This is a genomic window from Nitrospira sp. (genome assembly GCA_024998565.1).
GTDB lineage: Bacteria > Nitrospirota > Nitrospiria > Nitrospirales > Nitrospiraceae > Nitrospira_A.
In genome coordinates this window covers 111995-168233 of the sequence record JACOEM010000001.1, presented here as the reverse complement: position 1 = coordinate 168233, position 56239 = coordinate 111995, and the positions used below count along the sequence as shown (strand labels likewise).

The 56239-nt window shown below is 58.8% G+C and carries 56 protein-coding genes and 2 tRNA genes (1 of these 58 only partly in view); 37 read left to right on the top strand and 21 right to left on the bottom strand.

What is annotated here, in order from left to right:
- Positions 1–68 precede the first annotated feature (68 nt).
- The 3 genes from atpD to H8K11_00850 all read left to right on the top strand — a co-directional run bounded on the left by atpD (position 69) and on the right by H8K11_00850 (position 3012).
- Positions 69–1511 (top strand): F0F1 ATP synthase subunit beta, encoded by a 1443-nt coding sequence (gene atpD / locus H8K11_00860; protein MCS6262281.1) that lies wholly within the window; start codon positions 69–71, stop codon positions 1509–1511.
- A gap of 125 nt (positions 1512–1636) precedes the next feature.
- Entirely contained in the window at positions 1637–2059 is a 423-nt protein-coding gene (locus H8K11_00855; GenBank protein MCS6262280.1) for a F0F1 ATP synthase subunit epsilon, read from the top strand.
- A 347-nt stretch (positions 2060–2406) separates the two neighbouring features.
- Positions 2407–3012, top strand: a complete 606-nt coding sequence (locus tag H8K11_00850) for a hypothetical protein (GenBank protein MCS6262279.1) — start codon at positions 2407–2409, stop codon at positions 3010–3012.
- 133 nt (positions 3013–3145) lie between these two features.
- Here H8K11_00850 and H8K11_00845 read toward each other — a convergent pair whose 3' ends face one another.
- The 5 genes from H8K11_00845 to H8K11_00825 all read right to left on the bottom strand — a co-directional run bounded on the left by H8K11_00845 (position 3146) and on the right by H8K11_00825 (position 8232).
- Positions 3146–3742: a DUF3365 domain-containing protein gene (locus tag H8K11_00845; protein MCS6262278.1), complete on the bottom strand. Its 597-nt coding sequence runs from the start codon at positions 3740–3742 to the stop codon at positions 3146–3148.
- A gap of 578 nt (positions 3743–4320) precedes the next feature.
- Positions 4321–5091, bottom strand: a complete 771-nt coding sequence (locus H8K11_00840) for a peptidase (GenBank protein ID MCS6262277.1) — start codon at positions 5089–5091, stop codon at positions 4321–4323.
- A complete protein-coding gene (locus H8K11_00835; protein MCS6262276.1) occupies positions 5088–6068 on the bottom strand; it encodes an alpha-E domain-containing protein in 981 nt (326 codons plus the stop codon). Before H8K11_00835 ends, H8K11_00840 begins: the two co-directional genes overlap by 4 nt.
- Positions 6069–6141: 73 nt before the next feature.
- Complete coding sequence (locus H8K11_00830) at positions 6142–7566, bottom strand: circularly permuted type 2 ATP-grasp protein (GenBank protein MCS6262275.1); 1425 nt, start codon at positions 7564–7566, stop codon at positions 6142–6144.
- Between the two features lie 87 nt (positions 7567–7653).
- Positions 7654–8232, bottom strand: a complete 579-nt coding sequence (locus H8K11_00825) for a DUF3365 domain-containing protein (GenBank protein ID MCS6262274.1) — start codon at positions 8230–8232, stop codon at positions 7654–7656.
- Between the two features lie 130 nt (positions 8233–8362).
- Between H8K11_00825 and H8K11_00820 the strand changes: the two genes are divergently transcribed.
- Positions 8363–9325 carry an RluA family pseudouridine synthase gene (locus H8K11_00820; GenBank protein MCS6262273.1) on the top strand — a complete coding sequence of 321 codons (963 nt, stop codon included), beginning with the start codon at positions 8363–8365 and terminating at the stop codon, positions 9323–9325.
- Here the strand turns inward: H8K11_00820 and H8K11_00815 are convergent.
- Complete coding sequence (locus H8K11_00815; protein MCS6262272.1) at positions 9308–9793, bottom strand: hypothetical protein; 486 nt, start codon at positions 9791–9793, stop codon at positions 9308–9310. The genes H8K11_00820 and H8K11_00815 overlap by 18 nt on opposite strands.
- Positions 9794–10174: 381 nt before the next feature.
- Between H8K11_00815 and H8K11_00810 the strand changes: the two genes are divergently transcribed.
- On the top strand, positions 10175–11140 hold the full coding sequence (locus H8K11_00810) for an RluA family pseudouridine synthase (protein MCS6262271.1): 966 nt from the start codon (positions 10175–10177) through the stop codon (positions 11138–11140).
- A 79-nt stretch (positions 11141–11219) separates the two neighbouring features.
- Complete coding sequence (locus H8K11_00805) at positions 11220–11642, top strand: hypothetical protein (protein ID MCS6262270.1); 423 nt, start codon at positions 11220–11222, stop codon at positions 11640–11642.
- Positions 11643–11700: 58 nt separating this feature from the next.
- On the opposite strand, the gene H8K11_00800 is transcribed toward H8K11_00805, so the two are convergent.
- Positions 11701–11880, bottom strand: a complete 180-nt coding sequence (locus H8K11_00800; GenBank protein ID MCS6262269.1) for a hypothetical protein — start codon at positions 11878–11880, stop codon at positions 11701–11703.
- A 63-nt stretch (positions 11881–11943) separates the two neighbouring features.
- On the opposite strand from H8K11_00800, the gene H8K11_00795 reads away from it, so the two are divergent.
- Entirely contained in the window at positions 11944–12387 is a 444-nt protein-coding gene (locus tag H8K11_00795) for a GNAT family N-acetyltransferase (protein MCS6262268.1), read from the top strand.
- Positions 12388–12478: 91 nt separating this feature from the next.
- Here H8K11_00795 and H8K11_00790 read toward each other — a convergent pair whose 3' ends face one another.
- From H8K11_00790 to H8K11_00780, 3 genes are all read right to left on the bottom strand, one after another.
- The gene (locus H8K11_00790; protein MCS6262267.1) at positions 12479–13300 is read right to left on the bottom strand and encodes a metal ABC transporter permease; all 822 of its coding nucleotides are present in this window, start codon (positions 13298–13300) and stop codon (positions 12479–12481) included.
- 280 nt (positions 13301–13580) lie between these two features.
- Positions 13581–14360 carry a metal ABC transporter ATP-binding protein gene (locus tag H8K11_00785; protein MCS6262266.1) on the bottom strand — a complete coding sequence of 260 codons (780 nt, stop codon included), beginning with the start codon at positions 14358–14360 and terminating at the stop codon, positions 13581–13583.
- Positions 14361–14420: 60 nt separating this feature from the next.
- Positions 14421–15347 carry a zinc ABC transporter substrate-binding protein gene (locus H8K11_00780; GenBank protein ID MCS6262265.1) on the bottom strand — a complete coding sequence of 309 codons (927 nt, stop codon included), beginning with the start codon at positions 15345–15347 and terminating at the stop codon, positions 14421–14423.
- A 164-nt stretch (positions 15348–15511) separates the two neighbouring features.
- Here H8K11_00780 and H8K11_00775 point away from each other — a divergent pair, with 164 nt between their 5' ends.
- Both H8K11_00775 and H8K11_00770 read left to right on the top strand, forming a co-directional pair.
- Positions 15512–16696 (top strand): anhydro-N-acetylmuramic acid kinase, encoded by a 1185-nt coding sequence (locus H8K11_00775; GenBank protein ID MCS6262264.1) that lies wholly within the window; start codon positions 15512–15514, stop codon positions 16694–16696.
- A gap of 14 nt (positions 16697–16710) precedes the next feature.
- On the top strand, positions 16711–17229 hold the full coding sequence (locus tag H8K11_00770; protein ID MCS6262263.1) for a DUF2726 domain-containing protein: 519 nt from the start codon (positions 16711–16713) through the stop codon (positions 17227–17229).
- 50 nt (positions 17230–17279) lie between these two features.
- Here the strand turns inward: H8K11_00770 and ybgF are convergent, their stop codons facing one another.
- Positions 17280–17801, bottom strand: a complete 522-nt coding sequence (gene ybgF, locus H8K11_00765) for a tol-pal system protein YbgF (GenBank protein ID MCS6262262.1) — start codon at positions 17799–17801, stop codon at positions 17280–17282.
- Between the two features lie 327 nt (positions 17802–18128).
- On the opposite strand from ybgF, the gene H8K11_00760 reads away from it, so the two are divergent.
- Entirely contained in the window at positions 18129–18962 is an 834-nt protein-coding gene (locus H8K11_00760) for a right-handed parallel beta-helix repeat-containing protein (GenBank protein MCS6262261.1), read from the top strand.
- Between the two features lie 79 nt (positions 18963–19041).
- On the opposite strand, the gene H8K11_00755 is transcribed toward H8K11_00760, so the two are convergent.
- Complete coding sequence (locus H8K11_00755) at positions 19042–19974, bottom strand: GGDEF domain-containing response regulator (GenBank protein MCS6262260.1); 933 nt, start codon at positions 19972–19974, stop codon at positions 19042–19044.
- Between the two features lie 632 nt (positions 19975–20606).
- On the opposite strand from H8K11_00755, the gene H8K11_00750 reads away from it, so the two are divergent.
- Positions 20607–21380: a lytic transglycosylase domain-containing protein gene (locus tag H8K11_00750; protein ID MCS6262259.1), complete on the top strand. Its 774-nt coding sequence runs from the start codon at positions 20607–20609 to the stop codon at positions 21378–21380.
- Between the two features lie 119 nt (positions 21381–21499).
- Here H8K11_00750 and H8K11_00745 read toward each other — a convergent pair whose 3' ends face one another.
- Both H8K11_00745 and H8K11_00740 read right to left on the bottom strand, forming a co-directional pair.
- Positions 21500–22171, bottom strand: coding sequence for an MEDS domain-containing protein (locus H8K11_00745; GenBank protein MCS6262258.1), 672 nt, complete (start codon positions 22169–22171; stop codon positions 21500–21502).
- A 356-nt stretch (positions 22172–22527) separates the two neighbouring features.
- Positions 22528–22604 (bottom strand) — tRNA-Met (locus tag H8K11_00740).
- Positions 22605–22691: 87 nt separating this feature from the next.
- Between H8K11_00740 and H8K11_00735 the strand changes: the two genes are divergently transcribed.
- Genes H8K11_00735 through H8K11_00715 form a run of 5 tightly spaced genes read left to right on the top strand, consistent with a single transcriptional unit; the run spans position 22692 to position 29121 of the window.
- A complete protein-coding gene (locus tag H8K11_00735) occupies positions 22692–23642 on the top strand; it encodes a methionyl-tRNA formyltransferase (GenBank protein ID MCS6262257.1) in 951 nt (316 codons plus the stop codon).
- A gap of 59 nt (positions 23643–23701) precedes the next feature.
- Positions 23702–25114 carry a 16S rRNA (cytosine(967)-C(5))-methyltransferase RsmB gene (gene rsmB / locus H8K11_00730; protein MCS6262256.1) on the top strand — a complete coding sequence of 471 codons (1413 nt, stop codon included), beginning with the start codon at positions 23702–23704 and terminating at the stop codon, positions 25112–25114.
- Positions 25114–25818 carry a ribulose-phosphate 3-epimerase gene (locus tag H8K11_00725; GenBank protein MCS6262255.1) on the top strand — a complete coding sequence of 235 codons (705 nt, stop codon included), beginning with the start codon at positions 25114–25116 and terminating at the stop codon, positions 25816–25818. The genes rsmB and H8K11_00725 overlap by 1 nt, the downstream gene beginning before the upstream one ends.
- 27 nt (positions 25819–25845) lie before the next feature.
- A complete protein-coding gene (locus H8K11_00720; GenBank protein MCS6262254.1) occupies positions 25846–27390 on the top strand; it encodes a phenylalanine--tRNA ligase subunit alpha in 1545 nt (514 codons plus the stop codon).
- Between the two features lie 12 nt (positions 27391–27402).
- The gene (locus H8K11_00715) at positions 27403–29121 is read left to right on the top strand and encodes a phenylalanine--tRNA ligase subunit beta (protein ID MCS6262253.1); all 1719 of its coding nucleotides are present in this window, start codon (positions 27403–27405) and stop codon (positions 29119–29121) included.
- 59 nt (positions 29122–29180) lie between these two features.
- Here H8K11_00715 and rplT read toward each other — a convergent pair whose 3' ends face one another.
- The 7 genes from rplT to H8K11_00680 form a co-directional block, all read right to left on the bottom strand.
- Positions 29181–29549 (bottom strand): 50S ribosomal protein L20, encoded by a 369-nt coding sequence (rplT, locus tag H8K11_00710; GenBank protein MCS6262252.1) that lies wholly within the window; start codon positions 29547–29549, stop codon positions 29181–29183.
- A gap of 45 nt (positions 29550–29594) precedes the next feature.
- Positions 29595–29792, bottom strand: coding sequence for a 50S ribosomal protein L35 (gene rpmI, locus H8K11_00705; GenBank protein ID MCS6262251.1), 198 nt, complete (start codon positions 29790–29792; stop codon positions 29595–29597).
- A 33-nt stretch (positions 29793–29825) separates the two neighbouring features.
- Complete coding sequence (infC, locus tag H8K11_00700) at positions 29826–30332, bottom strand: translation initiation factor IF-3 (GenBank protein ID MCS6262250.1); 507 nt, start codon at positions 30330–30332, stop codon at positions 29826–29828.
- 3 nt (positions 30333–30335) lie between these two features.
- Entirely contained in the window at positions 30336–32291 is a 1956-nt protein-coding gene (thrS, locus tag H8K11_00695; protein ID MCS6262249.1) for a threonine--tRNA ligase, read from the bottom strand.
- Positions 32292–32377: 86 nt separating this feature from the next.
- Positions 32378–32452, bottom strand: a tRNA-Val gene (locus tag H8K11_00690).
- Between the two features lie 134 nt (positions 32453–32586).
- Positions 32587–32859, bottom strand: a complete 273-nt coding sequence (locus H8K11_00685) for an HU family DNA-binding protein (GenBank protein ID MCS6262248.1) — start codon at positions 32857–32859, stop codon at positions 32587–32589.
- A gap of 96 nt (positions 32860–32955) precedes the next feature.
- Entirely contained in the window at positions 32956–33546 is a 591-nt protein-coding gene (locus H8K11_00680; protein MCS6262247.1) for a hypothetical protein, read from the bottom strand.
- A gap of 340 nt (positions 33547–33886) precedes the next feature.
- Between H8K11_00680 and H8K11_00675 the strand changes: the two genes are divergently transcribed.
- The 21 genes from H8K11_00675 to sppA form a co-directional block, all read left to right on the top strand.
- A complete protein-coding gene (locus H8K11_00675) occupies positions 33887–34339 on the top strand; it encodes an Rrf2 family transcriptional regulator (GenBank protein ID MCS6262246.1) in 453 nt (150 codons plus the stop codon).
- 54 nt (positions 34340–34393) lie between these two features.
- On the top strand, positions 34394–36889 hold the full coding sequence (locus tag H8K11_00670) for a sulfurtransferase TusA family protein (GenBank protein ID MCS6262245.1): 2496 nt from the start codon (positions 34394–34396) through the stop codon (positions 36887–36889).
- A 5-nt stretch (positions 36890–36894) separates the two neighbouring features.
- The gene (locus H8K11_00665) at positions 36895–37617 is read left to right on the top strand and encodes a phosphoadenylyl-sulfate reductase (GenBank protein MCS6262244.1); all 723 of its coding nucleotides are present in this window, start codon (positions 36895–36897) and stop codon (positions 37615–37617) included.
- Positions 37618–37658: 41 nt separating this feature from the next.
- Positions 37659–38726: an anthranilate phosphoribosyltransferase gene (locus H8K11_00660; GenBank protein MCS6262243.1), complete on the top strand. Its 1068-nt coding sequence runs from the start codon at positions 37659–37661 to the stop codon at positions 38724–38726.
- A gap of 17 nt (positions 38727–38743) precedes the next feature.
- Complete coding sequence (locus H8K11_00655) at positions 38744–39541, top strand: sulfate adenylyltransferase subunit 2 (protein ID MCS6262242.1); 798 nt, start codon at positions 38744–38746, stop codon at positions 39539–39541.
- A 46-nt stretch (positions 39542–39587) separates the two neighbouring features.
- The gene (locus H8K11_00650) at positions 39588–41468 is read left to right on the top strand and encodes a GTP-binding protein (GenBank protein MCS6262241.1); all 1881 of its coding nucleotides are present in this window, start codon (positions 39588–39590) and stop codon (positions 41466–41468) included.
- Positions 41469–41545: 77 nt separating this feature from the next.
- A complete protein-coding gene (locus tag H8K11_00645) occupies positions 41546–42472 on the top strand; it encodes an Mrp/NBP35 family ATP-binding protein (protein MCS6262240.1) in 927 nt (308 codons plus the stop codon).
- Between the two features lie 26 nt (positions 42473–42498).
- Positions 42499–43254, top strand: coding sequence for a PCP reductase family protein (locus H8K11_00640; GenBank protein MCS6262239.1), 756 nt, complete (start codon positions 42499–42501; stop codon positions 43252–43254).
- 176 nt (positions 43255–43430) lie between these two features.
- Positions 43431–44108, top strand: coding sequence for a hypothetical protein (locus tag H8K11_00635; GenBank protein MCS6262238.1), 678 nt, complete (start codon positions 43431–43433; stop codon positions 44106–44108).
- Between the two features lie 143 nt (positions 44109–44251).
- Entirely contained in the window at positions 44252–45007 is a 756-nt protein-coding gene (locus H8K11_00630; GenBank protein MCS6262237.1) for a YebC/PmpR family DNA-binding transcriptional regulator, read from the top strand.
- 81 nt (positions 45008–45088) lie between these two features.
- Positions 45089–45697 carry a Holliday junction branch migration protein RuvA gene (ruvA, locus tag H8K11_00625; GenBank protein MCS6262236.1) on the top strand — a complete coding sequence of 203 codons (609 nt, stop codon included), beginning with the start codon at positions 45089–45091 and terminating at the stop codon, positions 45695–45697.
- A gap of 537 nt (positions 45698–46234) precedes the next feature.
- The gene (gene ruvB / locus H8K11_00620; GenBank protein ID MCS6262235.1) at positions 46235–47272 is read left to right on the top strand and encodes a Holliday junction branch migration DNA helicase RuvB; all 1038 of its coding nucleotides are present in this window, start codon (positions 46235–46237) and stop codon (positions 47270–47272) included.
- A gap of 139 nt (positions 47273–47411) precedes the next feature.
- On the top strand, positions 47412–48488 hold the full coding sequence (gene pheA, locus H8K11_00615) for a prephenate dehydratase (GenBank protein ID MCS6262234.1): 1077 nt from the start codon (positions 47412–47414) through the stop codon (positions 48486–48488).
- 16 nt (positions 48489–48504) lie between these two features.
- Positions 48505–49590, top strand: coding sequence for a histidinol-phosphate transaminase (locus tag H8K11_00610; protein MCS6262233.1), 1086 nt, complete (start codon positions 48505–48507; stop codon positions 49588–49590).
- Between the two features lie 18 nt (positions 49591–49608).
- Positions 49609–50622, top strand: a complete 1014-nt coding sequence (gene aroF / locus H8K11_00605) for a 3-deoxy-7-phosphoheptulonate synthase (protein MCS6262232.1) — start codon at positions 49609–49611, stop codon at positions 50620–50622.
- A gap of 62 nt (positions 50623–50684) precedes the next feature.
- A complete protein-coding gene (locus H8K11_00600; GenBank protein MCS6262231.1) occupies positions 50685–51578 on the top strand; it encodes a prephenate dehydrogenase/arogenate dehydrogenase family protein in 894 nt (297 codons plus the stop codon).
- A 6-nt stretch (positions 51579–51584) separates the two neighbouring features.
- A complete protein-coding gene (gene aroA / locus H8K11_00595; GenBank protein ID MCS6262230.1) occupies positions 51585–52913 on the top strand; it encodes a 3-phosphoshikimate 1-carboxyvinyltransferase in 1329 nt (442 codons plus the stop codon).
- A 51-nt stretch (positions 52914–52964) separates the two neighbouring features.
- A complete protein-coding gene (locus H8K11_00590) occupies positions 52965–53624 on the top strand; it encodes a (d)CMP kinase (protein MCS6262229.1) in 660 nt (219 codons plus the stop codon).
- On the top strand, positions 53621–54316 hold the full coding sequence (locus H8K11_00585) for a 1-acyl-sn-glycerol-3-phosphate acyltransferase (protein ID MCS6262228.1): 696 nt from the start codon (positions 53621–53623) through the stop codon (positions 54314–54316). The genes H8K11_00590 and H8K11_00585 overlap by 4 nt, the downstream gene beginning before the upstream one ends.
- A gap of 57 nt (positions 54317–54373) precedes the next feature.
- Complete coding sequence (locus tag H8K11_00580; protein ID MCS6262227.1) at positions 54374–56089, top strand: 30S ribosomal protein S1; 1716 nt, start codon at positions 54374–54376, stop codon at positions 56087–56089.
- A 15-nt stretch (positions 56090–56104) separates the two neighbouring features.
- A protein-coding gene (sppA, locus tag H8K11_00575) for a signal peptide peptidase SppA (protein ID MCS6262226.1) crosses the window boundary here: on the top strand, positions 56105–56239 show its 5' portion. It continues 765 nt past the right edge of the window; the window shows 135 of its 900 coding nt (coding positions 1–135); it begins with the start codon at positions 56105–56107; its stop codon lies beyond the right edge, outside the window.

Here is a 56239-nt window from a genome sequence, read left to right as displayed (position 1 = left end):
AATGTGGAATGAGGAATGCTGCATCACGGTAATCCGCCGGGTGCATCATTGACGACAAGAGGAGCCTTATGAGCACAGGAAAAGTCATTCAAGTCATCGGCCCCGTGGTCGACGTGGAATTTCCCCCCGGTCAATTGCCGAACATCTACAATGCGCTCAAGGTGACGCAGGAAGAGAATAAGGCTGCCGGCAAGCCTGCCGTGCGGATCACGCTCGAAGTCGCGTCGCACCTTGGTGAAAACCGCGTCCGCGGCATCGCGATGTCGACGACGGACGGTCTGACTCGCGGCATGGATGTGCAGGATACTGGGGCCCCGATTTCTGTTCCCGTCGGTCGTGAGACCCTGGGACGGCTGATCAACGTGTTGGGTGAGCCGGTCGATGAAAAGGGTCCGATCAAGGCGAAGAAAACGTACCCCATCCACCGGCCTGCGCCGCGTCTGGAAGATCAGGACACGAAGACCGAAGTGCTCGAGACCGGTATCAAGGTGGTCGACCTCCTGGAGCCGTACAGCAAGGGTGGGAAGGTCGGTCTCTTCGGCGGAGCCGGAGTCGGCAAGACCGTCATCATCATGGAGCTCATCAATAACATCGCGCTCCACCACGGTGGATTCTCGGTGTTCGCCGGCGTCGGTGAGCGTACCCGTGAAGGTAACGACCTTTGGCACGAAATGCAGGAGTCCAAAGTCATCGATCCCGACGACCATACGAAGTCTAAGGCGGCGCTGGTCTATGGTCAGATGAACGAGCCACCCGGAGCCCGTCTTCGGGTCGCGCTGACCGGTCTCGCCGTTGCCGAATTTTTTCGGGACGAAGAGAATCAGGACGTGTTGTTGTTCGTCGACAATATCTTCCGGTTCACGCAGGCGGGATCGGAAGTGTCCGCGTTGCTTGGCCGTATGCCATCAGCCGTCGGTTATCAACCGAACCTGTCCACCGAAATGGGTGCGCTGCAAGAGCGAATTACGTCTACCAAAAAGGGGTCCATCACCTCGGTGCAGGCGATTTACGTCCCGGCCGACGACTTGACCGACCCGGCTCCGGCGACGGCCTTCGCACACTTGGATGCGACGACCGTGTTGTCCCGGCAGCTGGCCGAGTTGGGTATTTACCCGGCGGTCGATCCGCTCGATTCCACGTCACGTATTCTCGATCCGCAAGTCATCGGAGAAGAGCATTACAAGGTGGCCCGCGGCGTTCAATCCGTGTTGCAGCGGTATAAAGATTTGCAGGACATTATTGCCATTCTCGGTATGGACGAATTGTCGGAAGACGACAAGATGGCCGTGGCTCGCGCGCGCAAGATTCAGCGCTTCCTTTCCCAGCCGTTCCATGTGGCCGAAGCGTTCACTGGTGCGCCGGGCAAGTACGTGAAGCTCAAGGATACCGTCCGGAGCTTCAAGGAAATCCTCGAAGGGAAATACGACCACCTGCCGGAGCAGGCCTTCTACATGGTGGGTCCGATCGAGGAAGCCGTCGCGAAGGCGGAAAAGATGGGAGTCAAGGTTTAGGAGCGCGGAAACCGCGCGTCCTTGCCGCTCGCCCAACGCGCAGTCTTGGAAGACCCTCGTTGGACGCGCACAGGAGAGGACGCATCGATTCCCGTTCACGCGGGACAAGGGAGTTGTAAGAGAAGATGGCCGGGAAGATCCTATTAGAAGTCGTGACGCCGGAGAAGTTGCTCCTGAGCCAGGAGGTCGATGAAGTCATCGCTCCGGGTAGTGAGGGAGAATTCGGTGTCCTGCCTGGACACTGCCATCTTCTTTCCAGCCTGCGCATCGGAGAGTTGCGGTACAAGACTCAGGAAGCGTGGCATTATATGTCGATCCTGTGGGGCTACGCTGAGGTCACGCCATCCAAGGTCACGGTGATGGCGGAGATCGCCGAGAAGGCCGAAGACATCGATGTCGGTCGTGCACAACAGGCCGTCGAAAAGGCCGAGCAACGCCTCCAGGCTGGCGGACTTCCTTCAGAAGTGAAAGAGGCTCAGATCAGTCTCGAAAAGGCCCGTCTCCGAAAAAAGATCGCGGACCGTGCCAAAAAATCCGGGCACGCCTAACCTCTCTTCCCGATACTTCACGTAGTCTGCCGATTGCACCTCCCTGATCCGTCGTCGGGGGCCCTCCGGTGTTACGAACCACGTCATTCTATTCTTGCTTCCTTGGCCTCACGATCCTCCTCTGTCTCGGCTGTACGGCGCCCACGCTAACGAGTCGTGTCATTGAACAGGACTCCTCCTGGTTTGTGCGGCTCGACTCCCATCTCGAAGCCGGCAGTGCATCCCCACGATACGATCATCCGATTGTTTGGAGGGATGAAGATCTCTCTGCCATCCTGAGTCGATTGATCCTTCAAGAACGAGTCGGCCTTATGGATAACGCGAGGCCTCCGCGTTCGGTGTTCTCGTTGGAAGAGATCAACCTCCTTATTCCCACTCTTCGCAAATCCTTTCAGGAAGCGACATCCCATGAATGGATCGTCTTTATGCTTGTTGGGCAACAAGGGACAGGTACTGAGACCACTTCCGGCGGTATGTTTGTCGAGGGTGGTAAGCTCCATCTGGTGATCGCCAATCACCGTCTCGCGCTCGCGGAGAATTCGGAAGAGCATACGCGTGTGCGGGCGAACCCTCTCCATTCCGTTCAAGGCAGCGGCGGTGCCTTGGCCTTTGACTCGCCTCGATTTGTGATCGGGACCAAAGCCAATTGGTCAGGTGGTCATCGAGCGTCCGCCAGCGAACTAATCCTCGATCATACTGCATTTCTTTCCTCTCTCCAGCGCACGGGGTCGGCGGCGGCTCCTGTTCCTGTCCGTGGATCGCATGCGTTCGCCACAGCACCTGAAGCTGATACATCTCGGCTGGGATCATCCAATTCCGTGCAGGTGGATTCAGAGCAGATCATTCTTCGACTTCGCGAAGAGATCGAAAGACTGAAGCAGCAACTGGCAGACCAGGCTTCTGAGGTTGATCGATTGAAGGGTCGTGAAATTCGCAGCACACCAACTCCGTGATTCGTACCCCTCCCTGAGAGCGACTCGAAACGATTCTCGGGGCAGGACCAGTTCTGTTCTCCCCGGCAGGACTCTGGTCCGTCCTGCCGGTAACCGATCCGACGCCCACGGCCTGCATACGCAACCGCTGTGTTTATGGCCCGACGGGGATCGTAATCACGATTGCACCCATCACATCATTCAGCTTGAAATCACGTTTGGGGCTGTCGGGATGCGCGTTGTGGCAACCGAGGCAGGCTTGGGTGGCTGCGAGATCGGCATACACCGCTTGAAAATAGCGCGTCTCCCCGATCTTCATAAAGCCGGTGTGGGGTCGATTCGGTTGCGTCAAGATGGTTCCGAGCCCGGCCTTCTCCAGCTCGTTTGCCGCCACATTGCGCTTGTTGATCGGCCACAGACTGATCAGTCGATATTGGATGCCCAGCCCCTTCTTGGCGATGTACCGTCCCGACTCCATCAGGAACTGAGCCGGTAGCGGCAAGGTATTCTTCTGCTCCCAGTTCTCCGATGCAACGACCACACCCTTGGTCTGCAAGCGCTCGACGACATGCCTGGTATACACATCCCGGTCTGCTTCAATCACGGCGTGGATGTAATTGGCCACCGTTTCAATCGGCAGGGTGACGGGAGCATTCTCAGGCAGTGCGCGACTCGGCCACAACACCGTCGCGCCGACGAATGCGAATCCCAGTACCGTCGCGACCCGCAGCAATTTGTGAGAGGATGTCATGACAACCTCCTTGTTGCGCACACGGGTGGTCCGGTCTGGCCGGCACACCACGTGGGCAGATGAATGGCACAGTAGGGTCTTGCCTATGAGTGCTTGCGGAAGTCGGGAAGACGAACGAGATCGATTGCCGGGCGGATGAGGAGAATGAGTTGGAGACTATCGACCCTGAGGATCGGGCCGAGCGATGAGCCGGGATGCCGACCCTAGCGATGGCCTCCTGAAAAAACGACCGGTCGTGGGAAGGTACCGAAGGCATCGCCCCAGCTCCTTGCCCGTACGAACCAACGTGCCCACCAGATCATACGGTCACTCATCATATTACGCTTCGATCTGTACGCTGTCTAATCATCTTATGAGAGGGCACGACACCACCGGTTGCCACTAGGGGAAATACGTCCATTTCTTTGCCCGTCATCCTGTCGCATATACCGCTATGGCTCGGGCCATGATGTGAAGCACGACCTTCGGTGCGCACGAGAGCAGGGCAACGTGGGCGAGCGGCGAGGTTGAGCGCGACGTGTCATCGGGACACAGGCTGTCGGTCGGTGGCCGGGCTAGCGGAGAATTGCGAGCTGGACTTACGATGCTGAATTGCCGTGGTCGTGAGGGGAAGAGCGAGTGCCTTTCGGCAGAGCCTCCAGCAAACGATCTACCCATGAGGCGGGAAGCTCTTCCACTGAATCGGCAATGCGCGATTGCCACCACGAAGAAATCTGAGCAAGGTCCTCTTTTTGAAAGCGGTGTTCGAGAATGTCGAACGTATCGTGCCGGTACAGCACGACATCGAGCGGATATTCGACGCTGGTGGAGCTCGTACGTGTAGCATCGAAGGCGAGGAAGCCGACCTTCAGCGCGAGGTCCATGCTGGAGTGATACCTCAGCACGCGATCGAGGAGCGGCTTTCCGTAGCCGGATTCGCCGATGATACAGTAGGGGGTGCCTTCACTGACTTCGACCCAATTGCCTTGAGGGTAGATCAGATAAAGTTTGTGGGTGAGGTCGTTTTCCAGTTGCCCGCCCACCAGGGCGTGGAGATTGAAGGTCAGTCCAGCATTATATAAGGCGCTTTTATCTTCTTCGGCCACACGGCGGATCTGTGCGGCAAACACGTTGACCGCTTTGAACAGTTTGTCGAACGTTTGGTCGCTCTCGCTGATGGCCTCATCGAAATAGGTCACAGCTTTGTCTCGGACCGATCGTAATCCTGATGTCATGAGAAACATCGAGTGGCGGCCATGTTGATGGATGGAGACCTTTCCAGCGGTGATGCATTCCGCCCCCGTCGTCACCCGCGTGTCGGCGATCCCGACCAACCCCTCCTCCACCTTCATTCCCAAGCAAAACGTCATTGCTCCTCCGTGACGGACTCTGTGTAGTGAACTCGGCGAGGCACGAAGAACGTTTCAGAAATAGCCTCGCCTACTTGGTTGAGTCGTGCTTGAAAGTGGTCCACAAATTCATGCAGACCCCTTGTGACGCAGTCTTCGATGTCGACAAAGTCTAGTTCGGCGCGCAGGCGTCCCAATCGTTTTTCGGCCAGGTTTTGATACGATCCCCGTTCGGATCCGCTAATCGCGTGCAGGGAGTCCTCCGCTTTAATGAGGCAATAGCGGATTGCCCGCGGGAAGGTGGGTTCAAGGATGAGAAAGGCGGCCACGTCATCCGGAGCGATGCGTCCATAGCGTTTGTAATACATCTCTAAGGCGCTCGCGGATTTCAATAAATCCGACCATTGGATGATGTCGAACGGCGTGCCGACTTCATCGGCGGTCGGCAAGAGGATGAAATATTTGACATCGAGAATGCGCGAGGTTTTGTCCGCTCGTTCGAGGAGGCGGCCGAGCCGTGCAAAGTGCCAACCCTCTCCATGGGACATGGTGGCATCGGTGATTCCCCACAGTAGATGGCTCGCGGCTTTGACGTCGGCCAAAAATGCGTGGAGGTCATGGTGCGACATCCCGCGAGTGACGGCGTCTCGGACCAACAGGTAAAAGCGGTTGACCTGTTCCCACATTTCACTGGAGATGATTTCCTTGACCGAGCGCGCGTTTTCCCGCGCGCCCAGGAGGCAGGACAGAATGGAATTCGGGTTCTCGGCATCCGCCACAAGGAAATGAAGCACGGTCTCCTTCGTCGCTTTTCCATAGCGCGCGACAAACATCTCATGATCGCCTGTCGTGGCGACCAGCGGCTCCCACTGCTCGACCGTGCCGCGAGGAAGGTCAAGAGAGAGATTCAAATTGACCTCGATGAACCGGGCATAGTTTTCCGCCCGTTCGATGTAGCGGTTCACCCAATAGATGGAACTGGCCACTCTGCTCAGCATCGCGGTCTCCGACCAAGGTGTTCGCAGAGCCGCCGGCCGACCGATCGGCAGGAGGCCTGTGCGCGCGCAAGACTCATGACAGCACCCACGTATCTTTGTTACCGCCACCTTGGGAGGAATTGACGACCAATGACCCTTTTCTCAAGGCCACGCGAGTCATGCCGCCCGGCAACACATAGAACCCTTTCCCCTGCAAGACGTACGGACGAAGATCGACATGTCGTCCCTCGATCTGGTCTTCCACCAGAGTCGGCGATCGGGAGAGCGCGAGTGTGGGCTGAGCGATGTAGTTGCGAGGGTCGGCCTGGATGCGACGGGCACAGTCTTCTCGTTCTTGCTGAGAGGCCTGAGGGCCGATCATCATGCCGTACCCACCGGCTTCGTTCGTCGCCTTGACTACCAACTGATCGAGATGTTCCAGCACGTAGTCTCGATCCCGGCGTTCCCAGCAGACGTAGGTGGGCACGTTGGGGAGTATCGGTTCCTCTGCCAAGTAGTAGTTGATGATCTTGGGGACGTAGGCATAGATCGCCTTATCATCGGCGACGCCGGTGCCGGGCGCATTCGCGATCGCCACGCGGCCGTTCTTATAGGCCTCCATGACACCGGGAACTCCCAGCAGAGAATCGGGACGGAACACCAACGGGTCCAAATATTCGTCATTGATCCGCCGATAGATGACGTCCACCCGATGGGAGCCCTTCGTGGTGCGCATGTGGACCGAGCCATCGATGACGACCAGGTCACTGGCTTCCACCAGTTCCACACCCATTTTTTGAGCCAGAAGAGAATGTTCGTAGTAGGCGGAATTGTAGCTGCCGGGCGTGAGAATCACGATCGTCGGATCGGGGAGGTCAGACAGGGACCGAAGGGTTTCCAGCAGGCGGCTTGGGTATTCATCGACCGGCCTGACGCGATAGGCCTCAAACAATTCTGGAAAAGTTCGTTTCATCACCTGTCTGGCTTCCAGCACATACGCCACCCCGGACGGGCAGCGCATATTATCCTCAAGGACATAATAGCGGCCGTCGCTGATGCGCACCAGGTCGATCCCGGCGATGTGACACCAGATTCCGCGAGGGGGATTGAGCCCCCAGCAGGCTTTCAGAAACCCTTTGCTGGAATAGATCAGTTCGCTTGGGATGACGTTATCTTTGAGGATCTTTTGCTCGTGATACACATCATCAATAAATAGGTTTAGTGCGCGCAGGCGTTGGCGAAGGCCGGTGTCGATGAGCGTCCAATCCGGTGCCTCCACAATCCGCGGTACGATGTCGAAGGGAAAGATCTGTTCGTGCCCCTCGTCGCTGCCGTACACGCCGAACGTCATGCCCATGTTCAGGATGACGCGTTCCGCTGCTTGCTGGCGCTTTCTAAGTTCTCCATCGGGGAGCGATGCAAACTTCCGCAGCAGTAACGCGCTTCCCCGCCGGGGCCGGCCGATTCCTTCAAACAATTCGTCGTAGAACTCGCCTGGGTCGTAGGTGGAAAACTTCATGTCAGGTGTCAGTGCCTTCCGTCGTTCTTCGGACGGCTCGGCAGGGAGCGCCGTTTCCCCGCGGGGTATCGACGCTGCCGTCCGAACCTACTCCTTGCTCAGGGGAATTTCTATCACCATCCCGCCCATGACGTCATCGATCTTGAAATCGTGTTTCGGGCTTTGCGGGTGCGCATTGTGGCAAGCGATGCAGGCCTGTGTTACGGCGCGGTCGGCGTAGACGGCTTGGAAATAAGACTGGCTGCCGATGGTGACGGTGCCGGAAACAGACCGTTCGGGATGGAGTCGCACGGCTTCCAGGCTGTTTCGTTCCGAGTTGTTCGCCGGTGCGTTCTGGGGGTTGATCGGCCACAAGCTCATGAGGCGGTAGCGCACTCTGGTTCCGGTCAAGGTTGCCAATTCACCGGCCTCCCGCAGAAATTGGGCCGGCAGCGGCAACGTGGTCTTGTCCCTCCGCCAGGTTTCCGATGCGGGTGTGCCGCCCTGTTTCTGCATTCGCTCGACAACATGGATGGTGTAAAACGTACGGTCCGCTTCAATCACTGCATGCAGGTAGTCAGCGACGACTTCGGGGGGGATTCCCGGCAGGTCTGCTGCTAGCCCTGTCTTCGCGAGTCCGCTCACCAGGATCAGGCACGTTGCGACGAACGCGAGCTTCCCTCCCATGGTCCACCCTCCTTCTCATAAGTCGAACCGGCCTCGCAACGCTCAGCATAGGCCGATTGTCGTCGAGAGGCAATCGGTCGGCCTTCTACGATTGCATTCGGTTGCCGCGCTGCCGTAGCGTAACAGCGTTATGCAAACGGAATTTGTCATCTCTGCCGGGGAGCAGCCCAAACGGTTGGACGTATTCCTCGTGCACCGCGAGCCGAAGCTCTCGCGCGCGGCCTTGCAGCGGATGATTACTGCGGGCTGGGTGCGGGTTAATAGTCTGATCGCCAAATCGAGTCAGCGAATCAAAGCGGGAGATGTCATCGTCTTTGATGCGCCTCAGGCTGCCCCGTTACGGATCGATGGCGAGACAAAACAGCTGGAGATTCTGTTTGAGGATCATGCGTGCCTAGTGCTGAATAAGCCCGCCGGGATCGTGGTCCACCCGTCACCGGGACATTGGTCCAACACGCTGCTGAATGCATTGCTGGACCATTGCGCCCGGGGGGGTGGGTCGGCGACGCCGGGCGTAGTGCATCGGTTGGATAAAGATACGTCCGGAGTCATGGTGGTGGCCAAGACAGAGGAGGCGCACCGAAAACTATCGATGCAGTTCGAACGTCATGCTATCACCCGTCACTATGAGGCGCTTGTCGTGGGCGTGCCGCCTGAATCGGAAGGCCGGATCGATGCGGCGCTGGGACCGGATCGGCGAAATCCCAAACGCAGTTCAGTCCAGACGCTTCATCCGAGGCCTGCAGTCACAGACTATCGAGTCGAAGAGATGTTCGGCAAGGCGGCGGCCCGCCTCGTGCTCAGTCCCCACACAGGCCGCACGCACCAGTTGCGGGCGCATCTTCACACCATCGGCCATGCCATTCTCGGTGACCGGGCCTACGGGGGGGAGCGAGTCGGTGCGATCGCGGGGTATGAGATTCCGCGGGTCATGCTGCATGCCCGTATGCTGGGGTTCACACATCCTGTTACCGGGATGTATGGCGAGTGGACGGCCGACGCGCCGTCTGATTTTCAGGCCGTACGACAGGGGCTCTATGCAGGGCGGCAATTCGAGCCAGCGGGCGACGAGCGGTTACAACGAGAGGCCTGAGATATCGCGGTCTAGGTGTTGGTGCTGGACGAGGAAGTAGGGGAATCGGCCGAATGCGAGGCGGCAACCGACCAGGTAGCGTGGGTGGGTGGTGCCCACCGGGAGGTGAGTGGACCAGCGCACCTCGAACAACGTCAGTGAGCGCTGTCGTTGCAGCGCCGGATTCTGAAGACTGAGTAATTGTCTGCTCTGAGGTTTCTGGTCAAGCAAGAGGAGAATGCCGTCCGAACTGACATTCAACGAATAGGCCTTCCCGAGTATTGTGGAGGCGTCGGAACCATGTCCCTCCACCAGCTCGTAGACGCAAGGAGTCCTGACCGCAAACCGAGTGTCGATGCGCCGGTCGCGCACGGGGGGCGAGATCGGTTGCTCGATCCGATTGTCCACAATGGGGGGCAACGATTCCGCTGTCGGAGCGAACGTGTCCTGCAGCGACCTGAGGATTCTGTGGATAAAATCAGCAGCCATTGGATTGTCACAATCTCCACATGTTGAAGCAGCAAACTCCTCTCTGTAAATAAGCAAGTCAGGTGCCTGTACCAAAAGGTAGAGGCATCATGCTAACAGCATGAATTTTTTCTGGAGTAGGAGTGTGCCATCATGCGACACCATGGGAATGCGCAGAAACATGGTGTCAAATCCAACGCACCACTGACAGAAATGAACGGTCAAACATACCTTCGTGCCGGCGTTGAAGGACGCTAGTAGGCAGCGCAGCATGTGGATGGATTGTGGACGACATGTGCGTGAAGTGTGTAGAGGATGGGGACGGAGCGGGCGGCTTGTGTTTGCCAGGCCTGTGTGGCAGCTTATGTCCTCGCATGTTCGATGACGTCAGGCAGTCACCACGTGAATAGGATCAGCACCACTCCGGTTGAAATTGTCGTGACCGGAGGAGAATCGTCCAAGCGGATCGATGTTTTCCTTGCCAACCGCGACCCGACTTTCTCTCGCTCGGCCTTGCAGCGCTTGATCGGGGAAGGGCGCATTCTCATCAATGGGCACACGATCCGGCCAAGCCAGAAGATCAAACCGGGTGACCGCATCCGGCTGGAGGTGCCGCGACCTGAACCGCTGGACCTCAAGCCCGAAGCCATCCCGTTTGATATTCTCCACGAAGATGCGGAGTTGCTCGTGCTCCATAAGCCGGCCGGCCTCGTGGTACATCCCGCGCCGGGGAATTGGTCCGGGACGTTGGTGAATGCGCTCCTGCATCACTTCGCAACCTCGGGCGTCACACCGTCACATATCGGAGGCAAGGAACGTCCGGGACTCGTTCACCGGCTGGACAAAGAAACCTCGGGCGTCATGGTGATTGCGAAGACGGACCAGGCGCATCGGGCGTTAGCCGCGCAGTTCAAGCTCCACACGATCACCAGGGTGTACGAAGCCTTGATTTGGGGCGTACCCAAGAAGGGCCATGGCCTGATTGAACTGGCGATCGGGCGCGATACCAAAGAGCGGAAAAAGTTTTCGGCGCGGACGACCAAACCGAAACCCTCTGCGACCGACTACCAGGTTGAGGAGCGGTACGGCAAGGTCGCGGCCCATGTGCGTCTCTTACCCAGAACCGGACGCACTCATCAGTTGCGAGTCCATCTGACGTCGATCGATCATCCCATCCTGGGGGATAAGACATACGGCGGAACCAAAGTGATGTCGGTGGCGGGGGTGCCGATTCCCCGTGTCATGCTCCACGCGCGTACGCTGGGATTTACGCATCCCAACGGCGGGGAGTATCATCAGTTCGATGTGCCCTGCCCGCCTGATATGGAGCAGGTGCAGGATCTCCTCCGGGCAGCCACGGTACACTAGAAGTCGCAGGCGATCAGCCTGAATCAGCAAGACGCCGCCACCGGATATGACGGTCGGCGAGAGTGAGGAGAGTCGAACGATGGAAACCAGTGCCGTGCTTGATCGGATCGGTGAGCTGATCGCGCAGCTCAAAGGGTACGCTTCCAAATTACCGCCGGTGGTACATCTCGCCTCGGTGCCGACCGGGGTCAAACCAAAGCCAGAGGCCGTGGAAGTGTTCGAGCAGGCCCTCCTGCGGTTTCGGGAGCAAAGCGGCCGCTCTCCGTTTAAAAGTCTGCAGGATTATCTGATCGAGTCGCTCGAAGCGTTCGAGGTCGGCAATGTGCTTGGGGTGGTTCAGCCGCTGCTGGCCGTCCTCGATCAGGTGGAGCGCATGTATCGGGATAAGGAGATCAAAGTCGGTCCGGCCGAAGAGAAGCGTATGGGGGAGTATCGTGCGGCGTTGGTCAAGATCCTGCCGGGGAGTCAGCCGGAATTGGAGGGGGCAGGGCGGGGCATGTGAAGTTCGGATCGGCCCTGTTCAATTGAGCCTGATCATCCGTTAAACAGGGCGGGAACGGTCAATGGCCCATCTTCGGGCCGGCAGCGTTGGCGCCGGCGGTCACCAGCTGGAAGCGGACGGTCGAGCCACAGTGCGGACATTTCGCGCGGACCGTTTCTTCGTCGAGGACGTCGTAATGGTTCTCCTTCAGCCACATCAATTGAAAACACTTCGGACAGCTTCGCACTTGCGTTCCCATGGTCTTCCCCTTACACTACGGTTAACTGACTGACGCCGTTCGGAGGGACTAATTTAGTACAAGATGCCTCCCGCTCTCAAGACCGATCAGCATCCCATCACCTTCTCCGACCGCAACGATTTCGACGCTGCACAACTGATTCATTTGTACCGGCAGGCTCCCTGGGCGAAGCATCGTGCGCTTGAGCAGGCGCAGGCGATGCTGGCCAAGACGGATGTGGTCATCTCGGCCTGGGATGGCCCTCGCCTGGTGGGCTTTGGCCGCGTGCTGACCGACTACGTGTTCCGAGCGTCGATCTGGGATGTGATCGTGGATCGCGACTATCAGGGACGAAAGATCGGCACCGAGATCGTGCGACGGATTCTCGACCATCCCACCCTTCGGCAGGTTGAACTATTCTGGCTTTGCACGCGCATGCCCGGGTTTTATGAACGGCTCGGGTTCAGCGCGAAAGAGCAGACCGGTATGGTCTGGTCTCGAAAGCAGCCGGATCCGCAACCGCAGTAATCCATCCGCATCCAACGGTTTTCTTCTCCGTACTCATCCAATCCCAGTCGCCGATTCTTGCCCGTGAGGCGTACGGGCCTGCCCGGTTGTGCTAGGTCGGCTGAATTCGATGCAACCGTTTGGGCGAACAACAGACCGCGAGAAAGAACAGGCTCGTGGCCAAGAGAACAATCGAGGGACCGGAGGGAAGATCGAAGGCATAGGACAGCAGTACGCCGCTTACGGCGCAGAAGATGCCGATGAGCATGGAGTAGAGCGTCATCTGAGTCAGGCTGTGCGTAAGCTGGTAGGCTGTAGATGCGGGGATCAGAATCATCGCAAACACGAGAATCGCTCCGACGGTTTTCAACGCAATCACCACGGTGAGCGCCACGAGTGTCAGCAGGAGGTAGAAGATTTGCCGCGCGGGGACGCCGGATGCTGCTGCCATCTCCTGGTCGAAGGCAATGAAGTACAGTTCCTTCGAGAGCAGAAGGATCGTTCCCAGCACCACCACGCTCAGCCCGCCGATGGTCATGAGTTCGTCCGTGGTCACGGAAAGCACGCTGCCGAACAGATACCCGTAGACCTCGGGGTTATACGTCTTCATGAGTCCGAGGAAAAGAATGGCCAGCGCCATGGTGGCGGTATAGAGGATGCCGATGGACACGTCCAGCTTCATGCGCCCCTTCTCCTCGACCCAACCCGTGATCCAAACCGTCGCCAGTCCGAACACAATGGCGAGACTGAGCGGAGGAAGGCCGAGGAGATAGGCGAGGGTGACACCGGCAAATGCGGCATGGGCGGTCCCGGCCCCTGCGAACGCGAGGCCCCGTAAGACGACGAACACGCCGATGACGGAGCAGACCGCGCCGACCAGTGCGGCGGCCAGAAGTGAGCGTTGCATGAAATCGTACGCGAGCAGTTCGAGCATCGTAGTATGTGGTGACCGAATAATCTTGTGAATGAATGAGTGCGATGACTGAGTCTAGCCCGGACTATTCATGAATACCTACTCCGGCGTCCGATCCTCTCGCCCGGCGAGGCTTTTCTCGTTCGGCCTCCTCGACGGACTGCCGGTACGCCTGCGTCGGCCTCACTTGCGAGAAGCCCCGGCGGGCTTCCGTCTCGAACGCCTCGCGACGGCATTCGTGAATAATCCGGGCTCGGCCCTTGAATCCGAACCGTCGCCGGTTCGATTCAACATATGTGCTTCAGTGGTGATGGTAATCCTCAACGAGAACAAAGTCCTTGTCCGTAATGACCAGTTCTTTCCCGTATACCTGACTCAGAATCTCCGGCTTCAGAACCTCTTGCGGCGGCCCTTCGGCAAAGAGCTTCGTCTTGAGCAGCACCAACCGGTCGACCCGCGACCGGATCATGTTGATGTCGTGAGTGATCATGAGAATGGTCAACTTCAGCTCTTGATGCAGCTGCTGGATCAACTCCACCACACTATGCTGCGCGGTGAGGTCCAATCCGGTCGTCGGCTCGTCCAACAAGAGAATTCGGGGCTGTTGCGCCAGCGCCCGCGCGATGAACACCCGTTGCTGCTGTCCGCCGGAAAGGGCGCCTAAGGCGGAGTCTCTGTGATGATCCATGCCGACCTGGGCCAGCGCCTGACGGGCGATGTCCCGATCCTTTTGTGACGGTCGCCGAAAGAGGCCGAGCGCGCCGTATCGTCCCATCATGGCCGCTTCCAGCACGGTCACGGGAAAGTTCCGGTCGATCATGCCTTTTTGCGGCAGATAACCGATGAGCGCACGATGGTGACAGCGGAGTTCTTCGCAGGCACAGTCGAGGACACGGAGGGTTCCGCTCAGCGGGGCCATCAGGCCCAGCACGGCACGACAGAGTGTCGTTTTCCCGGAGCCGTTGGGGCCGATCACCCCGACAAATTCCGATTCCGGAATGGTCAGGGAGATGTCCTCCAGGGCCACGATACCGGGAAAACCGAAGGTGGCATGGTCGAAACGGATAATGGGATGGGTCATGCGCGGCGGTGTACGTTGAAAATGCTGGTTTTTCGGTCGATGTCCGGGTGGCTGCGGCGGTCAGGTCTGTTCAAGCGCCTGGGCCAATTGGAGCACATTATAGCGGAGCATGTCGAGGTAGGTCTCGGTCCCCGGTAAGCCACCGGGCAAGGTCGTCAACACGGCGATATGGGCGCCGGTTTCCCGAGCCAACAATAGTGGGACCTTCTGATTCAGTTGTACCTCGGAGATAATCACGCGGACCCGGTCTCGCTTGATGGTTTCGATCAACGTATGCAGATGTCGCGCGGAAGGTTCTCCCCCCGGTTGTGTCTGGATCGTGCCGGCGATGTGCAGATCGTAGCGTCGGGCAAAGTAGGGCCAGGCCGGGTGGTGAACGATCACCGCGCGGTTCGGCAATGAGCGGAGCCGGGCCAGCGATTCGTCCTGCACGCGCGTGAGTGCCTGGAGGTACGTCGCGGTGTTGGTCCGATAGTCGGTGGCATGGGCCGGGTCTGCGGCGACCATGGCATCGGAAATGTGTCGGACCATGGTGGCTGCGGCCGCCGGATCCAGCCAGACATGCGGATTCCCCGCCGCGTGCTCGTGCGAATGGCTCGTCCCTGCCGGCTCGGGGTGATCCTGGATCAGCTCGATGTCTTTGGAGGTCGTCACGACCCGCAACGAGCCATTGCCGGCGTTCTTCACCAGTGAGGACACCCAGACTTCGAGTCCGGCCCCGACTTCGAACAAGAGCGCGGCTTTGCGAACCGCGACAAGATCGCTTGGTTTCGGCGAATAGGTATGCTCACTCTCATACCCGGTCATGAGCGAGTTCACATGCACATACGAACCGCCGATTTGTTGCACCCAGTCCTTCAAGACCGGGAGCGTCACAACAACACGAAGCGGTTCGGCAGCGGATGCAGCAGAAGCTATCGCGGAGGAGCCCCATTCACAGGGGATCGTAAATGCGAAAAGCATGGTCAGGACGATCAGGCGAAACATCCGGCGGACGGTAACACCCGATTTCTGCAAAGTCAACGCGAAGGCCGGTGGCGATTGTGCGCGGATGATACGCGCGATGCTTGACCCGTTGCCGGGGTTTCGATTAGCGTAGCGAACCGAATCAGAAATGGGTTTCTCCCTGTTGTGTGCTGCAGGAGGGCGCGATGAAAGTTGTCGGACTCATGTCCGGAACATCGGCGGACGGAGTAGACGCGGCGCTGGTGAGCATCGTCCGGCGCGGGGGGGCGCCGCGGATCACTCCCCTGGCCTTTGCCTCCCTGCCGTACCCGCGGTCGCTCCAGCAACGAATTGTTGAGCTCTCGCTCCATGGCCGCGTGGACGACATCTGCCACCTGAACACGTATCTCGGGGAACTATTCGCCAAAGCGGCTTTGCGGGTCATTCAGCAATCGAAATACCGCCTGGCCGATATTGATTTGATCGGATCACACGGCCAAACGATTCACCATTTGCCGAAGGGGCGACGTGAGCCTGGTGTCGGGTTGGTCCGGTCCACCCTGCAGATCGGTGAGCCGGCCGTCATCGCGGAACGCACAGGCATCACCACCGTGGCGAATTTCAGGCCGCGTGATATGGCGGCCGGCGGGGAGGGGGCGCCGCTGGTTCCCTACGCCCATGCGGTGGCATTTGGCCATGCGCGTCGAGGGCGTCTCGTGGTGAATATCGGCGGAATCAGCAATGTGACCTATCTGCCGCCGGGCGGTGGTGTCGCCGACCTCCGCGCGTTCGACACCGGCCCCGGGAACATGGTGCTGGACGCCATTGTGCACGAATCGTCGAAGGGGCAGAGTGCCTACGACGCCGGAGGCCGACGCGCCCGCAAGGGAACGATGAACCGGGCGCTGCTCACCAAGCTCATGGCCCATCCATTCCTCACGCGTCGTCCGCCCAAGTCGACCGGTCGGGAAGAGTTCGGTGCGCCGTTCGTTCGAAACCTGCTCGCGACACAACGTCAGGCGCGTCTGACAGTCGAGGATCTGCTGGCGACCTGTGCAGCGTGGACGGCGGAGGCGATCGGTTCGTCCCGACGGTGGGTCACCGGCGAGATCCATGATGTCATCGTCGGTGGTGGCGGTGTGTACAATCGCGCTATTATGGCCTCCCTCCGGCAGGTATTTGCGCCGACGCCTGTATTGACGTTCGAGGACTGTGGGTGGAGCAGTAAAGCCTTTGAAGCGACGGCGTTCGCGCTGCTGGCGTACGATACGTATCACGGACAGTGCACCAATGTGCCGCAGGTGACGGGGGCCTATCATCCCGTGCTCCTCGGCGCTGTGGTGCCGGGATCCCCTCACATGCTGAAACAGTGGGTGCGTTCCGCCCGCTGACTGATCGGACTGTCATGGAATTGCTGTACCCCATCCTTGGTATCGGCGCGCTGGTGTTTCTGGGAAGCCTGGCGTGGGAAAGTTTCGGGCGGCGGCGTTCACCCGGCGCGTTCACGGCTGAGGCTCCTGCCGGTATGAGTTTTAAGCCCAAGCCGTTGCTCACTGATCAGGAAGTGCAACTCTACAATCTGCTGCGCCTCGCCGTGGAAGACCGGTACCTGCTGTTTACGCAGATTCCTCTGTGGAGCCTGTTGGATTTGCGGCTTCCCTCCGGAACGCCGCCTGCGGGGACGCTGCGGGAACTTGCGCTGAAACGCGCCACCTTTGTGCTGGTGCACCCGGGCAGCCGACTGGTCGAGAAGGTGGTGCAAGTCGAGCGGCCGGTGCCGGATGATGCCCCGGACGGGTCGCACGATTCATTGTTTGAATCGGCGCTTCGTGCGGCAGGCGTGCAACTCGTGCGGCTGAGCCCGCTGCACGCCTATACGGTCCCGGGTCTCGTCACCGTGCTGGATCTTGCCGATCCAGAATAACGCCGGTTCGACTGCCAACGGGGCTGTGCCGAAAGGGCGCACAATCCGGATCAGCTTGGCTCGGCGGCAACCGGTTCATCCTTTGCGGCAGCGGCCTCCAAGGCCTTGCGAGCCACTTCGGCCTCTGCGCTATCGGGATACTGGTCCGTCACTCGCTCGAACATCATCTGCGCTTTGTCCCGGTCGCCTTGCTTCGTGTAGATCTGTCCGATCTTGAGCGTTGAGGCGGCGAGCTTCTGGCTCATCGGATAGTCGGAGATGAGGTTGTAGAACGAGTCCAGCGCGTCCTTGTATCGTCCCATGCGGTACTGGCATTCGCCTTTCCAATATTGAGCGTTGGCGGACAGCGAGGATTGCCCGTGGAGTTCGAGGAAGAAGCGAAACCCGGCGAGGGCCGCGGCATAGTCCTTGTGGCGGAACTCTTCCATCACGCGATCGTAGAGGCGGTGCGCATCATCAGGTGGTTGAGGTGACGCGGCGAACAGCGTTGGAACGGCCGTGAAGTTGCCGATCAACGCCAAGACGACACAGATGCTTCGCATCGAACCGAGCTTGGAATGAGTCCTAGTCATGAGTGCCCCTCTTTCTTCCCTGTTGGCAGAGCCTGGGTTCACGCGGTCGTTGTGTCTTTCGATATGAAAGAACCGCACCAGCGAGGGGCGACAAGGGAATCCATTGTGAAATTGTATGGTTTGCCTGGAATCGAGGGCGGAGTGGGCCAGATCTTCCGGAACAATAGAGGCGGAAAGCAGACAGCATTGTACGGAAAGCGCCAGCCATGAGGCGGTGTTCTGGCCGATTGACAGATCGCAAGTTTTCACTTGTTGTCGGTTAGCATGCAACCGGTCCTGGCGGCGGGTGTGATGATTCCGAGTCTGTAGAGGATCGAGACAGTCGGTATGGAAAGACCACAGGAGTCAGGCGCGGTCGGTGGCCGAAGGGAGCCGCTCAGCGAGCCACCTCCCAATCCGAAGGGGGGCCGGACGCTGATCGTCGACGCCCGCGATCCCCGTGCGTACATCAGGCCGAGCGCGGCCCTGAAAGACGCCGGTGAGACCGATCAGGTCTTCATTCGACCGGGAGTGTATGAAGACAAAGTCTTTGTCGCGGATCGTCCCGTGCTCCTCATCGGCGCCGGGCGTGATCACGTGCAGATTTACAGCCGGCGCGGGGGGCCGCTCTATCTTCAGCGGGTCCCCGCGGGCATGATCAGCGGGATCACCTTCCGGTATGTGGGCAGTGATCAACATTCCGCGATCAACGTCCTGGACTCAGTCTGCACGATTACGCAATGCCGGGCGACGGAAGGCGTGTTGTCCGGAGTGGTGATTTATGGTCCTGAGGCCCGTGCGACATTTGTCGAGAATGAGGTCTGTTACAACCGCGAGTCAGGCATTTTTGTCTTTGCGGGAGCACAACCGCGTGTGGCCCAAAACCAGTGTTATGGGAATCATCATTTTGGCTTGGCGGTGCGAGATCCCGGCAGCCATCCGGAATGTGTGCGCAACGTCTGCCACAGCAACATGCTCAGTGGGATCCTTCTGTTCCACCATGCAGAGGCGCTCCTGCTCGACAATACCTGTCGGGACAATCAGCACTGGGGGTTGGTCATGACCCCGGATACGCATCCGACACCCCCTCGCGAGGACCTGGTCACGTCCAATGTGTTGCTGCCGAATCCCCGAGGGTCGTTGGTCGTGACGGAACAGCCTCTCGCCGATATCGGTCGGTAAGCAGATGCGTGATGTGCCGGGTAGTTCTGTTGCGGTGGTCGATGGCAGAGGGAAGGACGGGCCCTGACGCGGCGTCTCGCTACCGTACCGGGGCGGCGGTACCGGAGGGAGGCTGTCCGGTGGTGGAGTGAAAGTGGAATCGGTTCCCACCTTGTTGCTTGGCGGTATACATGGCCTTATCGGCATGTCTGAGCAATTCGTCGATATCCTCATCATCTAGGGGGTAGAGCGTGATGCCGATGCTCACGCCGATCGAGATCCGGTGCGCTCCGATCTCAAACGGAGTGCTGATCGATTCCACGATTCTTTTGGCCACCACGAGGACATCGGCCACGCCGGAAATACCTTCCAGGATGGCGGTGAACTCATCGCCGCCCATGCGCGCGACGGTATCCACTTCACGAACGCACTCCAGCAAACGGGTCGCCACGACTTTCAGCAACTGGTCGCCCACATCGTGCCCCAGCGTGTCATTGACGGCTTTGAATCGATCCAGGTCGAGCAGCATGATCGCCAGGGGGTGATCTTTCCGTTTGCTGCGCGCCATGGCATGGATTAAGCGGTCGCGGAAGAGGGCGCGGTTGATCAGGCCGGTCAGCTGATCGTGCTGAGCGAGATAGGTCAGACGTTCCTGTGTTCGCTTGCGTTCAATGGCATAGAGAATCGAGCGCGCGAGAAAATCGGTCCCGCCCTGGCCCTTCACCAGATAATCCTGGGCCCCGTGCTGCAGCGCTTTCAGGGCCAGGGGGTGATCGTCGTGTCCGCTCAGCACTACCACCGGCACGCCTGGACTGGTCGCTAAGACCTGGGTCACGGTACTCAAGCCATGGGTGTCGGGAAGGGAGAGATCGAGGAGTACCACATCAAACCGGTCCCGGCTCAATCTGGTCAAGCCTTCCGCAAGAATGGGGGCATGCGTGATCTCGAACTGGTCGAGCGGCCATTCGGCCAGGAGGTCTCGGGTGAGCTGGGCATCCACGGGATTGTCTTCGACCAACAGCAGTTTGATCATCGGTGCGTGCTCGCGCCTGTAAGACAATCTGGCGAGGCGATGTATTGCGCACAAGCGGAAGGCTGACATCTCATCGTAATGCTGCGTGCCGGAATTGTCGGGGGTGGAACTCTCATCTTCAATGGTGGTGACTGCCGAGAGACGTATTCTGCGCGGGAATTTTCCTATGGCTGCAGGCGATTGTTGCTTGAGGGGCTACTCCGAAATCGATTCTAGCACGTCACTCCGAAGCTTCAAACAAGAGCGCACTTCTTCACGATGATCGTGCGAGATCTGCCGGCATACTCCGCGTCCTGGTGTTGACCGACACTGCCTCACGTGAAGAACCCCCCCCCTCAGTTCTGGCTACAGGTGCGTGTCCTGCCCGCACACCCGCGATGGCTTGTCACGTTAGGAACGGATCACAACGAAACCGAGAACAAAATCCGGCCAAATGGTGACACAAAACGGTTCGATGCCTCCCCCCTCTCAGCAGTGGGGCGACTTCTTGTGAACACCCTAACCGTAGGAAGTTATTGGAGCTGCACGCTTTTGTACGCGTGGGGACGATGGCATGAAAGCTGCGCTTCAGCCTGGGGGCGCGACGCTGTGGATTCCCCGGCTATGGGTTGCTGCGGGAAGAGGAGGAAGAGATGGATCCCGAAAAACCTGTCCGACAGGAGTTGCGAGTAGTGAGCCATAACCTTGGCGGCCAGAATGACGATGGCGGGCGTGTGACTGCCACGTGGGCGCTTCCTCTGGTGCTGGCGGGGGTGCTGGTGGTCGGGGAGTCCGCTTCTGCGGACAGCGAAATTTATGGCTACGTCGGGCCGAACGGGGTGTTTGAAATGACCAATGTCCCGACCGACCAACGGTTTCGTTCGGCGGAATCGCAGGTGCGTCGCCTGTCGCACCGGGCCTCGGCGGAGGAAGTGGAGGAGGCGGTCAAGCGCTACGCCTTCCAGTTCCAACTTCATCCGGCGCTGCTGCTGGCGGTGATCAAGGCGGAGTCGGACTTTAATCCCACCGTCATTTCACGATCCGGGGCGGTTGGACTGATGCAGCTGATCCCCGAAACCGCCATTCGGCACGGAGTTCTCAATCTCTATGACACCGGCGACAACATTCGAGGCGGCGCAAGGCACTTGCGATATTTGCTGGATCGATTTAACGGGAACGTACGCTTGGCGGTCGCTGCGTATAATGCGGGGGAGCGGCGCGTGGAGCGGTATCGTGCCATTCCACCCTATCCTGAAACGCGTGACTATGTCAGGAAAGTGATGATCTACTACAAGAGCTTCCGTGGCGATTACCAGGCGAGTCCAGGAAAGGCCGTGTTGTTGGCCATGCACCACAAGCCGTTGCAATTGGAGCCACTGCCTGTCTCTACGGATCTGCGAAACTCACGACCCGGGGCCGGGAAGTAGCGATATCCCACCTGGCAGTCTGTTCTCTGTATTGATGACAAGAGCGACGCAAGCAGGGGAGCCGCAAATAGATGCGTTGTGGAAGGACCCGTTGATAGGGATGCGTTGTCTTGAAGACGCTACTGCAGATAACCGGGAGGTAAGGAGTTGAGAATTAACGCATCCGGCATTGTGCACAGATCTCTGATCGCCGTGTCTAGAGCGGTCGTATTGTACGATTGCACAGTGAATGCTTCCTGCTCCACATAATACGGATGGATCCGGGAAAGTGTCTCATTGATGTAGAGTGACCGATGGGTCAATAGACCATGCCGTAAGGCGTCACTGGGCAAGGTATCCGCATGATATTGGCAGATACCGCAAAGCGCGGGATGCGCCTGAAGAAATTCTTCCAACCGCCATTCATAATCCAGAAGTGTTGAAAAATCTTTCTCAGGGCCGAACTCCACGCTCATATCACCCGTAGTCCACAGACCTTGATAGCCGTCGCTCAAGGCCTGCTTCAAGGCCTGTTCAAGCATTCCTAACATTCGATCAACATTGAAACGCCCCTTCATGAGGTGGGTGTTGTCAGAGGACAACACGAGACTGCCTTTCGCGACCTCTTGCACTACATCGATTCCTGCGGCGAGCAGATAGGGGTGCGTGCCGGCTACTCTGGACGGACCATCAAGATACAAACAGCGATAATTCTCGGTCAGCTTTTGTCGTATGATTGCCGAAATCCCCGGCAGATACGGCGTGAGAGGGCCTTTATAAATCAGGCACCGGTGACGAGGGAGTGGTGACATACAATCCAGGGGAACGCCGGGCTGCCGCAATTCATTCGATGCAAAGCGAGCCCTGTATTTATTGAACTCAATTCAGCCCACGATCGGAGTCTTACTCATCACCTACATAGTACCTCTTACTGCGACATTTGATTTCGCAAAATCGAATAAATCGTCTGCTTTGGGTCAACTTCCGGGCACTCCCAACCATGAGGCTCAATCCCCGAGGACCTGATTGCATGAATGCTGCCGATGCGTGGAGATCTTGGATCGAGTTCCGGCAGGAGGTCGCACAAATTTAACGTAATCGGCTTCTCGCACGAGTGCCGATGTCGGAGATGAAACCGCTGTATATGGTTGAAAGAGAAGAGCAAGGTTGGTTGCGGGGGCCGGATTTGAACCGACGACCTTTGGGTTATGAGCCCAACGAGCTACCAGGCTGCTCCACCCCGCGACCGGATACTAGCAGGCGTGTGAAACGAGAGTCAAGGAACGTCCGGAGAGAATTGCATTCGCGAGGGCAGAATGATAAAGCGTGAGCATGCGTATCGTATTTATGGGAACACCCGACTTTGCCGTGCCTTCTCTAGAGGCCTTGCTCAAGTCGGAACATCAGGTGGTCGGTGTGGTCACTCAGCCTGATCGGCCGAAGGGGCGGGGGCAGGAAGTGGTCTTCTCGCCCGTGAAGGTTGTCTGCCAGCGGGAGGGAATTCCTGTTCTGCAGCCTCTCAAGATGAAAGACCCTGTCTTTCTCGACGAGTTGCGTCAGTGGAGGCCGGATGTCATTGCCGTCACGGCCTATGGCCGCATCCTTCCTCCAGCCATTCTGACGCTGCCGCCTCGTGGCTGCATCAACGTGCATGGGTCGCTCCTCCCGAAGTACCGTGGGGCAGGTCCGATTCAATGGGCCATTATCAGGGGAGAGCAGGTGACCGGCATCACGACCATGTTTATGGCTGAAGGGATGGATACCGGCGACATGTTGTTGCAGGAAACGGTGGAGATCCGTCCTGACGATACGGCGGGCACGCTGGCCCCTCGACTGGCCGAGGTCGGCGGGCGACTGTTGGTTGAAACCCTGCGCCGCCTTGAAGCCGGCACGCTGATGCCGCAACCGCAGGATGACGCGCAGGCGACCATGGCGCCATTGCTCAAGAAGGAAGACGGTGTGGTCGATTGGACTTTGTCGGCTATGGAGATTGCGAATCGTGTGCGCGGCCTGTCTCCATGGCCCGGCGCGTATACCCATGTGAACGGGGAACGGTGGGTGCTCTGGCGCGTGGCGGTGGGGCTGGAGACCTCCGGCGCGGTTCCCGGAACCGTGACGAAGGTGAGCAAGGATCGGGTTGAGGTGGCGACCGGCGACGGGACGATCCAGCTCATCGAGATTCAACCCTCCAATAGCAGGCGGATGACGATGGCGCAATATCTGGCCGGCCATCGACTGGCCGAGGGCCTTACGCTTCAAGCTGACGCTCCATCGCAGGGCTAATCGCACACCTGTCTTCGGATTTTATCGACTATCTTCTGCCATGATCACCCTCTCCGAACATGGCATCTGATCCGCCTCAGTCACAATCAAGCGGGGGAGTATCCGCCGGGCGCCGCGCCGCCATGAAGGCGTTGCTGGCGATCGACAAGGCAGGCATGTTGGGGGACGACTTGTTCGATCAGGTCTCCTCACGTGAGTCGCTCGATCTGCGCGATCGGGCCTTCATGGTCGAACTCGTGCGCGGTGTGCTGCGGTATCGGGCCACGCTCGACTGGCGCTTGGGTCTGTTGTCGGATCGGCGTATTACGAAACTCCCCACCCTGGTTCAGACTATTCTGCGTCTCGGCGCCTATCAGCTCCTGTATTTGGACCGGGTTCCGGATTCCGCTGCTGTGAACGAGTCTGTGCAGATGACGAAGCAGCAGAGCCGTCGTCTGGGTCGGGATTGGAGCGGCTTCGTGAATGCGGTGCTGAGGGCTCTGCTTCGATCACCCGAACCGGTCTGGCCCGATGCAGGCAGCCATCCCGTTGAGGCCTTGGCCGTGCGATATTCCTGTCCGGCCTGGCTCGTGGAACGTTGGTGTCATCGCTTGGGCGTCGAACGCGCTGAGGCCTTGTGCGGTGCGTCGGTGGAGGTGCCTCCGCTGACGCTACGTGTGAATACGCTTCGAACCTCCCGCGCGGCATTGCTGGGCGACTTGGCTGCTGCGCAGGTAGAGGCAGGCCCGACGTCGATCAGCGAAGTCGGCATTCAACTGGCGCGCTCCTGTTCCGTTATCGATCTGCCGGGATACGCGGAGGGACGGTTCTATGTGGAGGATGAAGCCGGGCAGCTGATTCCGTTGTTGCTGGATGTGCAGCCGGGGCAACGGGTGCTGGACGCCTGCTCAGCGCCGGGTGGAAAGTCCACACACCTGGCGGCGCTCATGGAGAATCGGGGAGAGATTGTGGCGGTGGATCGGGCCTCGGCGCGACTCGATCTTGTGATGGCCAATTGCCGCCGTCTCGGAGTGAAGATCCTGACGCCCCTGGCCGGCGACTTGCGCGCGCTGGTCTGTGCAGGGATTGTGTCCCATCCGATGTTGTCCCGACCGTTCGACCGCATTCTGCTGGATGCTCCGTGCAGTGGCCTCGGTGTGTTGCGGCGTCATCCGGAAGGGAAGTGGTATAAGAGGCCGGAGTCCATCGCGCAGCATCGGCAGATGCAGGTGGAATTGCTTGCGGTGACGAGCCGTCTCTTGCGGCCCGGCGGGGTGTTGGTCTATAGTACCTGCTCGATCGAACCGGAAGAAACCGAGTCGATCATCGACGAGTTTTGTCAGGCGCATCATCAATTTCAGCGTGAGTCGATCGCGCCCTGGTTGCCCCCGGCCGGACTGCCGTTCGTGACCCCTCGAGGGGATCTGTCTACGATGGCTAATAGTAACAGGATGGATCTGTTTTTCGCCGCCCGTGTGCGGAGGAGCGAGTAGTGGCTGGTCGGACGGTACGTATTGCCCCCTCCATTTTGTCGGCGGACTTCGCGCGCCTGGCCGAAGAAGTGGCGCGGGTGGAGGACGCCGGAGCCGACTGGTTGCACATCGATGTCATGGACGGGCATTTCGTGCCGAATCTAACGGTCGGGCCGCCGATCGTCGAAGCCTTGAGAAAAGTCACCACCCTGCCGTTGGATGTGCATCTGATGATGACGAATCCGGATGCGTTCATCGGGGAGTTTGCCGAAGCGGGTGCCGACTATCTGACCGTACATGTGGAAACCTGCCCGCACCTGCATCGGACGGTGCAATCGATCAAAGAGCGGGGCGTGAAGGCGGGTGTGACGTTGAATCCTGCCACGCCGGCCGGTACCCTTTCGGAAATCGTCCGTGATGCCGATCTCATCCTCATCATGTCTGTAAATCCAGGATTCGGCGGGCAGAAGTTTATTGCCTCGTCGTTACACAAGATCGCCGAGGTCAGGGCCTTGATCGACCGCACCGGGAGCCGGGCGCTTCTGGAAGTAGACGGGGGCGTGAAGCCGGACAACGTGAACGAGATTCTCGCCGCCGGTGCCGAGGTACTGGTTGCGGGGTCGGCCGTATTTTCCACTGATGATTATGCCGCTGCAATTACGGCACTCAGAGCGGGACATGAGCCTGCCGCCCGCACCGCGAGGGTTGCAACCGCTCACCGATAGAAGAGGCCTCAGACCACACCCTTGTTCATGGATAATCTTCATCCCCTTGAAAGCAAAGTCCTGCTGGCGTTGACCCGGCAGCCGGACGCGCCTCCTACGCTCGACCAACTTGCGGAATCCACCGGCCTGGAGCCGTCGCAGTTGAGCATGGCTGTCGAATGGTTACTGGCCAAGTCGCTGATCGCCGTGCAGGCTGAAACCGTCGCGCATATCGCGTCTCTCACTCCGATCGGCGAATTGTTTTTTGAGAAATATGCCCCGATTGAGCGAGTGCTCTCTGCGGCGCGGGAAGCCGGCCAGACAGGGAGACGTCTCACGATTCAGGACATTCAGGGCAAGGAAGCACTTGAGCCGTCCGATGTGAGCAAGGCGGTCGGCACCCTCAAGAAAGAGGGGGCGATCCTGATCGTCCAAGGAGGCTGTATTGAAAGCACCGGTCGCAATAGTGCAACGGCCGAGGCCATGCGCTCGTTGTTGCAGGAATTGCGGAGCGGCCAGCGGGAGTTGCAGTCTTTTTCCGAGCCGCTTCGGAGCGTGCTCCAACAACATGCGGTGAAGCGTGGGAACGCGCGTGAGCCGTTCCGGATCGATGAGCGGGTCACCCGGTCATTTGTGCTGACCCCTGCCGGGAAGGATGTGGCGGACCAGTTGTCGCGCGATGGCGTGGCGGAGGAAGTCTCGCAGCTGACGCCGGAGTTGTTGAAGGAAGGTGCCTGGCGTACGAAACGGTTTCGGAAGTATACGATCAGTTTGCGGGCCCCGAGAATTGCGGCGGGCAAACGGCATCCCTATCGCGAGTTTCTGGATCTCGTCAAACTCAAGCTGGTCAGTATGGGGTTCCAGGAAATGCGCGGAACGCTTGTTGAGACCGAGTTCTGGAATATGGACGCGCTGTTCATGCCGCAGTTTCATCCGGCCCGTGACATTCATGATGTCTATTTTGTGAAGAATCCGACCCATGCCCGCACAATCGCCGAGCCGTACCTGACGCAGGTGACACAGGTACATGAAAAAGGGACGGGGGCCGGATCGACCGGTTGGGGCTATACCTTCGATGCCGAGCGGGCGAAACGGCTGGTGTTGCGGAGTCAAGGCACCGCGGTGTCGGCGAGGACATTGGCGGCCGGCGCGGCCGTGCCGGGGAAATATTTTTCGATTGCCCGGTGCTTTCGTTACGACCAGGTGGACGCGACCCATGCCACCGACTTCTTTCAGGTGGAAGGCATCGTGTTAGGTGCGGATATTAACTTCCGGACTCTACTCGGATTGCTGAATCTGTTCGCCCGGGAAGTGGCGCAAGCCAAGGAAGTCAAATTTCTACCGGCCTATTTTCCGTTCACCGAGCCGTCGGTCGAAATGCACGTGCGCCATCCGAAGCTGGGGTGGATGGAGTTGGGCGGCGCAGGATTATTCCGGCCTGAAGTCACGACCCCCCTTGGTGTCTCCGTGCCGGTCATTGCCTGGGGCCTTGGCCTCGATCGTATGGCGATGGTGGCGCTGGGGATTCACGACATTCGCGATCTGTTTTCGGCCGACCTCGAATTCATTCGCACCATGCGGGGAAGTTTTTAGGACGACGACACGATGCCCACTATTTCCCTTCAACGAGACGATCTCGAAGCCTTGATCGCCGGATCGGACGAGAAGCCGGCGCGGATTCCGCTTGATCAGCTTGAGCAATGGCTGATGTTGGTGAAGGGGGAGCTGAAGGGGCACAATGTAGAAACCGGCGAACTGCGGATCGAGCTGCAAGACAGCAACCGTCCCGATTTGTGGTGCTGCGAAGGCATTGCCAGACAGATCCGGATCAAGCAGCGTGGCTCGGCGATTTCCTATCCCTTCTTCAAGAAGCCGAAGGGAGTCGCGGGGAAGCTGGTTGTGGCGCAGGGAATGGACCAGGTTCGTCCGTACGTGGCCGCTTGCACGGCGGTCGGGTATCGCGTGACGGCGTCCGGCTTGACGCAGCTTATTCAGACGCAGGAAAAGTTAGCCGATATTTTTGGGCGCAAGCGGCGGTCGGTCTCGATCGGCTTATACCGTTTGGCTCCCATCGTGTTTCCCGTCTCCTATGATCTGGTCAAGCCGGACGACGTACGATTTACGCCGCTCGGCATGGAAACCATGATGACGCTCCGGGAGATCCTCATGGTTCATCCCAAAGGCGTGGAGTACGGTGGTATCGTGGGTGGCCACGACCGGCTCCCCGTGCTGCGAGATGCCGAAGGGCAGGTCCTGTCGTTCCCCCCGATCATCAACAGCCGGGAAATCGGCGAGGTGCAGGTCGGCGATCATGCACTGTTCGTCGAAGTGACCGGGACCGATCTTTCGATGGTTGCGCTGACTCTCAATATTTTTGCCGCCAATCTCGCGGATCGCGGCGCGGTGATCACGCCGGTCGACATTCACTCGCCGGTGAAAACCAACTTCGGGCGGCGGTGGAGTACGCCGATCGATTTCGGGGCACCCCGGACCATTCCTCTCAAGGCCATCGAGTCGGCGTTGGGGGAGGCCCTGGGTGGCAAGGAAGTCACTTCCGCGCTCAAGTCCTATGGGTATACCGTAAAGTCGGCCGGGCAAAAGGTGTCTGTGCAACTACCGCCGTACCGCAACGACCTGCTGCATACGGTCGATGTGGTGGAAGATGTGGCCATCAGTCAGGGATACGCCAGGTTTGCCCCCGTCATGCCCTCGCAGTTTACGGTGGGTGGGCTGTCGCGTTTGGAGCAGATGGCCGACCGGGTTCGGCATCTCATGGTGGGTTTGGAATTCCAAGAAATCATTTCCAACATCATGGGCTCTCATCAGGACTTTTGCACACGCATGCGTCTGGACGGCACCGAGTGGGCGAAGGTGGTGGAAGTGGATAACGTGATGTCTCTCAGCTACTCTTGTCTGCGCCAGTGGATTACGCCATCGTTGTTGCAGGTGGAAACCAATTCAAGCCGGGCCTTCTATCCCCACCGCATGTTTGAGGTCGGGGAAGTGGCGATTCCTGATGCGAGTGCCGATGTCGGATCCCGGACCGTGACGATGTTGGGTGCCGTGATTGCCCATGCCGGCGCGCACTTCTCAGAAATTCATTCCTGCCTGGATCTCTTGCTGTATTATCTGGACCGTCCCTTCACCTTGGAGCCGGTGGATCATCCCTCCTTCCTCGATGGTCGAGCCGGAAAGATTGTCTCAAACGGGCGGGTGATCGGATTGTTGGGCGAATTGCATCCCGAAGTGCTGGAGCATTGGCAAATCGGGGTTCCGGCGGTGGCGCTGGAGTTGGAGATCGATCGACTACTGGAAGAGGTGTGACGGGAAAATCCGTTCGATCAGGATTCTCCCGTCACAGAGCGTTCGTGCGAACCTAACCGTTAGCTCGCGGCAGTCGCGAGTTGCTGCTTGGCCACCCCGACGAGTTTTTCAAATCCCGCCATATCCCGGATCGCCATATCGGACAACACCTTCCGATCCAGCAGGATATTCGCCTTCTTCAGGGCGTTCATGAAGCGGCTATACGCGATGCCGTGCAGGCGGGTCGCAGCGCTGATGCGTGCGATCCAGAGCTGGCGGAAATCGCGCTTGCGATTCTTTCGTCCGACGTAGGCATAGGCCTGCCCCTTGTCGACCGATTCGGTTGCTGTTCGGAACAGCCGGCTCTTGGCGCCATACTGGCCTTTTGCCAGTTTCAGGCGCTTCTTTCGCCGCTGTCGTGTTTTCGGACCACCTTTTGTACGAGGCATCGGGAGCTACTCCTTTTTCAGATCCTGTTCACGGCCCATTCGTCGTTACTGCGGAAGGATGCGGTTCAGTGCTGGGGTCGAGGCGGAGGACACCTCAACGGCGCCCTTCAGGTTCCGCTTACGGTCGCGCGGTTTGCCGGTGAGCAAATGCCGACCGCCGGCCTTCCGACGAACCAGCTTCCCCGTTCCTGTGCGTCGAAACCGCTTCTTCGCGCCACTGTGGGTTTTCATTTTTATTTTCATGCGTTCATTCCTTCCTTGTGTGCACTCGGCACACTATTTGGGAGCCAAAATCATGATCAGGCTCCGCCCTTCCATTCGTGGCGCAAACTCCACGGTCCCTGCTTCCGTACATTCCTTAATGACGCTGGCCATCATTGTTCGGCCCATTTCCTGATTGGCCATTTCGCGTCCTCGATAGGTCAAGGTCACCTTGGTCTTGTTGCCGTCTGCCAGGAATTCCTTGATCTGACGGATTTTGATCTCCAGATCGTGCTTGTCGGTGCGGGGACGCAACTTGATCTCTTTGACCTGGGTCGACTTCTGGTGACGCCGGCTCTGGTGATCCTTCTTGCTGAGCTCGAATTTATACTTCCCATAGTCCATGATGCGGCAAACCGGCGGCTGCGAGGTCGGAGCCACCTCAACAAGGTCGTAGCCCCCCTCCTGGGCCTTGTTAAAGGCCTCTACGGTCGGCAGAATTCCCAGTTGCTCGCCTTCAGGACCGATGACTCGAACTTCCCGAATCCTGATTTCCCGGTTTACACGTAATTTAGGGACGATAGGTCACCTCGTTTGTGAATGGGTTGCCGTTTGACGCAATGTTTGATTCGCATCTGTGCGAAGGAGTTCGAGGAACGCTTCAATCGGCATACTCCCGTGATTCGCGCCGCTTCGGCCGCGAACCGACACCATGCCGCTCTGCACTTCCTTATCTCCCACGACCAGCATATAAGGAATCTTGTTCTTTTCCGCTTCGCGGATCTTAAAGCCGATCTTCTCGTTGCGGATGTCTGCTTCAACTCGAAATCCGTGGCTCTTGAGCGTGGAGACGATCTTTGCCGCAAATTCCTGCTGGTTGTCCGTGATCGTGAGCACCACTGCCTGTACCGGGGCCAGCCAGGTCGGAAAGGCGCCGGCATAGTGCTCAATCAGAATGCCGAAGAAGCGTTCGATGGAGCCCATGAGCGCCCGATGAATCATGATCGGCTGATGCGCCTTGCCGTCTTCGCCGGTATAGGCCAACTTGAACCGCTCAGGATTGTTGAAGTCGACCTGGACCGTCGAGCATTGCCAGGATCGACCGAGGACGTCTTTAATCTTGATGTCGATCTTCGGGCCGTAGAAGACCCCTTCGCCGGGATCCACTTCGTAGGCCACGCCGCGGCTCTTGAGCGCCGCTTCGAGCGCATTGGTGGCGATGGTCCAGTTCTCTTCAGAGCCGACGGACTTCTCCGGACGGGTCGAAAGATACACTTCAAACTCGCTAAAACCGAAGGTGCCGAGGACGAAAAACGTGAAGTCCAGTACGCGGCTGACTTCGGCTTCGATCTGATCGGGACGGCAAAACAGATGCGCGTCGTCCTGGGTAAACCCGCGGACGCGCAGCAGGCCGTGCAGCACACCCGTGCGTTCATAGCGGTAGACGGTCCCTAGCTCGCCATAACGGATCGGCAAATCCCGATAACTTCGCATATGGGATTTGTAGATCATGATGTGGAAGGGGCAGTTCATCGGTTTGAGCTGATACTCGCTGCCTTCCAGCTTCATCGACGCGAACATGTTTTCGCGGTAGTAATCGACGTGGCCGCTGGTCTTCCACAGGTCCAGCCGGGCGACATGGGGCGAATACACCAGATCGTAGCCGTCCTTGATATGTTGCTCCCGCCAGAAATTTTCGATCAGCAGCCGGATCAGCGAGCCCTTGGGGTGCCACAGAACCAAGCCGGGACCGATCTCATCCTGAATCGTAATCAGATCCAGTTCCTTGCCGAGTTTCCGATGGTCACGGCGCTTGATCTCTTCTAACTTCGCGAGATGGGCATCGAGTTCTTTTTTTGTCGGGAAGGACGTGCCGTAGACCCGCTGCAACATCGGGTTGCGCTCATCGCCACGCCAGTACGCGCCGCCGGTGGACAGGAGCTTGAACGCCCCGACGTATCCGGTGGTGGGGAGGTGCGGCCCGCGACAGAGATCGACAAACTCTCCTTGGCGGTACAGCGAAATGGGAGACGCATCGTCGAAGCTGTTGATTAGCTCGACTTTGTAGCCTTCCCCCCGTTCCTGGAAAAACTTGATGGCGTCCTGCTTGGATAGTTCGCTCCGGGTGACCGTCAGGCCACGCTTCATAATCTCAATGGCGCGCGCCTCGATCTTTTCCAGATCTTCTGGCGTGAACGGGCGGTCGAACGCGAAATCGTAATAGAACCCATCATCCAATGCCGGGCCGATCGTGAGCTGGGCGGTCGGGAATACTTCCTTGACGGCCTGCGCCATGATGTGGGTGCTGCTGTGGCGATAGACCTCGCGCCCTTCGGCAGACTCGAACGTCAAGGGCTCGATGGTGGCGTCCTGCTCCAATGGACGCGACAGGTCCATTGGCTCGCCATTGATCTTCGCGGCCAAGACCTTGGGATCGAGGCGTCCACCTTCCGGAGTGAGAGCCTCTCGGACGGTGCATCCTGCTGGTACTTGTTTTCGAGTTCCGTCAGGAAGGGTAATGTGAATGAGCTGTGAGGCCACTCCGGTCAATCCTACAAAAAATACAACGCCGTGCCGACCACCATGCTGCCGGTAGTCGGATCACGAACGGTGCGCAAGAGCAAAAATGGTAGGCGCGGACGGTCTTGAACCGTCGACCTCTACCGTGTCAAGGTAGCGCTCTCCCCCTGAGCTACGCGCCTATCGCCCGGCGATGCTAATACAGCCTCACCAAGAGTGTCAAGGAAACCCGGCGGCAAGACAGGCTTTTCTCTTTCCCATCCAGAAGGCGAAGCCGGCTTGCCGGTCAGGTATCATCGGGTGTATCAGCAAAGGTCTACTTGACCGCTGCTTTCAGTTCTTTGCCGGCCGAAAACTTGGGAATGCGGGCGGCAGGAATCTTCAAGGCTTCCCCGGTTCGTGGATTGCGTCCCATCCTGGCCTTGCGTTTTGAAATCGTAAACGTCCCGAAGTTCACCAGAGTCACGCGTTTCCCCTTCTTGAGCGACGTGGTGACGGCTCCGGTGAAGGCCTCGAGCGCTACTGTTGCGGCGACCTTGGTGATGCCGGCGCTGTTCGCCATTTTCGCGATCAATTCTTCCTTGGTCATTGCTTCCCTCCGTTGGTGGTTGGCGACCGGTGGATATATGGGCGTACAGATTCTACGCCTCTGGTGAGGTGCTGATGAGTTGAGGTGCGCGCGAATCTAGCTCGCCCTGGCGCGTTTGACCGGAATATCCAGATCGAGGATCTTTTTTCTCAACGTGTTTCGATTCAGTCCGAGCAGCTCTGCGGCTTGAATCTGGTTTCCCTTGGTCTCCCGCAGGGTCAGCAGGATCAACGGGCGTTCGACGGCGGCGATCAGCATCGGGTGGAGGTTTCTTCCCGAGCCGTTGCGCATCCCTTTGACGAAATCGCCGACTTTATGTTCCAGAAAAGATTCCAGACAGACCGATTGCCCCGGTGCATTTCCATTGGATAGCGACAGGTCTGCCTTGGGGGCTTTGGCCGCGTGGAGCGACGTGGCCGTCCGTTTCAGCACGGTTCGAGAGCCTACGACCAGGAGCGTGCGCGCAGGATCGATCCCCCCAAACAGTTTCCCAAGGTCTGCAGCAGACTGTGCTTTCGATTCTACGATGACGGCATCGTACGCACGCTTTGCCGGTTCCTTCGGAAGCGACAATCCGTCACGGCCGATGGTGACCGCTTGCTCGCCGAACAGGTCCTTGTAGTGAGCCTGAATCTCGCTGTCTGTGCTGAGCAAGAGAATATTAAATGTTGATGAACGCAGCGTCATGAAGGTACCGAGGAAGAAGAGGGCGGGATTATTGCTCAGCCCCTAGATGATGTCAATGACGAAAAATGCATTGTAATGACGCGCAGACGACAGGGGTGAACTCATGGTGCGCGGGCGCGGTCATGACTGGCTTCTACCACCAGTTCATCGCGGCTGAAGGCACTGCACTGGCGAGCCACGGTTCTTCAATATGAATCGCTCGCACGGGTGGCTGTCTCGGGCAAGTCATGAGCGCTTGGTTCCCAACGGCATGCTGGTTTGATGTGCATCTACCCTTGCTTGACAGGAAAGTTGCGCGCAAGGTATAGAGATCCATGAATCCCCATCGGAATACTCGCAAATGAAGGTGAGCCTTCGAGCGACCTACGGAATTATTGCCGCCGTGGATCTTGCGCTCCATCATGCGGAGCAGCCTGTCTGCGCCAAGTCGATTGCCAAGCGACAGGCGATTCCGGCCCGGTTCCTCGAGCAGGTGCTCCACGCGATGAAGAAAGCCGGGGTGGTGGCAAGTCAGCGCGGGGCCCAAGGGGGGTACGTGTTGAGCCGTAAGCCCTCGGAGCTCTCCGTGGCAGACATTCTCGATGCACTGGAGGGCCCGCTTCTCACGACAAATGGAGAGGGTGGTCCGAAACATTCGTCCTCGCGTGGGGCCAAGCAGGAGGCGCTGCTCGCTCACATTTGGGATCGCGTGAAACGGGCGGAACTGAGTGTTCTTTCGGAAGTCACGGTCGAGGAGTTGGCCAAGCGCCAGCGGGCCCTCGACGCGCAGCACACGTTGATGTACCACATCTGAAGCGGCCTGAATCATGCGCACGCACATTACTTCCTAACCGACGAGGTCGTTATTATGACTCCTAATACAGTGGCTCTCCGCCCAGCGATCAAAACGGAGCCCATTCCGGCCCATATAGTCGAAGAAATCGAAACGTTTGAGGCGGAAGCCCAACGTGTCCTGGGCGGAGACCTCTCCACCGACATCTTCAAGCCCTTCCGGCTGCAATATGGCATTTACGGCCAGCGGCAACCTGGTGTCCAGATGGTGCGGATTAAGATCCCGTTTGGAGGGCTGACAGGGAATCAATTGCGGCAAGTGGCCGATCTCGCCGACCAGTATGCCACGGGCGTGGGTCATGTCACCACACGGCAGGACATTCAGCTGCACTTTGTGGAGCTCAAACACGTCCCCGAGATGATGCGTCTGATGGCCTCCGTGGGGTTGACCACGCGCGAGGCCTGCGCGAATACGGTACGGAACGTCACGGCCTGTCATCTGGCGGGTGTGTGCCAAGGCGAAGTGTTCGATGTCACGCCATACGCGAAGACGGTGGCCTATCATCTGCTGCGCAATCCGCTGAATCAGAGTCTCCCGCGGAAGTTCAAGATTGCCCTGTCCGGATGCCGACAGGACTGCGCGCTGACGCCCATTCACGACATCGGGTTGCTGGCGGCGAAGCGGGCCGACGGAACTATCGGGTTCCGGATGGTGGCGGGCGGTGGATTGGGCTCGACGCCGCGCATGGCCCAGGTGCTGCGCGAATTTACGCCCATGGACGAACTGCTCCCGACTATCGAGGCGGTCATTAAGGTGTTCGATACGCTGGGGAACCGTAAGAATCGCAACAAGGCCCGCATGAAGTTCGTCATCGAGAAGCTCGGGTTCGACGAATTCAAGCGCCGCTGGGAGGCGGCCTACGCGGCCATGGGGTATGCCGTGCCGACGCACGAGCCGATCAAGCTGCTGGACTATGCCGATGCGCCGCCGCTCATTATGCCGACCAAGGCCGGTGTCCTGTCCAACGGTCACGGCAACGGCAGCGGGAACGGCGCCGTGTCACTCAATGGCCAGGTCTCCGCGTTTCAGGCCTGGAAGCGCACCAATGTCGTGCCGCAGCGACAGGATGGTTTTGTGACGGCGGCGATCAAGTTGCCGATGGGCGATCTGACGGGCGAGCAAATGTGGGTCGTCGCTGACTTGGCCGAACGGTATTCGAACGGGAACATCCGCACGACCATCAATCAGAACATGGTCATCCGGTGGATTCCCGAGGGGCGGTTGGAGGAGTTCTATCAGGAACTGGTGCAGCACAGCTTAGGCGATCCCGGCGCAGAGCTCGTCGAAGACATCATCGCCTGCCCGGGCACTGACACCTGCGGATTGGGAATTACCTCATCTAAGGGGATGGCCAGGGCGCTGGCGGAAGTGTTTCCCGCCGGTCAGGTTCCGGAAGATCTTCGGGATGTGAGCGTCAAGATCAGTGGGTGCCATAATTCCTGCGCCCAGCACCATATCGCCACCATCGGGTTGCACGGAGTCGGCAAACGTCTCGGAGAACATACGGCGCCGCATTATGAACTGCATCTCGGCGGACATGTGGATGGCACGCCGAAGATCGGACAGTTGGTGGTCAAGTTGCCGGCGAAGAACGTTCCAGCCGCGGTGCGCCATTTGGTGGACGTCTATCGTCGGGATCGGAAGGCGGGTGAGAGCCTCCAGTCGTTCATTGCGCGTGTCGGGAAACATGTTCTGAAAGACGAACTCATCCCTTACACGATCGTTCCGCCGTACGAGCAGGATTCGACCTATTACTACGACTGGGAAGGTGAGGCGGAATTCGTGCTGGAGGATCTGGGCCCTGGCGAGTGCGCGGGTGGCGCTTTGGAGATGATCGACGACCGTATGTTAGAGGCCGACCAGGAGCTCTACCAGGCGAAATTGCTGGTCGAGAAACATCAGTATGCCCTGTCGGTGAATAAATCGTATCGGGCGGTACTGGCGGCGGCGAAAGGTCTTTTAGTGACCGAAGGTCTCGATCCGGCCACCGATGCCGAAACCTTCCAGGAGTTCGATCAGCGACTGGCCAGCAAAGGGATCGTTCCGGCGACCTATAAGAATCTTGGGGCGCAAGTCGGCGACCTTGGATCTAAGGACGCGACTGCCGAGGCCGCGACGGAGAAAATGGCCTTCGCCAAGCGGTTTCTCGCGGTCTGTCGTGCAGCCACCGAACAAATGGGCAAAGATCTGAAGCTGGCCCAGGTGAAGGAAGATGTCGTGCCGACTCCGGCTAGTGCCCCGGCGACAGCCGCACCCGCACCTGTTGCCGCGGCTCAGGCGCCTGTATACGATCTGCGCGGCGTGGCCTGCCCGATGAACTATGTGAAGACGAAATTGAAATTGGAAATGATGGACAGCGGCGAGCAACTGGAAGTCTGGCTCGATGCGGGAGAGCCCATACGGAATGTGCCGATGAGCTTGCGCAATGACGGGCACAAGATTCTGGCAGAGGGACCGTTGGAGCCTGATGCCACGCATTTCAAAATTCTCGTGGAAAAGGTCGAGGGGTAAGAAGGGTGAACGATACACAGAATCCGGCTGCACGACCCTCCGACGCAGAGCTGAAGGCACTGAGTGATTCGTTTGAATCTCAGCAGCCGTGGGACCTGCTGGAGTACGCGTTGAAGACCTACCGGCCGCACATTGTGCTGGCCTGCAGTTTCGGGGCGGAGGATGTCGCCCTGGTGGACATGGTGCATCGCATCGATCCGGACGCACCGCTGTTTTATCTGGATACCGATTTTCTGTTTCCTGAAACCTTCGACGTGCGTGATCGCATTATCGCGCGGTACGGGTTGAAGCCGGCGCAGGTCATTCACATGAAATCTCTGTTGACGCCGGAACAGCAGGCTGCCCAACATGGCGCCATGCTGTGGGCCAGCAAGCCGGACCAGTGCTGTGAGCTCCGGAAAATCGAACCGCTCACTCGTATTCTCGGCGAGTACTCGGCTTGGATCACCGGGATCCGGCGAGACCAGGCTCCCACAAGGGCGAACGCCGGGCTGATCGAGTGGGACAAAAAATTCAATCTCGTCAAAGTGAATCCCCTGGCCCGATGGAGCAGTGACAACGTCTGGACGTATCTGCAGCTCCATGAGGTGCCCTATAACACGTTACATGACCGCAATTACCCCAGCATCGGCTGTACCCATTGTACGGCGCCTGTCCTTCCGGGAGACGATCCGCGTTCCGGTCGGTGGAAGAATTTCGGCAAGACCGAGTGCGGGCTGCACAAGTAACATCATCGTCACCCTGAAATCAGACAAGGTCATTACCATCCATGCAACATCTGCTCGCCAAAGTCGCTAAAGGTCAAAAAACATCCAAGGATCTCACGTGGGAAGAAGCCAAGCAGGCCATGCGCCTCATGATCGAGGGAACCGCCACGCCGGCGCAGATCGGGGCGTTTCTCACGGCCATGCGTTTCAAGTCGGAATCGGTCACGGAATTAGCGGCCTTTACCGCGACCGCGCGCCAATATGTGTCGCCGGTGCCGGTCCGTTCGGGGCTCGGAGTCGTCGATGTGCCCGTCTATGCGGGAAAGCGGGAAACCTTTCACGCCATCCTTCCCGCCGCCATTGTCGCGGCCGCCGCCGGAGCCGTCTTGCTGTTGCATGGAGTGGATGGGCCTCCGGACCGGCTCGGGATCTCGTCAGTGCTGAAGCTCTTAGGCATTCCTGTCGATCTGACTGCTAAGTCGGTCGGAGCCGAATTGGAAAAGAAGGGATTTGCCTATCTGGACCTGGCGCTGTATCACCCCCCAGTGAGCCGGTTTCTGGAAATGAGACAGGAGTTGGGGGTACGCAACTTCTTCCATCCCGTCGCGCGAATGCTCAACCCCGCTCGCGCGACCTCGCAGGTGATCGGCCTGTCGCATCCGCCTTACTTCGAGAAGACGATCGAGGCGTTGCGTATGTTGAGTTGCCCGCGCGCGCTCGTTATCCGCGGCGTCGAAGGGGATCCGGAACTCTCGATCGGCAATTCCACGCGCCTCTTGGAACTCAAGGATGAGCGCATCACTCCATTTACCTTCCAGCCGAAGGATGCAGGCTTGTCGATGGCGACCTTCCGCGAAATGGCCGGGTTCCCGGTCGAGCAGCGGGAGCGTGAGGCCGATCTGATCAGGCGGCTCCTCGCCAACGAAATTCAGGGCGGACAACGGGACTGGGTCCTCCTCAACGCGGCCATGCTGCTCTATGCCGCCGGAAAGGGGACGTCGATTACTGGAAATCTCGGGGCTGCCAGAAGCGCATTAGAGTCCGGTCAGGCCAAGGCCAAACTGGCTGAGTTGGTGACGGTCGCCGGATCAAGCGCGGGAAACGCGCCGAAGGTCGGCATTTCAGCGTAAACGGAAGAGTGTGAACCATGAAACATTTGCGTCAACTCGAAGATCAAAGCGTCTATATCCTTCGGGAAGCCTACAAGCATTTCAATCACCTCGCCATGCTCTGGTCGATGGGGAAGGATTCGACCGTGCTCCTGTGGCTGGCCCGCAAGGCCTTTTTCGGGCATGTGCCGTTTCCCCTGCTTCATGTGGATACGAGTTACAAGATTCCGGCGATGATCGAATATCGCGACCGGATTGCCCGTGAGTGGCGACTCAATCTGGTAGTGGGCCAGAACAAAGAGGCCCTGGCCGCCGGGATGAACCATACGCTGGGGCGTGATGTCTGTTGTACCGCCTTAAAAACGACGGCCATGAAGAATCTGGTCGAAGAAAAGGGGTATACCGGCATCATTCTGGGTGTTCGGGCAGATGAGGACAGCACTAGGGCGAAGGAGCGATATTTTTCCCCGCGAGACAAACACGGGGATTGGGATTTTCGCGACCAGCCGCCGGAACTGTGGGATCAGTTCAAGACCACCTTTCCGCCTGGCACGCATATCCGGATTCATCCGCTCCTCGATTGGACCGAGATCAACATCTGGGAATACATCAAGCACGAGAACATCCCCTTCATGGATCTCTACCTGGACAGGGGGGATGGCACACGGTATCGAAGTTTGGGCTGCGCGCCCTGCACCATGCCGATCAAATCCACGGCAAAGACGGTGGATGAGATCATCGCGGAACTGCGCGGGACCAATGTGGCGGAGCGGGCCGGACGTGCGCAGGACGCGGGGCGAGGCATGGAGATGCTCCGGAAGAAGGGGTACATGTGAGTCGGCCTATGCCGGATAGCAGGCGAGCCTTCGAGCGATCACGATCATGAACCAGGGTTCCATTGAACGAGTGAATCATATGACACAGCACGACCAGAGCAAGCCGCAAGAGAGTCTTAACATCGTCATCGTGGGCCATGTGGATCACGGGAAATCTACGCTGGTGGGGCGACTCTATGCCGATACGGGCTCGTTGCCTGAAGGCAAAGTGGAAAAGGTGCAGGCGATCTGCCGCCAGCAGGGCAAGGAATTTGAGTATGCGTTCCTGTTCGACGCGTTTCTTGAAGAGCAGGAGCAAGGCATCACGATCGATACGGCACGCACCTTCTTTATCTGGAACGGGCGGCAATACATCATTATCGACGCGCCGGGACATAAAGAGTTTTTGAAGAACATGATCTCGGGCGCGGCCCGGGCGGAAGCCGCGCTGTTGCTCATCGATGCGTTGGAAGGCGTGCGTGAACAATCCAAGAAGCATGGCTACCTCCTGTCGCTGTTGGGCGTGACGCAGTTTGCGGTGGTGGTCAATAAAATGGACCTGGTCGGGTATCGTCAGGATGTGTTCGACGGGATCGAAAAGGAATATCGGGAATTTCTGGGTCAGTTCCGGGCGGTTCCTCAACAGATGATTCCGGTCAGCGCGAAGATGGGTGACAACATCGCGACGCGCAGCAGCCACATGCACTGGTATCAGGGGCCTACGGTGCTGGAGACGCTGGCTCTCTTCAAGAAGGAGCAGGTTCGCTCGGAGCAGCCGCTCCGATTCCCACTGCAGGACGTCTATAAGTTCGATGCGCGGCGGATTCTGGCCGGCCGCATTACGGCAGGACGCTTGAAAGTCGGTGACCAACTGGTGTTTTCGCCGTCCAACAAGACCGCGGTCGTTCAATCGATCGAAGGGTTTAACGTCGATCCGCCGCGGAGCGAGGCACAGGCCGGTCAATCGGTCGGCATCACGCTCGATGAACAGATTTTCGTGGAGCGTGGTGAAATCGCATCGCACCGGGACTCCATTCCGCTCGTTTCGACGGCGATTCGCGTGAATCTGTTTTGGATGGGCAGGAGGCCGCTGGAGAAGGGGCGGAAGTATGTCTTGCGGCTCGCCACGCGTGAAGTCGCCTGCGAAGTCGCCGCCATTCATCGGATTATCGACACCGCCGATCTCGCGCAGCTGCAGGAAAGTCAGGCGGTGGCGAAGAATCAGGTCGCCGAATTGACTCTGCGGGTGAAATCGCCGCTCGCGTTTGATCTCTCGTCCTCATTCGAAGCCACAGGCCGGTTCGTGCTGGTCGATGAGTACGACATTGCCGGGGGCGGGATCATTACCGAGTTGGTGCATGACGAGCAGGAAGGGCTGCGCGAGGAGGCGAGACAGCGGGAATATGCGTGGCTTACGGGCGATGTCCGGGCCGAGGATCGGGCCAGACAATACGGCCATCGGGCCGCCATTGTGTTGTTCACCGGCTCAGCCCAGACGGGCAAGACGTTTCTTGCGCGAAGGGTGGAAGCTTTGCTGGTTGCCGATAGCCGCCACGCGTACCTGCTGGAAGGCGAGAATCTGCTGCAGGGATTGGACGCGGATCTGTCTGCGGCCGATCCGTCCTTCGCCGCCGAGCGTGTGCGTCGGTACGGGGAGGTCGCCAGGCTGCTGATTGATACGGGGCTCATCGTCGTCTCCACGAGCAAAACCTTTGGTATTAACTATCAGCGGATGGCGGAGATGATACGGACGTTGGTTCAGCCGGCCCCGGTTCTTGCGGTACACATGAGCCGGGCGGGGGAAGAGCCGCCTCCGAATACGGACTTGCACTTTGCCGGCCCGCAGGACTTCGACGCAGCGGCACGTCAGATCCTTGAGGAATTGAAGCAGCGGGGCGTCCTCATTGAGCCCCCCGGGACCAGATCGACGATCCAGTATTCCATCTAGCGGAGGGGTGCGAGCCCGTTTGACTCTATTGAAACCCCTGTGGTAGCGTTCTTCATCAACAAATTCGAGGGTTTTTCATGACCATGGCGGCCGGCAAGGATCTCAAGTCGATCCTCACGAAGCTCCAGTATTCCGACGACGCAAAAGTGGTGCAGCAGATCACTGCTCAGATGAAGCAGGTGCAGGCGCGAATGGCCGGCATCAAGCAGAAGCTGGTGGTGATGAGCGGCAAGGGCGGAGTCGGCAAGAGTATGACGACCGTCAACCTGGCGCTGGCCTTTGCGCGACAGGGTGCGAAGGTCGGGTTGCTCGATGTCGATTTGAACGGGCCCTGTGTCCCACGAATGATGGGGCTACATGGTCAGTCGTTACGAATGACTCCGGAAGGGGCGCAGCCTCCGGTCGGTCCCCTGGGCATCAAAGTGGCCTCGATGGATTTTTTTCTCGATGATGCCTCGCCGGTGCGGTGGAAGGGCCCGATGGATCTGAGCCCGGTCTGGCTCGGCCTCATGGAAATGAACGTGATCCGCGAATTCCTGGCTGATGTGGTCTGGGGAGAGTTGGATTATCTCCTCGCCGATCTCCCGCCGGGCGCCGCTGCCGATAAACCGCCGGTCATTGCGGGATTCATTCCCGACCTGGCCGGTGCGATCGTGGTGACGACACCGTCGGAAGTCGCGTCCGACGTGGTGCAGAAGTCCGTCACCTATGCGCGTGATATGGGTATCCGGGTATTGGGCATTGTTGAAAACATGAGCGAATACCGGTGTCCATCCTGCGGTGCGGAAAATGAGTTATTCGAGGGGAACACGGAGGCGATGTGCGAGGTGCTGGATTTGCCCTTACTCGGCCGTGTCCCGTTCGATCGTAAGTTTGCCAAAACATTCGATAAGGGGCAGCCGCTCCTCGATCCTGAATATCCGACGATCCAGAAATATCAAGATATCGTCGGACGGATTCAAGCGTTACTGGATTACAAAAAAGTCCTGGCGGAAAAGCTGTAAGCGCACCGACCCGGAGGGGGGATCCTATGAAGTTCGTTTGCCTGAACTGCGAGACCTACATGACGTTTCAGAAGGTCGAAAAACCCGGTGAGGGCTCACTCGGCGTGTTCTTCGGCTGTCCATCCTGCGAGGCGAAGTTTTCCATGGTGACGAATCCGGGAGAGACCCAAATGGTTGCCTCGCTCGGTGTAAAGCTCGGAGGCCGCACGGAGACGGCAGAACCGTTCGAGATGACTCGCGGGACGCTGAAAGAGGAAGCACAGGCCGGCGCAGGGCAGATGGCCGCCTATCTCAACGAGAAGATTCAGGGCGGGCAACCGGTCGCGGCTTCTGCGAAGCTCAGCGCGCCGGATGCCGGTGGAGAGAAGACGTCCGGCGGTTGCCCCTTCTCGGCTATGGTTGCGGAGATGGGATTAACTTCAGGCGGCAAGCCGCAGAATGGAAACGGAACGAGCGAATTCACATGGACTGCAGACGCCAAGGAGAAGTTGGAGCGCTTGCCGTCTTTTGTGAAGCCGATGGTTCAGAGCAGTGTGGAGGCCTATGCGCGGAAGCATGGCTATAAGAATATTACGCTGCAGGTCATGGATGATTCCAAGAATGATTCGCCCAACGGGATCGCATGGACGAAGGATGCCGAACAGCGTATGGACAACATTCCTGACTTCATTCGCCCGATGGCCCGCCGTGAAATTGAGCGGATCGCCAAGGAGCGCGGCCTGGTCGAAATCACGGCGCAAGTGATGGATGAAGCCAAAGAGAAGTTCATGAAGTTCATGTAGCCGACGAATGCATGCATGAGACGAGTGCACGGCCCATCCGGCAATCCGGATGGGCCTTTCGATTCCTGCCGGTGTTTCCCTCTCGACCGATTCATTGTCTGAGATTTCTAAGTCCATGCTTCCCGCTTCTAGGGATGTTGTGTCTGGCTGTCCTGCTGTGGAGCGTGTCGTTTGTGATGGCGGAGACTGCCGGTCACGGACATGGCGCGACGGTTCAGGAGCAGGGACATCATCATGCGCCTGTCTCGGGAGAGTTGTGGGAGGGCTCTCGAAAGGGCATTGCCTATTCCGAATTCAATCATCACATGGCGGGTATCTTTCTGTTGCTGATCGGGATGAGTGAAGTCCGTCAGGCCCTGGGATGGCCGGCATTGGTTTGGACAAAGTTTTTACTCCCCGGCGCCCTAACAGTGGGGGGAGTGTTTCTGCTCATCTGGAGCGATCATGACTCATGGCCGATCGGGTCGATGACGTTCGCCCAGACGTTCTTCGGCAGCGATGAAGAAGTGCTCCAGCACAAGATCTATGGAGTGCTGGCTTGCGCCGTCGGTGTCGTTGAATTCCTGCGGCGGACCGGATGGTTTGCCCATGCGGTGTGGACTGTGCCCCTTCCACTCTTTGCGATCGTCGGCGGACTGATGTTATTCAGCCACTCGCACGGAGACCATCCTGCCGCCGGCAAAATTGCGCTTCATCACGTGATCATGGGCATGATGGCCATCACCGCGGGATCTTCCAAGTTGGTCTCTGGCTGGCGAACGCGGACCTTCATTGCCGAGCGTTCGTATTGGGAGTTGCTCTGGGCGACCCTCGTCGTCGTCATTGGTCTTCAGCTCCTCATTTATTCAGAGTAAGATTGTTCACCGGCCCGCAAAGGGGGCCGGCCTCGCGTTGACACTCCTGTCGGGACTGTGTTAGCTCTACATTTTTAATCAGCTTTTGAACGAGCGCTGAATTTGACCGGTTGGACGGTCGGTTCAGGCCATGAGGAGTCGCCATGGGTGGCCACAGTCATTGGGCAACAATCAAGCGGCATAAATCAGCGGTCGACGCGAAACGGGGGAAGGTTTTTACCCGTATTATTCGTGAGTTGACGATTGCGGCCCGCTCAGGCGGGGACCCCGATGGCAATCCACGTTTGCGGTTGGCGATTGCGAAGGCCAAAGAAGCCAACATGCCCGGCGATACGATGAAGAAGGCCATCCAGCGCGGGACAGGTGAATTGCCCGGCGTGACGTACGAAGAGTTTACGCTCGAGGGCTATGGCCCCGGTGGTACGGCGGTGCTCATGGAGATCACATCCGATAATCGCAACCGGACCGTGGCGGAAATCCGCAGTTTGCTGACGAAGAACGGCGGCAATATGGCGGAGGCGGGCGCGGTGGCCTGGCAGTTCCATAAAAAAGGGGTGTTGGTCGTCGAGAAGGGCAAGGTAGAAGAGGATGCGCTGCTGAGCCTCGCCCTGGAAGCCGGCGCCGAAGACGTGAAAGTGACCGACAAGGCCTTTGAAATCTATACCGATACCCACGATTTCGAAGCGGTCAAAAAAGCGCTCAGCGATGCCAAAATCGAGTGCACGCTTGCCGAATTGAACTTCATCCCGCAGAATACGATCGCGCTGGAGGAGAAGGCTGCTGAGCAGATGTTAAAGCTCATGGAAATTCTGGATGAGCACGACGATGTGCAGAAAGTTCATGCAAACTTTGACATCTCCGACGAGGTCATGGAGAAGGTGGCTGCCGCTACCGCCTGATTCTAAAGGAGTGGCGCCGCGCATCGAAGCGCACGCAGCCAGCCTATCAGGCCCTTCGCATCACACTCCCCTGTTGCTCACATGATCGCCTTACTGACGGGCCTCATGGCCTTTAAGGCGCCTTCGCAAGTCACGCTCGATGTGCATGGCGTCGGCTACGAAGTATTAATTCCCCTCAGCACCTACTATTCTCTCCCCAATCAGCATGAGCAGGTGACGCTCAGCATCCATACCCATGTGCGTGAAGATGCGATTCAGCTTTACGGGTTCCTGACCGCCGCGGAGAAGGAAGCCTTTCTGTTGCTGACGGGGATCTCCGGCATAGGACCAAAATTGGGACTGAGCGTCCTGTCCACCCTCTCGGTTCGCGATCTCTTTTCCGCCATCCAGGCCGGCGATATTGAGAAGCTCGGTACGGTGTCGGGCATCGGCAAAAAGTCTGCAGCCAGGATTGCGCTGGAATTGAAGGACAAGGTCGCGCGGTTGCATCCAGCGGGCGAACAGGCCGCGTCGGGGAGCGGGCAGCCTGCGAATCCGCTCTACGAGGATGCCCTGTCGGCCCTTGTGAATCTGGGGTATCGCCAGCCGGATGTGAAAGACGCGTTGAGAAGGATTGAGAAGTCCGGCGCCATGGCGCAGGGACTGGAAGGCGTGATTCGTGAGGCACTCAAAGACCTGGCCAAGGGGTGACGCGTGATGAAATCTTTGCACGGGCGGTGGAAGAGTCGTCGGATTGGGGCGGTAGGGGCGGTTCTGTTGGCCTTGTTGATATTCTCGGGATCAGCCGGGTTAGTCGGCGCGGCGGATGGGCTGGAGGAGCCGAAGAGCATCCGCAAGACTTGTGGAGCGTGCCCGGATGGCTATGCCACAACCGGTGTGACCCATGCCCCGGAGCTGTGCAAAGACGGCGAGCCCACCCTCGTGCAGTGCGTGCCGCTCGGGGGCAACATGCTCTCCGTCTGCGGGACCTGTCCCGAAGGATATGTGGACGTGGGGCGCTCGAACGTCCCTTCGCGTTGCGGCTCTGGAGATGGTGGGCTGGTGTCGCAATGCCAGTTACAGAACATGGGATCAACCATGCCCGATCCCGGTCAGGGTGGAGTCAGGTGCCCGCCTGATTGCGGCAGTACGGCTGCGCCAGGTCAAGGGGCCGTGTCGCCGCCGCCGAAATTCAGGCCCTCACCCGAGGCCAGATAATGCCGACGCATCGTCGAACAGGATCGTCCCATGTCTGACCGCACGGTAAGCAATCAATTGACCGACGACGAACGTGGCCTTGAAGCCGCGCTGCGCCCACACAGCTTGCAGGAGTATGTCGGCCAGTCACGGATGAAGGAATCCCTGGAGATTTGTATCGAGGCGGCGAAACGCCGTGGTGAGGCGCTGGATCATGCCATTTTTTACGGGCCGCCGGGGCTCGGAAAGACCACGATTGCGCATATCATTGCGCGGGAGATGGGATCGGCGATTCGCTCGACCTCAGGCTTAGTCCTGAGCCATGCCGGGGATCTGGCGGCGATTTTGACGAATTTGCAGGAACGGGATGTGTTGTTCATCGACGAAATCCACCGCCTCCCGGCTTCCGTCGAGGAGGCCCTGTATCCGGCCATGGAGGATTACCAACTGGATCTGGTGGTCGGCCAAGGGGCCTCAACGAGGACAGTGAAGCTGGAATTGCCGCGGTTTACGCTGGTGGGCGCCACGACCAGGGCCGGGGCATTGACGTCGCCGTTGCGAGACCGGTTCGGCTTGGTCCACAGGCTGGAGTTTTATTCGTCACAGGAACTTACGTCGATCGTTACACGGTCGGCAGGGCTGCTGAATATTCCGATCGACGAGGCAGGTGCTGCGGAAATTGCTCGCCGGGCACGCGGCACGCCGCGCATCGTGAATCGGCTGATTAAGCGCATCAGGGACTATGCCGAGATCAAGGCCGGTGGACGTATCACTAAGCAGGTGGCGAAGGATGCGTTGGTCTGGTTGGCGGTTGACGCCGCCGGATTGGATGAGATGGATCGGCGCATCCTCCTGACCGTCATTGAGAAGTTCAATGGCGGACCGGTCGGGGTGGATTCACTGGCAGCGGCGGTGCAAGAGGACAAGGGCACGCTGGAGGACGTCTATGAGCCGTATCTGATCCAGGCGGGGTTTTTGGAGCGCACCGGCCGTGGCCGGCAGGCGACTAGGCTGGCCTTCGACCATTTCAAAAAACAAAAAGACCTTCTGTCGCTTTCCGGTGACGACACATCCGTCACAACTCCTTGAATCCCCACACCTATCCTTGCAATGCCCTCGCCGGCTCCTGTAGGATACTCACTTGTCCAAGTTCAGCCCGTTAGCTTGGAATCGTTTCGCGGCCTCGTCTCTCTAAAGGCAGGTTTCGCGAGGAGGGAGTCCCCCCGTCATGTCTGATGACCTACAAGGACATCGCCAGGAAATCGATCGGATCGACGATCAGATTTTGCGCCTCTTGAACGAGCGCTCGAAGTCCGTGATTGAAATCGGAAAACTCAAGAAACAGAGAGATGCGGAGGCGCATCTGCACACGCCGGCCCGGGAGGCGGCGATTTTTGAGCGTCTCAGCAAGCAAAATACCGGTCCCTTTCCCACCGATGCCATCCGGGCGGTGTATCGAGAGATCATGTCGGCCTCGTTGTCCCTTGAGGGGCCTCAGAAGGTCGCCTATCTCGGTCCGCGAGCGACCTTTACCCACATGGCCTGTATGCAGAAGTTCGGGTCGTCCGCCCAATACATTCCCGTCAACAGCATCAAAGATGTGTTCAGCGAAGTCGAGCGTGGGCGAGCCCATTTCGGTGTCGTGCCCATCGAAAACACCACCGAAGGCGTAGTCAATCACACCCTGGATATGTTCGTCGACTCCAGCCTGCTCATTTACGGAGAAGTGTTGCAGGAAGTGGCCCATCACCTGATGTCCAAGAGCGGAGTCGCGGGCGATATTAAGCGGATCTATTCGCACCCGCATGCCATTGCCCAATGCCGCAATTGGTTGGAAACGAATCTGCCGCACGTACCCGTGTCCGAAGTGGCCAGCACGGCCCGGGCGGCCGAACTGTCTGTCGACGATCCATCGGCCGCAGCCATCGCGTCCGAACTGGCGTCCCAGCTGTACGGACTGAAGGTCATCACCGCTCGGATCGAGGACAACATCAACAACTTCACGCGATTCCTGGTACTCTCGCAGAAGGCTCCGGAACGGACTGGACGCGACAAAACCTCTCTGATGTTGTCGGTCAAAGATAAAGTCGGCGCGCTGTATGACTTGCTGCGTCCGTTTGCCTCCCATGGGCTCAACATGACCAAGATCGAATCGCGTCCCTCCCGCCGGAAGGCCTGGGAATACATTTTCTTTGTCGATATCGAGGGGCACATCGATGAAGAACGGGTCAAGAAGGCGGCCGAAGAAGTGAAGAGCCGCTGTCTCTTTATGAAGATTCTCGGGTCGTATCCCGCCTATTCCTAGAGGTCCGAGTCACGCCATGCCATTGAAGGTGCATCCCGATATCGCCTCCCTTGTCCCGTACGTTCCTGGAAAGCCTATCGAAGAGCTGCAGCGAGAGTTAGGGCTCCCGCGCGCCATCAAATTGGCATCCAATGAAAACCCGATCGGCCCGTCGCCCAAAGCGCTCGCCGTCTTGGGTGAAACCGCTCCGACTCTCCATCGGTACCCGGACGGCGGGGCGTTCCGTTTGCGCGGCGCCTTGGCCGAACGGTGGAACGTCATGCCGGATCAGGTCATTCTCGGAAACGGCTCCGACGAAATCCTCGGCCTGCTTGCGCGAACCTTCTTGTCCCCGGGCGATGAGGCCGTGATGGCCGAGCACACCTTCGTGATTTATAAGATGGAGGTGCAGGCCGCGCACGGTGTGGCGGTGGAAGTGCCGCAGAAGAATTGGCACCACGATTTGCCGGCCATGGCGGCAGCCATCACCGACAAGACTCGCTTGTTGTTTGTGTGCAATCCGAATAATCCCACCGGTACCATGGCGACCAAGGCTGAGGTGGCGGCGTTGATGGCGCGCGTGCCCGATCATGTGGTGGTCGTGTTCGACGAGGCCTATTACGAATATGTCCGGCATCCGGAATTCCCGGAATCGCTCAGCTATGTCAACGCGGGCCGCAATGTCATCGTGCTGCGGACGTTCTCCAAGATCTACGGCTTGGCCGGGCTCAGGATCGGATACGGGATTACCACTCCGGAGATTACGAACTACCTGAATCGAATCCGTCCGCCCTTCAATGCGAACAGCATGGCGCAACGCGCCGCGTTGGCGGCGTTGGACGATGAAGCGCATGTGGGCGCGAGTCGGGCCCTCAACCATGCGGAAATGGATAAGGTCCGGGCCGGCTTGTTGGCCTTGGGCTTCGAGGCCTTGCCCAGTGAAACGAATTTTCTCTATTTCGATGTCGGGAGAGACGGTCGAGACGTATTCGACGCGCTGTTGCGGAAGGGCATCATTGTCCGCCACATCGACGGGCGAATGCTGCGGGTGACCATCGGCCTTCCGGAAGAAAACCAACTGTTCCTGAGCGCGCTGGCGGACGTGACGCGCGCCGCTCGATAAGGAAAGTGAGACGAGATCATGATTATTGTCTTGAAGCCTGACGCGTCGGAGCGGGAAGTCGATCACATTATCGACCGGCTTCGCGAGTTGGGACTGAAGTCGCATATTTCTGCCGGGCAGGAGCGGACCATTATCGGGGTGATCGGGGACGATCGTATTTTGCACAATCAACCGTTGACCGCATTGCCCGGGGTCGAAAGTGTTCTGCCGATTTTGGCTCCCTGGAAGCTGGTCAGCCGGGAGTTCAAGAAAGAGAACACGATCATTGACGTGAACGGCGTCAAAATCGGCGATAAGAAAATCACGATCATGGCCGGTCCCTGCGCGGTCGAGCGGTTGGAACTGACCGTCGGTATCGCCCACGAGGTCAAATCGGCAGGCGCCACCGTCCTCCGCGGCGGCGCGTACAAACCACGCACCTCGCCCTATTCCTTTCAGGGATTGGGACGTGAAGGCCTGGATTATTTGGTCGAAGCCAAAAAACAAACCGGCCTGCCGGTGGTGAGCGAGATTCTGGACACCCGCGACATCGAGCTGTTTCTCGAGAAGGCCGACATCATCCAGATCGGCGCCCGGAACATGCAGAACTTCGAGTTGCTCAAGGAGGTCGGGGCCTACGATAAGCCGGTGTTGTTGAAGCGCGGCCTCTCTGCCACGATCAAGGAATTCCTCCTCTCCGCTGAATACATCATGTCTCGCGGCAACCGGAATGTCATGTTGTGCGAGCGCGGTATCCGCACGTTTGAAACCCAATATCGAAATACGTTGGATATGGCCGCCATTCCGACGCTCAAGAGCCTGTCACATCTGCCGGTTATCGTGGACCCCAGTCATGCGACGGGCAAGTGGGATTTGGTGGCGCCCATGTCGAAAGCGGCAATCGCAGCCGGTGCCGACGGACTGTTAATCGAGGTGCATTCCAATCCCGAATGTGCGCTCTGCGATGGCGAGGAGTCGATCCGGCCGTCGAAATTCAAAGAATTGATGGGAGATCTGCGGAAGATCGCCGCCGCCGTCGACCGGACGTTGTGAGCGGTGTGTCTGTAGGCCGGGGCCGGTGTCCTTGCTGCCGGAAGTCCGGCAGTCACTGAACGATGAAACCACATTTCAAACAGGTAGCCATTGTCGGGGTCGGGCTGATCGGTGGCTCGCTGGGGATGATCCTGCGCCGTCAGAAGCTGGCGGATTCCGTCGTCGGGATCGGGCGACGCGTCGAAAACCTCAAGACCGCCGTCGAAGTGGGCGCCATCGACCGATATGTGTCGGACCCGCGTGAAGGTGTCGAAGGGGCTGACTTTGTGCTGCTCGCGACACCGGTGGATACCTACGAACGGCATTTGCGTGAATGGGCCGATTGTCTCCAACCGGGCGCGATCGTCAGTGACGTGGGCAGCGTCAAGGGTGAGCTGGTGACCCGCGCGGAGGCCTTGCTGCCGCCGTCGGTGCGGTTCGTGGGTGCGCACCCCATTGCCGGCAAGGAAAAGACCGGGGTGGCCGCAGGATCAGAGAGTCTTTTCTCGGGGGCGCGTTGCATTCTGACTCCGACGGCCAAGACCGATCCGGAGGCGCTTCAAACGGTTCGTGTTCTCTGGGAACTCGCGGGTTCGATTGTGTTGGATATGGATCCCTTTCTGCACGACAAGATTCTCGGTGCCGTCAGTCACCTGCCGCATGTCGCCGCGTTTGCATTGATGACGGCGCTGGCCGACGTGCGTGACCATGGTTTGCCGGAACTCGATCTGGCCAGCCATTCCGGCGGCGGCTTGCGCGATACCACACGAATCGCGGCCAGTTCCCCGGAGATGTGGCGAGACATTTTTTTGTGGAACCGGGACAATGTGGTGTCGTTGATCGAGACGTACGAGCGGCATCTCGGCGAGCTCAAACGGTTGATTGCGGCCGGTGACGCCGCTGGGATCGAGAAGCAACTGGATCAGGCCAAGTATGAACGGGAACAACTCACCCCTCGCACATCGGGGAAGAGCTAGGCTGCCATGGCATCCTTAACTATTACGCCGGGCCGTTCGCTGAAGGGCACGATTGCGGTTCCGGGCGACAAGTCCGTTACCCATCGGGCGATTATCCTGACGGCCCTCGCCGAGGGGCTGAGCCAGGTCACCGACTATTGTCGTGGGGAAGATTGTTTGAATACCATGCGCGCGTTCCAGTCGCTGGGCGTGCGCATCGAAGAGACGCCGGAGCGGTTGACGGTCCATGGCAAAGGCATGTGGGGTCTCACGGAGCCGTTCGGCCCGATCGATTGCGGCAATTCCGGAACCGGCATTCGTCTGATGGCGGGGTTGTTGGCGGGCCAGGATTTCTTCACGGTCCTGACCGGAGACGAATCGATCAGACGTCGTCCCATGGGACGTGTCGTAAAACCCTTGCGAGCCATGGGGGCGACGATTGCCGGACGAAAGGGCGGGGAGCTAGCGCCCTTGGCGATCACCGGAACCCGGTTGAAGGGCATGTCGTACGTGTCCCCGGTCGCGAGCGCGCAGATTAAATCGTCGCTGCTCTTTGCCTCGCTGTATGCCGATGGCCTGACGACCATTTCAGAACCGCGACTCTCCCGCGACCATACCGAACGTATGTTTGCCTACTTCGGAATTCCTTTTCACCGCGATGGGTGTACGGTTCGGATCGAAGGGCGCCCCTCCACACGCTGGAGTGGGAAAACCGTGGTGGTGCCGGGCGATCTGTCCGCAGCCGCATTTTTTCTCGTCGGTGCTTCAATTGTGCCGGATTCCGATGTGACCGTGCTGTCGGTCGGCATGAATCCAACCCGGACCGGGCTCGTAGACATTCTGCGCCAGATGGGTGCACACATCGAGGTGCTCAATCCGCGTGAAGAGGCCGGAGAGCCGGTCGCGGACTTGCGCGTACGTTCCATGCCGTTGCGGGGCGTACAGATCGGGCCGGAACAGATTCCGCAGACCATCGATGAGTTCCCGATTCTGTGTGTCGCGGCGGCCGTGGCCGACGGCGAAACGGTGATCACCGGAGCTGAGGAGCTGCGAGTCAAAGAAAGCGACCGTATCGCGACGATGGCGACTGAACTCCGGGCGATGGGCGCGCGGATCGAAGAACGGCCGGATGGCATGGTGATACAGGGGTTGGGGCGCAAGGGTGCGAACGGCACGCTCACAGGGGCGACTTGCGCGAGTCACGGCGACCACCGCGTGGCCATGTCCGTCGCGATCGGTGCCCTGACTGCTGCGCAGCCGACGCAGATTCAGGACACAGATTGTATCGAGACTTCGTTCCCGAACTTCGATCGTAAGCTCTTGGAACTGTTGACTGATTCTGTGAAACGTCTATAGTGCGAGGATTACGTGGGTGAACCGGGCACATCCAGCTGCGGGAAGCGCGGGTTGATCATCGCCATTGATGGTCCGGCGGGGGTCGGCAAGAGCACGGTCGCCAGACTCCTGGCGTTGCGGCTTGGATACCTCTATCTGGATACAGGCGCCTTGTATCGCGCTATTGCGTGGAAGGTGCGTGACGCGGGATTGAGTCCGGAAGAACCACTTGCCATTACGGCGCTGCTGCCCAAGACGACGTTACATATGGCCTGTGGTCCCGAGCAATCCCATGTGTTGCTGGATGGTCGCGACATCACCGGTGAATTGCGCACGCCTGCGGTGACGGCACTGGCGTCCATGGTCTCGGCGATTCCGGCCGTCCGCGAATGGCTGCTGCCGGTGCAACGGCAGATCGGCGCCGAGGGGTGCGTTGTGGCCGAGGGGCGTGACATCGGAACCCGCGTGTTTCCGGAAGCCGATGTGAAGTTTTTCCTCGAGGCTGATGCGGAGGTCCGGGCGACGCGACGGCATCGTGAGTTGGTGGCGGCGGGTCATTCGGTTCAATTCGATCAGACGAAACGCGATATGACCGGGCGGGATGATCGCGATCGTTCTCGAATCGTGGCGCCGCTGATTCCTGCGCCCGATGCTGAACGGATCGATACGTCGAGTATGCCGGCAGAGGCAGTCGTTGAGCACATGCTGGCTGTGATCACGGCGAGATTGTGAGCTCGGCACTGTATGGCCTGTTGTGGGTCATCTCTCGCACCATCGGGTGGCTGTGCTTCCGGTATCGGACCGTTGGGACTGTGCCGCGGCAGGGCGGGTTCCTGATTGCCTCGAACCATGCCAGTTATCTGGATATCCCGTTGCTCGGGTGTGGGATCCCTCGCCGGGTTTGGTACATGGGGCGGCACGATTTATTTCCGATGCCGCTGCTCAACGGCCTGCTCCAGGCCCTAGGGTGGATTCCCTTGCGGATCGGCCGTCTCGACCGCGATGCGTTCAGCAAGGCGGTCTCGTTGATTCAGGAGGGGAAGGCCGTCGCCATTTTCCCTGAAGGGGGGCGGACGATGACCGGTGCGTTGAAGCCCGGCAAGCCGGGGATCGGGGTGATCGTGTCGCAGACGGGCTGTCAGGTTGTGCCGGCGCATATCGGCGGCACGTTCGATGTCCTGCCGCCCGGCGCCAAGTGGCCGAGATTTCGTCGCGTGACGGTGGCCTATGGAGAGCCGCTGGATTTTTCCGCGGATGCAACGCGGTTGGAAGGAAAAGCGTTTTACCAACATGTCAGTCGGACGGTGATGGCGAAGATCGCGGAGCTCGGACAGGTTCCGATGCCGGGGGAATGGCCGGCTAACGCCGGGCAGTCCCAGGATTCTGAGGCCACACCAACAGCCAAGTCTTGCAACGCTGAGTAAGGCTCGGTGTTTCTCACTATCAGCACCCGGCGCGAGCCGGAGGACGAGGACCTTTTCATGAGTACTGTCACACCGCAAAGTGAACCCAAGCTTGATCGCGACGCCTTGGCGGCGATGTATGAGGAAACCTTCCGTAACTTCGAGGAAGGGACCATCACCGAGGGCATGGTCGTCGCCATCGGCAAAGACAAAGTCGTGGTCGATATCGGCTACAAGTCGGAAGGCATGATTCCCGCCGATCAGTTCTCGCATGAGGAACTGGGGCAATTGAAGGTGGGCGATCGCCTCCAGGTGTATCTCGAAGAATGTGAAGATGCCGACGGCAATCTCGTGCTCTCCAAAGAAAAAGCCGACAAGATGAAAATCTGGGAGGAATTGGAGAAGCTGCATAAAGAAGAAAAGAGCATCGAAGGCAAGATCATTTCCCGTATCAAGGGCGGCATGATGGTCGATATCGGTGTCAAGGCGTTCTTGCCCGGCTCCCAGATCGATCTGCATCCGGTCCGCGATCTCGATGGCCTGGTCGGCAAGACCTTCCCCCTCAAGATCATCAAGATCAATCATCGCCGCGGCAACGTGGTCGTCTCCCGACGGGTTTTGTTGGAAGAGACGCGTGACCGTCGCCGTCAGACGACGTTGTCGACGTTGAAGGAAGGTCAGTTGATTCAGGGCACGGTGAAGAACATCACCGATTACGGAGCGTTTATCGACCTCGGTGGCATCGACGGCTTGCTGCACATCACGGATATGTCCTGGGGCCGTGTGGGCCATCCGTCCGAACTGTTCCAGGTCAGCGACAAGGTGGAAGTCACCGTGCTCAAGTACGATCGCGAGACCGGCCGTATTTCCTTGGGACTCAAGCAGAAGTCGGCGGATCCCTGGACCGGTGTGGCGGCGAAGTACCCGGTGGGCACTCGTGTCCGTGGTCGAGTGGTGAGCTTGACCGATTATGGCGCCTTCGTTGAGTTAGAGCCCGGCGTGGAAGGATTGGTCCACGTGTCCGAGATGTCCTGGACGCACGAAGTGCGGCATCCGTCGCGCGTGGTGTCCGTCGGCGATCAGGTGGAAGCCGCCGTGTTGAACATCGATCCGGGAAGCCGGAAGATTTCGCTCGGCATGAAGCAGACGGCGCCGAATCCGTGGGACATGATCGAGGCGAAGTACCCGGCTGGAACGCGGATCGAAGGAAAGGTGAAGAGCCTGACCGATTTCGGCGCGTTCGTCGGATTGGAAGAAGGTATCGACGGGCTGATCCATATTTCCGACATGTCCTGGACGAAGCACATCAAGCATCCGTCGGAGCTCTTCAAGAAGGGCCAGAAGGTGGATGCGGTGGTCATTCGTATCGACAAGGAAAAGGAGCGCCTCTCGCTGGGGTATAAGCAATTGTCACGCGATCCGTGGGAAGAGCAGATTCCCAACAAGTATCGGGTCGGCGATAGCATTACCGGCAAGGTCAGCAAGATCGCCGATTTCGGACTCTTCATCGAGCTCGATGGCGATGTCGAGGGTCTGATTCATATCAGCGAAGTCGGACTCGATACGAACGTTCGCATGGAAGAGAAGTTCAAGCCGGGTGACGACGTCACGGCGAAGATCATCAAGGTGGATCGCGATGAGCGGAAAATTGCGCTCAGCTTGCGCGATCACCAGATGGATTCCGATCGGCGCCAGGTCGATGAGTTCCACGCCTCTCAGGGCGGGATCGATCAGACCCTGGGTCGCGCGGCCAAGCAAAGCCGGAAGCGGAACCAGAGCGATTCCGAAGCCTAGGTGACGGGAGACCGAATGGGGCCACAAGCAGACACGGCGGTGAGACCACAGCGGAGCCTGCTGCGACGTATCTTCTGGGCCATCGTGATTGGGGGAGGAGCGTTGATTCTCTTGAACGCGCTCCTCCCCGACCTTGATTTCTCCAGCCAG

What these genes read in the sequence shown, in the direction of transcription:
- atpD (MCS6262281.1), top strand. Translation starts at nt 69, where the DNA reads ATGAGCACAGGAAAAGTCATTCAAGTCATCGGCCCCGTGGTCGACGTG.
- H8K11_00855 (MCS6262280.1), top strand. Translation starts at nt 1,637, where the DNA reads ATGGCCGGGAAGATCCTATTAGAAGTCGTGACGCCGGAGAAGTTGCTC.
- H8K11_00845 (MCS6262278.1), bottom strand. Translation starts at nt 3,742, where the DNA reads ATGACATCCTCTCACAAATTGCTGCGGGTCGCGACGGTACTGGGATTC.
- H8K11_00840 (MCS6262277.1), bottom strand. Translation starts at nt 5,091, where the DNA reads ATGACGTTTTGCTTGGGAATGAAGGTGGAGGAGGGGTTGGTCGGGATC.
- H8K11_00835 (MCS6262276.1), bottom strand. Translation starts at nt 6,068, where the DNA reads ATGCTGAGCAGAGTGGCCAGTTCCATCTATTGGGTGAACCGCTACATC.
- H8K11_00830 (MCS6262275.1), bottom strand. Translation starts at nt 7,566, where the DNA reads ATGAAGTTTTCCACCTACGACCCAGGCGAGTTCTACGACGAATTGTTT.
- H8K11_00825 (MCS6262274.1), bottom strand. Translation starts at nt 8,232, where the DNA reads ATGGGAGGGAAGCTCGCGTTCGTCGCAACGTGCCTGATCCTGGTGAGC.
- H8K11_00820 (MCS6262273.1), top strand. Translation starts at nt 8,363, where the DNA reads ATGCAAACGGAATTTGTCATCTCTGCCGGGGAGCAGCCCAAACGGTTG.
- H8K11_00815 (MCS6262272.1), bottom strand. Translation starts at nt 9,793, where the DNA reads ATGGCTGCTGATTTTATCCACAGAATCCTCAGGTCGCTGCAGGACACG.
- H8K11_00805 (MCS6262270.1), top strand. Translation starts at nt 11,220, where the DNA reads ATGGAAACCAGTGCCGTGCTTGATCGGATCGGTGAGCTGATCGCGCAG.
- H8K11_00800 (MCS6262269.1), bottom strand. Translation starts at nt 11,880, where the DNA reads ATGGGAACGCAAGTGCGAAGCTGTCCGAAGTGTTTTCAATTGATGTGG.
- H8K11_00795 (MCS6262268.1), top strand. Translation starts at nt 11,944, where the DNA reads ATGCCTCCCGCTCTCAAGACCGATCAGCATCCCATCACCTTCTCCGAC.
- H8K11_00790 (MCS6262267.1), bottom strand. Translation starts at nt 13,300, where the DNA reads ATGCTCGAACTGCTCGCGTACGATTTCATGCAACGCTCACTTCTGGCC.
- H8K11_00785 (MCS6262266.1), bottom strand. Translation starts at nt 14,360, where the DNA reads ATGACCCATCCCATTATCCGTTTCGACCATGCCACCTTCGGTTTTCCC.
- H8K11_00780 (MCS6262265.1), bottom strand. Translation starts at nt 15,347, where the DNA reads ATGTTTCGCCTGATCGTCCTGACCATGCTTTTCGCATTTACGATCCCC.
- H8K11_00775 (MCS6262264.1), top strand. Translation starts at nt 15,512, where the DNA reads ATGAAAGTTGTCGGACTCATGTCCGGAACATCGGCGGACGGAGTAGAC.
- H8K11_00770 (MCS6262263.1), top strand. Translation starts at nt 16,711, where the DNA reads ATGGAATTGCTGTACCCCATCCTTGGTATCGGCGCGCTGGTGTTTCTG.
- ybgF (MCS6262262.1), bottom strand. Translation starts at nt 17,801, where the DNA reads ATGACTAGGACTCATTCCAAGCTCGGTTCGATGCGAAGCATCTGTGTC.
- H8K11_00760 (MCS6262261.1), top strand. Translation starts at nt 18,129, where the DNA reads ATGGAAAGACCACAGGAGTCAGGCGCGGTCGGTGGCCGAAGGGAGCCG.
- H8K11_00755 (MCS6262260.1), bottom strand. Translation starts at nt 19,974, where the DNA reads ATGATCAAACTGCTGTTGGTCGAAGACAATCCCGTGGATGCCCAGCTC.
- H8K11_00750 (MCS6262259.1), top strand. Translation starts at nt 20,607, where the DNA reads ATGGATCCCGAAAAACCTGTCCGACAGGAGTTGCGAGTAGTGAGCCAT.
- H8K11_00745 (MCS6262258.1), bottom strand. Translation starts at nt 22,171, where the DNA reads ATGTCACCACTCCCTCGTCACCGGTGCCTGATTTATAAAGGCCCTCTC.
- H8K11_00735 (MCS6262257.1), top strand. Translation starts at nt 22,692, where the DNA reads ATGCGTATCGTATTTATGGGAACACCCGACTTTGCCGTGCCTTCTCTA.
- rsmB (MCS6262256.1), top strand. Translation starts at nt 23,702, where the DNA reads ATGGCATCTGATCCGCCTCAGTCACAATCAAGCGGGGGAGTATCCGCC.
- H8K11_00720 (MCS6262254.1), top strand. Translation starts at nt 25,846, where the DNA reads ATGGATAATCTTCATCCCCTTGAAAGCAAAGTCCTGCTGGCGTTGACC.
- H8K11_00715 (MCS6262253.1), top strand. Translation starts at nt 27,403, where the DNA reads ATGCCCACTATTTCCCTTCAACGAGACGATCTCGAAGCCTTGATCGCC.
- rplT (MCS6262252.1), bottom strand. Translation starts at nt 29,549, where the DNA reads ATGCCTCGTACAAAAGGTGGTCCGAAAACACGACAGCGGCGAAAGAAG.
- rpmI (MCS6262251.1), bottom strand. Translation starts at nt 29,792, where the DNA reads ATGAAAATAAAAATGAAAACCCACAGTGGCGCGAAGAAGCGGTTTCGA.
- H8K11_00685 (MCS6262248.1), bottom strand. Translation starts at nt 32,859, where the DNA reads ATGACCAAGGAAGAATTGATCGCGAAAATGGCGAACAGCGCCGGCATC.
- H8K11_00680 (MCS6262247.1), bottom strand. Translation starts at nt 33,546, where the DNA reads ATGACGCTGCGTTCATCAACATTTAATATTCTCTTGCTCAGCACAGAC.
- H8K11_00675 (MCS6262246.1), top strand. Translation starts at nt 33,887, where the DNA reads ATGAAGGTGAGCCTTCGAGCGACCTACGGAATTATTGCCGCCGTGGAT.
- H8K11_00670 (MCS6262245.1), top strand. Translation starts at nt 34,394, where the DNA reads ATGACTCCTAATACAGTGGCTCTCCGCCCAGCGATCAAAACGGAGCCC.
- H8K11_00660 (MCS6262243.1), top strand. Translation starts at nt 37,659, where the DNA reads ATGCAACATCTGCTCGCCAAAGTCGCTAAAGGTCAAAAAACATCCAAG.
- H8K11_00655 (MCS6262242.1), top strand. Translation starts at nt 38,744, where the DNA reads ATGAAACATTTGCGTCAACTCGAAGATCAAAGCGTCTATATCCTTCGG.
- H8K11_00650 (MCS6262241.1), top strand. Translation starts at nt 39,588, where the DNA reads ATGAACCAGGGTTCCATTGAACGAGTGAATCATATGACACAGCACGAC.
- H8K11_00645 (MCS6262240.1), top strand. Translation starts at nt 41,546, where the DNA reads ATGACCATGGCGGCCGGCAAGGATCTCAAGTCGATCCTCACGAAGCTC.
- H8K11_00640 (MCS6262239.1), top strand. Translation starts at nt 42,499, where the DNA reads ATGAAGTTCGTTTGCCTGAACTGCGAGACCTACATGACGTTTCAGAAG.
- H8K11_00635 (MCS6262238.1), top strand. Translation starts at nt 43,431, where the DNA reads ATGGCGGAGACTGCCGGTCACGGACATGGCGCGACGGTTCAGGAGCAG.
- H8K11_00630 (MCS6262237.1), top strand. Translation starts at nt 44,252, where the DNA reads ATGGGTGGCCACAGTCATTGGGCAACAATCAAGCGGCATAAATCAGCG.
- ruvA (MCS6262236.1), top strand. Translation starts at nt 45,089, where the DNA reads ATGATCGCCTTACTGACGGGCCTCATGGCCTTTAAGGCGCCTTCGCAA.
- ruvB (MCS6262235.1), top strand. Translation starts at nt 46,235, where the DNA reads ATGTCTGACCGCACGGTAAGCAATCAATTGACCGACGACGAACGTGGC.
- pheA (MCS6262234.1), top strand. Translation starts at nt 47,412, where the DNA reads ATGTCTGATGACCTACAAGGACATCGCCAGGAAATCGATCGGATCGAC.
- H8K11_00610 (MCS6262233.1), top strand. Translation starts at nt 48,505, where the DNA reads ATGCCATTGAAGGTGCATCCCGATATCGCCTCCCTTGTCCCGTACGTT.
- aroF (MCS6262232.1), top strand. Translation starts at nt 49,609, where the DNA reads ATGATTATTGTCTTGAAGCCTGACGCGTCGGAGCGGGAAGTCGATCAC.
- H8K11_00600 (MCS6262231.1), top strand. Translation starts at nt 50,685, where the DNA reads ATGAAACCACATTTCAAACAGGTAGCCATTGTCGGGGTCGGGCTGATC.
- aroA (MCS6262230.1), top strand. Translation starts at nt 51,585, where the DNA reads ATGGCATCCTTAACTATTACGCCGGGCCGTTCGCTGAAGGGCACGATT.
- H8K11_00580 (MCS6262227.1), top strand. Translation starts at nt 54,374, where the DNA reads ATGAGTACTGTCACACCGCAAAGTGAACCCAAGCTTGATCGCGACGCC.